Annotated in this window: 58 protein-coding genes, 1 tRNA gene and 1 riboswitch (1 of these 60 cut by a window edge); of the genes, 35 read left to right on the forward strand and 24 right to left on the reverse strand. The window is 67.8% G+C overall.

Features of this window, described 5'->3' with window-relative positions:
- The 8 genes from G3N96_RS14060 to G3N96_RS14095 all read left to right on the forward strand — a co-directional run.
- A partial coding sequence (locus tag G3N96_RS14060; protein WP_206137574.1) for an AraC family transcriptional regulator occupies window positions 1–378 on the forward strand: 378 nt, incomplete at its 5' end.
- A gap of 103 nt (window positions 379–481) precedes the next feature.
- On the forward strand, window positions 482–925 hold the full coding sequence (yiaA, locus tag G3N96_RS14065) for an inner membrane protein YiaA (protein WP_124576572.1): 444 nt from the start codon (window positions 482–484) through the stop codon (window positions 923–925).
- A 139-nt stretch (window positions 926–1,064) separates the two neighbouring features.
- Window positions 1,065–2,129: a glycosyltransferase family 2 protein gene (locus tag G3N96_RS14070; RefSeq protein ID WP_206137575.1), complete on the forward strand. Its 1,065-nt coding sequence runs from the start codon at window positions 1,065–1,067 to the stop codon at window positions 2,127–2,129.
- A gap of 65 nt (window positions 2,130–2,194) precedes the next feature.
- Window positions 2,195–3,211, forward strand: coding sequence for a hypothetical protein (locus G3N96_RS14075; protein ID WP_241022631.1), 1,017 nt, complete (start codon window positions 2,195–2,197; stop codon window positions 3,209–3,211).
- On the forward strand, window positions 3,208–3,957 hold the full coding sequence (locus G3N96_RS14080; RefSeq protein WP_124576575.1) for a hypothetical protein: 750 nt from the start codon (window positions 3,208–3,210) through the stop codon (window positions 3,955–3,957). The genes G3N96_RS14075 and G3N96_RS14080 overlap by 4 nt, the downstream gene beginning before the upstream one ends.
- The gene (locus G3N96_RS14085) at window positions 3,954–5,111 is read left to right on the forward strand and encodes a hypothetical protein (protein ID WP_206137576.1); all 1,158 of its coding nucleotides are present in this window, start codon (window positions 3,954–3,956) and stop codon (window positions 5,109–5,111) included. Before G3N96_RS14080 ends, G3N96_RS14085 begins: the two co-directional genes overlap by 4 nt.
- Window positions 5,108–5,725 carry a phosphatase PAP2 family protein gene (locus tag G3N96_RS14090; RefSeq protein WP_206137577.1) on the forward strand — a complete coding sequence of 206 codons (618 nt, stop codon included), beginning with the start codon at window positions 5,108–5,110 and terminating at the stop codon, window positions 5,723–5,725. Before G3N96_RS14085 ends, G3N96_RS14090 begins: the two co-directional genes overlap by 4 nt.
- Entirely contained in the window at window positions 5,722–6,669 is a 948-nt protein-coding gene (locus G3N96_RS14095) for a fatty acid desaturase family protein (protein WP_206137578.1), read from the forward strand. The genes G3N96_RS14090 and G3N96_RS14095 overlap by 4 nt, the downstream gene beginning before the upstream one ends.
- A 162-nt stretch (window positions 6,670–6,831) precedes the next feature.
- Here G3N96_RS14095 and G3N96_RS14100 read toward each other — a convergent pair.
- The 9 genes from G3N96_RS14100 to G3N96_RS14140 all read right to left on the reverse strand — a co-directional run bounded on the left by G3N96_RS14100 (window position 6,832) and on the right by G3N96_RS14140 (window position 13,375).
- Window positions 6,832–6,908 (reverse strand) — tRNA-Lys (locus G3N96_RS14100).
- 108 nt (window positions 6,909–7,016) lie between these two features.
- Window positions 7,017–7,766, reverse strand: coding sequence for a tol-pal system protein YbgF (ybgF, locus tag G3N96_RS14105; protein WP_071333989.1), 750 nt, complete (start codon window positions 7,764–7,766; stop codon window positions 7,017–7,019).
- Between the two features lie 19 nt (window positions 7,767–7,785).
- On the reverse strand, window positions 7,786–8,298 hold the full coding sequence (gene pal / locus G3N96_RS14110; RefSeq protein WP_089439314.1) for a peptidoglycan-associated lipoprotein Pal: 513 nt from the start codon (window positions 8,296–8,298) through the stop codon (window positions 7,786–7,788).
- A 17-nt stretch (window positions 8,299–8,315) separates the two neighbouring features.
- A complete protein-coding gene (gene tolB / locus G3N96_RS14115; protein WP_124576578.1) occupies window positions 8,316–9,611 on the reverse strand; it encodes a Tol-Pal system beta propeller repeat protein TolB in 1,296 nt (431 codons plus the stop codon).
- Window positions 9,612–9,720: 109 nt separating this feature from the next.
- Entirely contained in the window at window positions 9,721–10,776 is a 1,056-nt protein-coding gene (gene tolA, locus G3N96_RS14120) for a cell envelope integrity protein TolA (protein WP_124576579.1), read from the reverse strand.
- Window positions 10,773–11,222 carry a protein TolR gene (gene tolR / locus G3N96_RS14125; protein WP_011351075.1) on the reverse strand — a complete coding sequence of 150 codons (450 nt, stop codon included), beginning with the start codon at window positions 11,220–11,222 and terminating at the stop codon, window positions 10,773–10,775. Before tolR ends, tolA begins: the two co-directional genes overlap by 4 nt.
- A gap of 10 nt (window positions 11,223–11,232) precedes the next feature.
- Window positions 11,233–11,910 carry a protein TolQ gene (gene tolQ, locus G3N96_RS14130; protein WP_021157170.1) on the reverse strand — a complete coding sequence of 226 codons (678 nt, stop codon included), beginning with the start codon at window positions 11,908–11,910 and terminating at the stop codon, window positions 11,233–11,235.
- A 130-nt stretch (window positions 11,911–12,040) separates the two neighbouring features.
- A complete protein-coding gene (ybgC, locus tag G3N96_RS14135; protein ID WP_206137579.1) occupies window positions 12,041–12,526 on the reverse strand; it encodes a tol-pal system-associated acyl-CoA thioesterase in 486 nt (161 codons plus the stop codon).
- Window positions 12,527–12,628: 102 nt separating this feature from the next.
- Entirely contained in the window at window positions 12,629–13,375 is a 747-nt protein-coding gene (locus G3N96_RS14140; RefSeq protein WP_122944580.1) for an SDR family NAD(P)-dependent oxidoreductase, read from the reverse strand.
- Between the two features lie 180 nt (window positions 13,376–13,555).
- A riboswitch (ZMP/ZTP riboswitch) is annotated at window positions 13,556–13,656 on the forward strand.
- Window positions 13,657–13,793: 137 nt separating this feature from the next.
- Here G3N96_RS14140 and glyA point away from each other — a divergent pair.
- From glyA to G3N96_RS14175, 7 genes are all read left to right on the forward strand, one after another.
- The gene (gene glyA, locus G3N96_RS14145; RefSeq protein ID WP_021157166.1) at window positions 13,794–15,041 is read left to right on the forward strand and encodes a serine hydroxymethyltransferase; all 1,248 of its coding nucleotides are present in this window, start codon (window positions 13,794–13,796) and stop codon (window positions 15,039–15,041) included.
- A 6-nt stretch (window positions 15,042–15,047) separates the two neighbouring features.
- The gene (nrdR, locus tag G3N96_RS14150) at window positions 15,048–15,527 is read left to right on the forward strand and encodes a transcriptional regulator NrdR (RefSeq protein ID WP_089424602.1); all 480 of its coding nucleotides are present in this window, start codon (window positions 15,048–15,050) and stop codon (window positions 15,525–15,527) included.
- 153 nt (window positions 15,528–15,680) lie between these two features.
- Window positions 15,681–16,244: a GspH/FimT family pseudopilin gene (locus tag G3N96_RS14155; protein ID WP_124576581.1), complete on the forward strand. Its 564-nt coding sequence runs from the start codon at window positions 15,681–15,683 to the stop codon at window positions 16,242–16,244.
- A 44-nt stretch (window positions 16,245–16,288) separates the two neighbouring features.
- Window positions 16,289–16,651: a hypothetical protein gene (locus tag G3N96_RS14160; RefSeq protein ID WP_206137602.1), complete on the forward strand. Its 363-nt coding sequence runs from the start codon at window positions 16,289–16,291 to the stop codon at window positions 16,649–16,651.
- Window positions 16,641–17,474, forward strand: coding sequence for a PilW family protein (locus G3N96_RS14165; protein WP_206137580.1), 834 nt, complete (start codon window positions 16,641–16,643; stop codon window positions 17,472–17,474). The genes G3N96_RS14160 and G3N96_RS14165 overlap by 11 nt, the downstream gene beginning before the upstream one ends.
- Window positions 17,475–17,677: 203 nt before the next feature.
- The gene (locus G3N96_RS14170) at window positions 17,678–18,139 is read left to right on the forward strand and encodes a hypothetical protein (RefSeq protein WP_346778892.1); all 462 of its coding nucleotides are present in this window, start codon (window positions 17,678–17,680) and stop codon (window positions 18,137–18,139) included.
- A complete protein-coding gene (locus G3N96_RS14175; RefSeq protein ID WP_206137582.1) occupies window positions 18,136–18,582 on the forward strand; it encodes a type IV pilin protein in 447 nt (148 codons plus the stop codon). Before G3N96_RS14170 ends, G3N96_RS14175 begins: the two co-directional genes overlap by 4 nt.
- 57 nt (window positions 18,583–18,639) lie before the next feature.
- Here the strand turns inward: G3N96_RS14175 and G3N96_RS14180 are convergent, their stop codons facing one another.
- The 3 genes from G3N96_RS14180 to G3N96_RS14190 all read right to left on the reverse strand — a co-directional run bounded on the left by G3N96_RS14180 (window position 18,640) and on the right by G3N96_RS14190 (window position 19,942).
- Window positions 18,640–19,083 carry a DUF3318 domain-containing protein gene (locus tag G3N96_RS14180; RefSeq protein WP_124576584.1) on the reverse strand — a complete coding sequence of 148 codons (444 nt, stop codon included), beginning with the start codon at window positions 19,081–19,083 and terminating at the stop codon, window positions 18,640–18,642.
- Window positions 19,084–19,126: 43 nt separating this feature from the next.
- A complete protein-coding gene (locus tag G3N96_RS14185; RefSeq protein ID WP_011351086.1) occupies window positions 19,127–19,516 on the reverse strand; it encodes a phage holin family protein in 390 nt (129 codons plus the stop codon).
- Window positions 19,517–19,639: 123 nt separating this feature from the next.
- A complete protein-coding gene (locus tag G3N96_RS14190) occupies window positions 19,640–19,942 on the reverse strand; it encodes a YqjD family protein (RefSeq protein ID WP_006494044.1) in 303 nt (100 codons plus the stop codon).
- Window positions 19,943–20,259: 317 nt separating this feature from the next.
- Here G3N96_RS14190 and G3N96_RS14195 point away from each other — a divergent pair, with 317 nt between their 5' ends.
- Window positions 20,260–20,898, forward strand: coding sequence for a peroxiredoxin (locus G3N96_RS14195; protein ID WP_069247250.1), 639 nt, complete (start codon window positions 20,260–20,262; stop codon window positions 20,896–20,898).
- A gap of 150 nt (window positions 20,899–21,048) precedes the next feature.
- Here the strand turns inward: G3N96_RS14195 and G3N96_RS14200 are convergent, their stop codons facing one another.
- On the reverse strand, window positions 21,049–22,236 hold the full coding sequence (locus G3N96_RS14200; protein WP_206137583.1) for an acyl-CoA dehydrogenase: 1,188 nt from the start codon (window positions 22,234–22,236) through the stop codon (window positions 21,049–21,051).
- Between the two features lie 213 nt (window positions 22,237–22,449).
- Between G3N96_RS14200 and G3N96_RS14205 the strand changes: the two genes are divergently transcribed.
- Both G3N96_RS14205 and G3N96_RS14210 read left to right on the forward strand, forming a co-directional pair.
- Complete coding sequence (locus G3N96_RS14205) at window positions 22,450–23,241, forward strand: IclR family transcriptional regulator (RefSeq protein ID WP_206137584.1); 792 nt, start codon at window positions 22,450–22,452, stop codon at window positions 23,239–23,241.
- Between the two features lie 128 nt (window positions 23,242–23,369).
- A complete protein-coding gene (locus G3N96_RS14210; protein ID WP_206137585.1) occupies window positions 23,370–23,780 on the forward strand; it encodes a GFA family protein in 411 nt (136 codons plus the stop codon).
- Window positions 23,781–23,983: 203 nt separating this feature from the next.
- Here G3N96_RS14210 and G3N96_RS14215 read toward each other — a convergent pair whose 3' ends face one another.
- Complete coding sequence (locus G3N96_RS14215) at window positions 23,984–24,787, reverse strand: EAL domain-containing protein (protein WP_089424610.1); 804 nt, start codon at window positions 24,785–24,787, stop codon at window positions 23,984–23,986.
- A gap of 364 nt (window positions 24,788–25,151) precedes the next feature.
- Between G3N96_RS14215 and G3N96_RS14220 the strand changes: the two genes are divergently transcribed.
- The 5 genes from G3N96_RS14220 to fahA are packed head-to-tail and all read left to right on the forward strand — an operon-like array spanning window position 25,152 to window position 31,081.
- Entirely contained in the window at window positions 25,152–26,813 is a 1,662-nt protein-coding gene (locus tag G3N96_RS14220) for an FAD-dependent oxidoreductase (protein ID WP_206137586.1), read from the forward strand.
- Window positions 26,814–26,841: 28 nt separating this feature from the next.
- On the forward strand, window positions 26,842–27,072 hold the full coding sequence (locus G3N96_RS14225) for a DUF2783 domain-containing protein (RefSeq protein ID WP_206137587.1): 231 nt from the start codon (window positions 26,842–26,844) through the stop codon (window positions 27,070–27,072).
- Window positions 27,069–28,430: an MFS transporter gene (locus G3N96_RS14230; RefSeq protein ID WP_206137588.1), complete on the forward strand. Its 1,362-nt coding sequence runs from the start codon at window positions 27,069–27,071 to the stop codon at window positions 28,428–28,430. The genes G3N96_RS14225 and G3N96_RS14230 overlap by 4 nt, the downstream gene beginning before the upstream one ends.
- A 15-nt stretch (window positions 28,431–28,445) precedes the next feature.
- The gene (hmgA, locus tag G3N96_RS14235) at window positions 28,446–29,780 is read left to right on the forward strand and encodes a homogentisate 1,2-dioxygenase (protein ID WP_206137589.1); all 1,335 of its coding nucleotides are present in this window, start codon (window positions 28,446–28,448) and stop codon (window positions 29,778–29,780) included.
- The gene (gene fahA / locus G3N96_RS14240) at window positions 29,777–31,081 is read left to right on the forward strand and encodes a fumarylacetoacetase (protein ID WP_206137590.1); all 1,305 of its coding nucleotides are present in this window, start codon (window positions 29,777–29,779) and stop codon (window positions 31,079–31,081) included. The genes hmgA and fahA overlap by 4 nt, the downstream gene beginning before the upstream one ends.
- A 177-nt stretch (window positions 31,082–31,258) precedes the next feature.
- Here fahA and G3N96_RS14245 read toward each other — a convergent pair whose 3' ends face one another.
- From G3N96_RS14245 to G3N96_RS14265, 5 genes are all read right to left on the reverse strand, one after another.
- A complete protein-coding gene (locus G3N96_RS14245) occupies window positions 31,259–32,419 on the reverse strand; it encodes an MFS transporter (protein WP_124576593.1) in 1,161 nt (386 codons plus the stop codon).
- Between the two features lie 93 nt (window positions 32,420–32,512).
- A complete protein-coding gene (locus tag G3N96_RS14250) occupies window positions 32,513–33,682 on the reverse strand; it encodes an MFS transporter (protein ID WP_206137591.1) in 1,170 nt (389 codons plus the stop codon).
- Window positions 33,683–33,912: 230 nt separating this feature from the next.
- Entirely contained in the window at window positions 33,913–34,677 is a 765-nt protein-coding gene (gene bluB, locus G3N96_RS14255; protein WP_206137592.1) for a 5,6-dimethylbenzimidazole synthase, read from the reverse strand.
- 180 nt (window positions 34,678–34,857) lie between these two features.
- Window positions 34,858–35,856 (reverse strand): 2-hydroxyacid dehydrogenase, encoded by a 999-nt coding sequence (locus G3N96_RS14260; protein ID WP_011351100.1) that lies wholly within the window; start codon window positions 35,854–35,856, stop codon window positions 34,858–34,860.
- A gap of 30 nt (window positions 35,857–35,886) precedes the next feature.
- Window positions 35,887–36,870, reverse strand: a complete 984-nt coding sequence (locus tag G3N96_RS14265; RefSeq protein ID WP_124576597.1) for a LysR family transcriptional regulator — start codon at window positions 36,868–36,870, stop codon at window positions 35,887–35,889.
- Between the two features lie 417 nt (window positions 36,871–37,287).
- Here G3N96_RS14265 and G3N96_RS14270 point away from each other — a divergent pair, with 417 nt between their 5' ends.
- Window positions 37,288–37,566 (forward strand): hypothetical protein, encoded by a 279-nt coding sequence (locus tag G3N96_RS14270; RefSeq protein ID WP_185634112.1) that lies wholly within the window; start codon window positions 37,288–37,290, stop codon window positions 37,564–37,566.
- Window positions 37,567–37,623: 57 nt separating this feature from the next.
- A complete protein-coding gene (locus G3N96_RS14275; protein ID WP_124576599.1) occupies window positions 37,624–38,835 on the forward strand; it encodes an alanine--glyoxylate aminotransferase family protein in 1,212 nt (403 codons plus the stop codon).
- 27 nt (window positions 38,836–38,862) lie between these two features.
- Here G3N96_RS14275 and G3N96_RS14280 read toward each other — a convergent pair whose 3' ends face one another.
- Entirely contained in the window at window positions 38,863–39,798 is a 936-nt protein-coding gene (locus tag G3N96_RS14280) for an AraC family transcriptional regulator (protein WP_089439334.1), read from the reverse strand.
- Between the two features lie 135 nt (window positions 39,799–39,933).
- Between G3N96_RS14280 and G3N96_RS14285 the strand changes: the two genes are divergently transcribed.
- The 4 genes from G3N96_RS14285 (at window position 39,934) to G3N96_RS14295 (ending at window position 42,201) form a co-directional block, all read left to right on the forward strand.
- Complete coding sequence (locus G3N96_RS14285) at window positions 39,934–40,824, forward strand: EamA family transporter (RefSeq protein ID WP_124576601.1); 891 nt, start codon at window positions 39,934–39,936, stop codon at window positions 40,822–40,824.
- Between the two features lie 121 nt (window positions 40,825–40,945).
- The gene (locus tag G3N96_RS14290; RefSeq protein WP_241022637.1) at window positions 40,946–41,599 is read left to right on the forward strand and encodes a hypothetical protein; all 654 of its coding nucleotides are present in this window, start codon (window positions 40,946–40,948) and stop codon (window positions 41,597–41,599) included.
- Between the two features lie 9 nt (window positions 41,600–41,608).
- The gene (locus G3N96_RS39200) at window positions 41,609–41,869 is read left to right on the forward strand and encodes an RES domain-containing protein (RefSeq protein ID WP_241022633.1); all 261 of its coding nucleotides are present in this window, start codon (window positions 41,609–41,611) and stop codon (window positions 41,867–41,869) included.
- A complete protein-coding gene (locus G3N96_RS14295; protein ID WP_241022634.1) occupies window positions 41,800–42,201 on the forward strand; it encodes an RES domain-containing protein in 402 nt (133 codons plus the stop codon). Before G3N96_RS39200 ends, G3N96_RS14295 begins: the two co-directional genes overlap by 70 nt.
- A gap of 37 nt (window positions 42,202–42,238) precedes the next feature.
- Here G3N96_RS14295 and G3N96_RS14300 read toward each other — a convergent pair whose 3' ends face one another.
- Entirely contained in the window at window positions 42,239–43,453 is a 1,215-nt protein-coding gene (locus G3N96_RS14300; protein WP_206137593.1) for an MFS transporter, read from the reverse strand.
- Window positions 43,454–43,791: 338 nt separating this feature from the next.
- On the opposite strand from G3N96_RS14300, the gene xdhA reads away from it, so the two are divergent.
- The 4 genes from xdhA to G3N96_RS14320 all read left to right on the forward strand — a co-directional run bounded on the left by xdhA (window position 43,792) and on the right by G3N96_RS14320 (window position 48,931).
- On the forward strand, window positions 43,792–45,357 hold the full coding sequence (gene xdhA, locus G3N96_RS14305) for a xanthine dehydrogenase small subunit (protein WP_206137594.1): 1,566 nt from the start codon (window positions 43,792–43,794) through the stop codon (window positions 45,355–45,357).
- An 18-nt stretch (window positions 45,358–45,375) separates the two neighbouring features.
- The gene (gene xdhB, locus G3N96_RS14310; RefSeq protein WP_206137595.1) at window positions 45,376–47,739 is read left to right on the forward strand and encodes a xanthine dehydrogenase molybdopterin binding subunit; all 2,364 of its coding nucleotides are present in this window, start codon (window positions 45,376–45,378) and stop codon (window positions 47,737–47,739) included.
- A gap of 84 nt (window positions 47,740–47,823) precedes the next feature.
- On the forward strand, window positions 47,824–48,441 hold the full coding sequence (gene xdhC / locus G3N96_RS14315; protein ID WP_124576607.1) for a xanthine dehydrogenase accessory protein XdhC: 618 nt from the start codon (window positions 47,824–47,826) through the stop codon (window positions 48,439–48,441).
- 88 nt (window positions 48,442–48,529) lie between these two features.
- The gene (locus tag G3N96_RS14320; protein ID WP_206137596.1) at window positions 48,530–48,931 is read left to right on the forward strand and encodes a nuclear transport factor 2 family protein; all 402 of its coding nucleotides are present in this window, start codon (window positions 48,530–48,532) and stop codon (window positions 48,929–48,931) included.
- A gap of 34 nt (window positions 48,932–48,965) precedes the next feature.
- Here G3N96_RS14320 and G3N96_RS14325 read toward each other — a convergent pair whose 3' ends face one another.
- From G3N96_RS14325 to G3N96_RS14335, 3 genes are all read right to left on the reverse strand, one after another.
- Entirely contained in the window at window positions 48,966–49,913 is a 948-nt protein-coding gene (locus tag G3N96_RS14325; protein WP_124576609.1) for a LysR family transcriptional regulator, read from the reverse strand.
- A 68-nt stretch (window positions 49,914–49,981) separates the two neighbouring features.
- Window positions 49,982–50,620, reverse strand: coding sequence for a 2-hydroxychromene-2-carboxylate isomerase (locus G3N96_RS14330; RefSeq protein WP_089439342.1), 639 nt, complete (start codon window positions 50,618–50,620; stop codon window positions 49,982–49,984).
- A 94-nt stretch (window positions 50,621–50,714) separates the two neighbouring features.
- Window positions 50,715–52,157: a TAXI family TRAP transporter solute-binding subunit gene (locus G3N96_RS14335; RefSeq protein ID WP_206137597.1), complete on the reverse strand. Its 1,443-nt coding sequence runs from the start codon at window positions 52,155–52,157 to the stop codon at window positions 50,715–50,717.
- Between the two features lie 438 nt (window positions 52,158–52,595).
- On the opposite strand from G3N96_RS14335, the gene G3N96_RS14340 reads away from it, so the two are divergent.
- Together G3N96_RS14340 and G3N96_RS14345 are read left to right on the forward strand one after the other, a co-directional pair.
- Window positions 52,596–52,961, forward strand: a complete 366-nt coding sequence (locus tag G3N96_RS14340) for a BON domain-containing protein (RefSeq protein WP_089424630.1) — start codon at window positions 52,596–52,598, stop codon at window positions 52,959–52,961.
- Window positions 52,962–53,097: 136 nt separating this feature from the next.
- Window positions 53,098–54,907: the 5' portion of a D-(-)-3-hydroxybutyrate oligomer hydrolase gene (locus G3N96_RS14345; RefSeq protein WP_206137598.1), read on the forward strand. The gene runs 281 nt beyond the window's last position; only the first 1,810 of its 2,091 coding nucleotides appear in the window; the start codon lies at window positions 53,098–53,100; its stop codon lies beyond the right edge, outside the window.

A 54,907-nucleotide genomic window follows, 5' to 3' on the forward strand; every position in this document is an offset into this window, starting at 1 on the left:
GGTCTATACGGGCGGGGGGCGCGCGTGCCGTCCGGCTGGCTGGCGCTGGCGGCCGACGCGCGGCTCGGCCCGTCGGTCCAGGCCGTGCTGCAGGCACCGGAGAAACCTTGGACGGTCGAGTCGCTCGGCGACGCCTCCGCGATGTCGCGCGCGACGTACGCACGGCATTTCCGCGAGCGGGCCGGAATGAGCGTCGGCGCATTCGTCGCGCAGATCCGGATGATGCACGCATGCGCGCTGCTGCAGGATACGCAGCGCGGGCAGGCGGAAATCGGCCAGGCGGTCGGCTACCAGTCCGAGGCCGCCTTCGGCAAGGCGTTTCGCGCGGTGCTCGGCACGACGCCGGGGCGCTGGCGGCGGGCGCAGCGCGGCATGTAAGACTGCAAGTGACGCTGTCGTGGCCCGCGCCAAAGCTGCTACCATGCGCGAAACGCAGTTCAACGAAAACGATTTCGAACAAAAAGAAAGAGAGGGCAAAGCAATGAACCAGACCACCATCCAGCAGCCGTCGTTCGCGTTCGTGGCCGCGTCGTGGGCCGCGCTGATCGCCGGCTTCGCGGCATTCCTGATCGGTCTCTGGAACGCCGGCATGCAGCTCAACGAGAAGGGCTACTACTTCACCGTGCTGGTGTTCGGTCTCTATGCGGCCATCTCGCTGCAGAAGAGCGTCCGCGACCGCGCGGAAGGCATTCCCGTCACCGGCATCTACTACGGCCTCAGCTGGATCGCGCTGCTGCTGTCGATCGCGCTGCTGGTCGTCGGCCTCTTCAACGCGACGCTGCAGTTGAGCGAGAAGGGCTTCTACGCGATGTCGTTCGTGCTCGCGCTGTTCGGTTCCGTTGCCGTGCAGAAGAACACGCGTGACTTGCAGAACGCGAAGCCGCGCTATACCGACGCCGAATCGGCGCCGTCCGTTCAGGAGTGACGGCACGCGAAGCGGGCGCCGTCCAGGCCGCCCGTTTTGCGACGACGGTCGCGGGCGGCCCGCATTCGCCGATACGCCGCGGGCTCCCCGCCCATTCGTTTCATCCATGCCGGTGCGCATGACGATGGAGATATTACGGATGCCAGACTTCACAGAAACCACGCGGCTCACCCGCGCGGCTGCTCGCGCCGTGGCGGCGCGGGCAGCGCTCGTGCTGGAGACGAACAACCTGCGCGGCGGCGCGGGGCTCGTGCAGGCCGTCGACAGCCTGAAGCGCCTCGTCTCGGCGCTGTCGAAGCAGACCGTGCCGCCCGCGGCGCTCGCGCAATGGATCATCACGCACGACGGGCTGCCGGCCGATGCGTGCCAGGAGATCGCCGCGCTGGCCGGCCGCCCGATCGACTTCGTCGAGATCGGCGCGAGCACCGGCTACTACGATGCGAAGAACGACGGGTTCGACCGCGTCGACGCGGCCCGTTGCGACATCGTCGTGTTCGGCGATGCCGATTGCCGGCCGGCTGTCGACTGGCTCGAGCACCTGCTCGCACCGTTCGCGCGCGAAGCCGGCGATGCGCCCGCGGCGGTGGCGGGGCGCACCAGCTATGCGCCGAACGTGCTCGGCATCGCGCTGACGTCGATCGATTTCATGTATTTCCCGAGCCCGCTGCGTGACGGTGCGACGCGCAATTTCTATGCGAACAACGTCGCGTTTCGGCGCGACGTGTTCGCGCAATTCCGCTACGAGCCGCTCGACGGGGTCTATCGCGCGCATTGCCAGGTGATGGGGCTGCGGATGCAGGCAGCCGGCGTGGCCGTCGAGTTCGCACCGGCCGCGCAGACCGAACATCGGCTGCCGGACACGCAACGCGAATCGCTGAAGCTGCGCTGGATGCGCGGCGAGGACAGTGTCGGCCTGACACCGTATCTCGTGAACGCGTATCTGCCGCGCGGCTGGCAGTGGCTCGGCCGCAGCGGCCCGCTCGGCCCGTTCTGCGTGATGGCGATGCGGCTCGGCTACAGCCTGCGCGCGCTGAATCGCCAGCAGTTGCCGCAGCTAGGCGTCGTCCGCTATCTCGCGGCCGTCGGCGTCACGATCGCGGCGTCCGCCGTCGATACGCTCGGCGCGCTCGCACGCGGTTTCGGTCTCACCGGGCGCGCATCGGCGCGGCGCGATCTCGACGCGCTGTCCTATCACCGGCATTGAACCGGCGCCGCGCATCATGCGCGGCCATGACACGCCGATACCCTCCATCCATCCTGACCACGACCATGTCCTCCTTCGTCACCCGTGTTGCCTGCGTCGCCCTGTTTGCCGCCAGCGTCGGCGCCCATGCCGCGCCGGTCGACCATGCGGGGCGCGGGATATACCACTTCTCATCGCAAAGCGGCTGCCCGTTCACGAACGCGGCCACCGCGGACTGCAATCGCGTCGCACTCGATGCGCCGGACGTTCACGCGAGCATCGATACCGATGCGCACGCGATCGTCTTCTCGAGCGATTCAGCGCGCCGCACGAAGGACGTGCTCGGCGACGTGCTGCTGCAGGGCACGGGCGTCGACGGCGAAGGCCGGCGCGTGCCGCTGAGCGTGCACGTGCTGCTGCGTCGCGACGGCGCGAAATGGGACCGCGACGTGTACGTCCATGCGCCCGTGCACGGCACGTTCACGGACGTTCGGATCGAGCCGTACCGCGTGCGTGTGAAGGAGGGTGAGGGCGAGCGTGACGTGCTCACGCCGGACGAAACGCTGGCGCTGTTCGCGCATCCGTCGCTGGCATCGCGTCTCGCGCGGCATCTCGTGAAGGTGAGCGCGACCGATCCGAAGCAGCCGTTCGCGGACGACATCACGATTGGGCTCGGCGTCGGCGGCCTGACGAAGGCGGTCGCGCGTGCGAGCTTTGCATCGAACGCGCCGCACGATGCCGACGTCGATCGCGCGCTCGCAGCCGGCACGTGGACGATTCGCTTCGATGCACTGAGCAATCACATTCCGGCGTGGGTCGCACGGCGCGAGCTGTTCCTGTTCGGCCTGGACGGCAGCGCGCTGGTGAAGGACATGCGCACGCGCGGCTTCAGGAAGAACGACCGGATCGAGTTCGGTGCGCGTGACGGTAATGGCTATCTGCGCGTCAACGGCCGCGAGGAAGCATTTGCGGGTGCAGCCGCATCCGCGCACGCGTTCATGCAGGAAAGTTTCATCGGCCTGATCCTCGGATGGCGTCGCGATCCGGCTGGCGCTGCGGCGGCTGCGACGAAATCCACGTCTGCACGAGGCGAGCCGGCATGAGCGCGGCAGGCGAACTGCCGGCGTCGCCGCAGGCGGCGCACGATGGACGCTTCGACTGTCTTGATGCGCCCGTGCCGCGCGGGGCGGCGCGGGTGCGCGCGTACCTCGTCGATCGCCTCAAGCGGGCGGCGATCCGGCAGTTGCATCGCAGTACACACGGCGAGCGCTGGGTGCTGCGCATGTACCTGATCGGCGAGGAAGCGACCGAGTGCGCGTTGCACGAGGACTGGACCGGGCAGCCGCCGGACTGGCTTGCGCCGCGGATCGAGCAGCACCTCGCGGACGAGCGTCGCCACGCGGCTGCATTCGCCGATGCGCTGCGCGAGCGCGGCGTCGCGCCGTCGACTGCACCGCATGAGCCCGACTGGTTGAGCCGGCGCAAGATCATGCGATGGCGCCGGCTTGCGCAGCGCCATGCGCCGCATTTCTCGCAAGGCGTGCTCGTGCCGGCCTATGCGACGGGCCTGTGCGCGGAACAGATGGCGATGCGCGTGCTCGCGCGTCACTGCGCGACGATCGGCGATGCCCATCCGTTGTATCCGCTGCTCGCGCGCGTGCTCGCCGACGAGACGCGGCATGTCCGGCTCTGCTCGGACACGCTGCGCCGTCTGGTTCCACCGTCCGAGGCGGCGCATCTCGCCGCGTTGCTGGACGAGATCCGCGCGGTCGAGGCCGGTTTCGGCGTGACGGGTGCGCTGGCGATGGTCGCGGCCGGCTGGTTCCAGTCGCTTCGTCCGCGCGCATGATGCCGCGCATCGTCTATCTCGCGACGGCCGACGCACGCGGCCACCTGATGCGCGCGCAACTGCTCGTGCATGCGCTGCGCGCGGCCGGCGCCCAGGTCGACGTGCTGACGACGTCCGATGCGGGGCAGGCGTTCCTGGCTGCGTTCGACATCGACGCGGCCGTGCTGTCACGTCACTACGCGGTGCAGTTCGACGAACGGCAGAACATGCTGCGCGACGCGACCGATCGCAATGTCGCGCACTACGTGTTCAGGCCGACACGCATGCTGCGAGACATCGCGCGGTTGCGTGCGATCGTCCGCGATGCCGATCTCGTGATCAACGACTCGTTTCATCCGGCGCTGCTGTTCATGGGGGCGATGCCGGGCTGGCGGCGCCGCATCGTCCACGTGTATGGCGGCAGCCTGCGGCGCGCGTTGACCGAGAATTTCGATGCACGGCTGCCGCGCGCACTGGCGCGTGCATTTGCACGGATCGTCGACTGGCAGATCGATTCGGCGCGGTGCTGCATCGAACACGATTTCGCGTACGATGCCGCCGATGCCGTCCGGCGATCGTGCGCACATTACCGACTGCCGACGCCAGTGCCGATCGTCGTCGGGCAACCCGCTTCGGAACCGGCTGCAGCCGCCATTTATCTGAACCCGCACTTTCGCGATATCGCGCTCGCCGATGCGTTGTCGGCCGGCCTGCGCGACGCGGGGCTCGCCACCCATCGCGTGGGCGAGGGCTATGCCGGGCACGACGGCTGGACCGGAGTCGACGCCGACTGGGTGACCTGCGCCGCCCATGCACCGCTGATCGTGTCGGCACCCGGCATGGCCGCGCTGTCGATCGCACGCGTGTATCACCGCCCGATCCTGCTCGTGCAGTCCGACCAGCCCGAGCAGGCGAGCAACGCCGCGCGCGCCGCGCAACTGCAACTCCTGCATCGCGTCGTCACGTGGCGCGGCGACGCGGCCGCGTTCCAGCGGGACGTCGGGCAGGCTGCCGCCGAGCTGATGCGCCACCCCGGTACGCAGGCAGGAACGATCGCCGGCCGCGAGCATGCGCGTGCGCGCGTCGACGCATGGACGTCACGCCTCCTCGCGTTGCGTCCGCATGCGAAGGTGGCCGATACGGAGACGCGATGCGAGGCGCCGGCACCACGATGAATTTGCTGTCGCTTCGTGACGATCACCGGTCGGCTATCCGGCAGATGCTGGCCGCGACGTTCGGCATGGCTGCCGGCCTCGCGATCTTCTTTCTGCTGGAGCGCAGCGTCACGCCGCGCTTCGTGTTTGCCACGTCGATCGATGCGCGGATTCCGTTCATCGCATGGTCGTGGTTCGCCTACGTCGGCTTCTTTCCGTTCGTGATCGCGCTTGCCGCGTATGCGCGGCCGCTTGCGTTCGCCGCGTTCAAGGAGGCCGTGCTGATCGCTTTCGTGCTCGGTGTCGTGTGCTTCCTGCTGTTTCCGGAAGCCGTGCCGCGGCCTGACGTCGCGGAGATCGGCAACACGTTCGTGCGTCACCGTCTCGCACGCATGTGGCAGCTCGATCTCGCGGCCAATGGTTTTCCGAGCCTGCATGTCGCGGTGACCTGCCTTGCCTGCCGGATGCTGACGGACCGGCGACGGCTCGTGACCTTGGTGGTCGGCTTGCTGATCTGCGCGTCGACGCTGACGGTCAAGCAGCATACGGTCGTTGATGTGCTGGGCGGCGTGGCGCTCGCGATGGTCAGTGCGCGGTGGGTCGAGCGGCGATCGCTGCGCGGGAGGTTCGCGTGACGGATGCCCCTGTTCATCATGGCGGGCCGAATGCCGAGCTTGCGCGGTTCGTGCCCGATCCCGCGCTGTTTCGCGTGAGCGCATTGCGTGTGGGTGCGGCGTTGGCAGGCGACTGGCTGATGATTGCCGCCGTGTTCGCGGTTGCGATCGTATTCGCGCATCCGCTCGTGTACGCGTTGGCCGCGATCGTGATCGCGCGCAGCCAGCTTGCGCTCGCGGTCATGATGCACGAAGGTGCGCACGGTTTGCTGGCGCGGAACCGGCGCGTCAACGACGCGCTGGGCCAACTGTTCGCGGCCGGCCCGCTGTGGCTGTCGCTGCGGACGTATCGTGCCGGCCATCTGAAGCACCATCGCGCACCGATGGAGGCGGACGATCCCGTCGCGCTGCTGTTCGGCGTGCACGACTATCCGGTGACGCGCCGGCGGCTGATCGGCCGCCTGCTCGCGTACGCATGCGGGATCGGTTACGTGACGAGCGTCGTGAAGCTCGCCCGCGGCGAGTTCGCGCATGCGTTGCCGAAGGTCGGTAAGTCGCGCGCGTACGCCGCGTGGGAAGTCGCGTCGATGCTGGCCGGCAACGGTGTGCTGTTCGGTGCGCTCGCATGGACCGGGCATCCGCTGCTGTACGTCACGTTGTGGATCGTGCCGTCCGTCACGCTGCTGCCGCTCGCCGGGCAGGTGCGTGCGATCTTCGAGCATGCGGGGCTGCCGGCCGGTGCCGACCAGAGCCGCAACGCGCGCACGATCGTCCGGCGTTCGTGGCAGACGTTCCTGTTCGGCCCTCACGCGATTCATTTTCATATCGAACATCACCTGTTCGCGCGGATGCCGTTCCATCACCTGCCGGTCGTGCATCGGCAGCTTGCGCAGCGGCAGTTGCTGCCCGACGGCAATCTGTACACGGGATATGGTGGCGTGCTGCGCGACGTGAGCTTGCGCTGACGCACGGGCGGGGCAGGGTGCGTGCGCTGTCCGGTGGCGGAGTCGGGAGAGTGCGGCCGAGTGTGTCGCAGACATCACCGGGATGCCGCGCTTCGATATGGATGCGACAGACGCAAAAAAGCCTCCACTTGGGAGGCTTTGATTTGCACTATCGAAGATAGTTGGTAGGGTGGGAGGGACTCGAACCCTCGACTCTCTGATTAAAAGTCAGATACTCTAACCAACTGAGTTACCACCCCACGTTCTTGAAACCTGTTGGTTCGTTGCTTCAACAACTTGGACAACGACCCAAAGAGCAAAAGATTATAGCGACGGATTGTCAGGCTGTCAACAACCCGCCGCGATAATTATTTGATCGACTCGATCTTGCCCTGCGCGGTCTGCGCTGCGTTCGACCCGGCGTACTGCGACACGACCTGCTCGAACGTCTTCTTCGCGGCCGCCTTCTGGCCTTGTTCGAGCTGGTTCGTGCCGATTGCCACCAGGGCGTCGGCTGCGCGCGGATGTTGCGGGAACTTGCTGACGATCCCTTGCCACGTTGCAGTCGAACCGCGGTAGTCGCGCAGCGCGTATTGCGCATTGCCGTACCAGTACTGCGCGGTTGGCTGGTAGGGGCTCTGCGGATACTTCGCGATGAACGCGCGGAACGAAGCCGCGGCCGCCTTGAAGTTGCCGTTGCGGAACTGCTGCTGCGCCGCATTGAGCGCATCCGTTTCACCCGGCTGCACGGTGCCTTCGACACCATCGATCGTCGCCTGCTGCGGCTCGAACTTCTTGAGCCGCGTGTCGAGATCCTGGTAGTACTCCTTCTGCTGCCGCTCGAGCGTCGTCAGCCGGTTCGTCAGGTCCTCGTTCTCGCCGCGTAGCGTCGCGACCTGCTGGTTCAGCTGGTCGAGACGGCCGGATTGATCGAGGATCGTACGCTGGGCGGCGGACAACTGGCTCGCCAGGTTGTCGGTTTTGCTGCGCAGATCGAGCACGGCGCGGCGCGCTTCGTTGTCGTCGAACACGCCGGCGTGCGCCGGCGCGGCCGACCACGCCGCGCCGGCGACGCAGAATGCTGCGGCAACGCGCAGCAGGGATACACGGTGCGTCATACGGCGATTCTTCCGTTACTTACTGTTGGTAGACGAGGTCGGCGCGACGGTTCTGCGCCCACGATGCTTCGTCGTGACCCGTTGCCTGCGGCTTTTCCTTGCCGAGGCTCACGGCTTCCATTTGCGAATCGTTCACGCCGAGCAGTGCCATCGCGCGACGGACGGCTTCCGCACGCTTCTGGCCCAGCGCGAGGTTGTACTCGCTCGTGCCGCGTTCGTCGGTGTTGCCCTGGATCAGCACGTGGCGCTGCGGGTGGCTCTTCAGGTACTGAGCGTGCTGCTGCATCAGCGGCTGGTACTCGTCCTTCACCGAATAGCTGTCGAAGTCGAAGTAGATGCTGCGCTTCGCGAGCGGGCTGTTCGGGTCGTTCAGCGGATCGACGTTCACTTGCGCGACGTTGTCGGCGCTCGGCTGCGTGCTGACCGCACCGCCGGCATTCGCCTTGTCGTCGAGCTTCACGCCCGACTTGCACGCTGCGAGCGCGCTGATCATCATCACGGCCAGGGCCAGACGAGCTTTATTCGACATCATGTTTACTCTCCTTGTGGTCATTGCATGAAGGGCCCCCACGACGGCTCACGAACGGAGCCGCCCTGGACGGACAGGATTTGCGGCGGCGCGCTGCCGTCCGAGGGCACTGCTGCCAGAACATTGCGACCACCCGACTGGGTAGCGTACAGAAGGTACTGGCCGTTTGCCGCGAAGCTCGGCGATTCGTCGCGATTCGTATTCGTGATGGCGTTCGCCGCGCCGGACTGCAGATCCTGAACGTACAGCTTGAAGCCCCCGCCCGTGCGGGAGATGTAAGCGAGCAGCTTGCCGTCCGGGCTGATGCGCGGACTCGTGTTGTAGCTGCCGGTGAACGTCACGCGCTGCGCGGCACCGGCGCTTTCGCCCTGTGCCGGCATCCGGTAGATCTGCGGTGCGCCGCCGCGATCGCTCGTGAAGTAGATCCAGCGGCCGTCCGGCGAGTAGAACGGCTCGGTGTCGATCGAGCTGCTCTGCGTGAGGCGACGCAGGCCGCCGCCCGTCGCGTTGACCGTATAGATTTGCGTATTGCCCGTCAGCGACAGCGCGACGGCCAGCGTGTTGCTGTCCGGCGACCAGGCCGGCGCGCTGTTGTTGCCCTTTTGGTCGGAGACGATGTAGCGACGGCCGGTCGGCAGGTCGTGAATGTAGACGATCGGCTTCTTGCGCTCGAACGAGACATACGCGACCTTCGTGCCGCTCGGCGACCAGGACGGCGAGATGATCGGTTCGGTGCTCGACAGCGCGATGCGCGCGTTCTGGCCGTCCGAATCCGAGATCTGCAGCTGGTAGCGGTTGCCGGTCTTGATCACGTACGACAGGCGCGTGGCGAACACGCCGCGCACGCCGAGCAGCTTCTGGTAGATGTAGTCGGCGATCTTGTGGCCGGCCGTGCGCAGCGTGGTGTCGGTGGCCGTCAGGGACAGGCCGCCGAGGCTTTGCTGCTTCACGGTGTCGTACAGGATGAAGTTGACCTTGTACTGGCCGTTCGCCTCGCGGTTCACGCTGCCGGCGACGAACGCATTCGCGCCCTTGGCCTTCCATGCGCCGAGATCGACCGATGCGGTCTCCGGCACCGGCGTGCTGCCGGCGTCGATGTTCGTGAATTTGCCGCTGCGGGCGAGGTCGGCGCGGACGATCGACGTGACCTGCTGCGGCAGGTTCGCCTCATTCGCGAAATTCGCGGTGGCGATGGGGAACTGGGTCGACCCGACACCGGTGATCAGCACGTTGACCTGGGCGTTAGCGGCGCTGCCCGCCGTAATCAGACACGAGGCCACGAGTGCCCTGAAACCTAGTTTTGTCATCAAACTCATGCTTCTTGCTTCCCGTATGACTTGGATCGCTGCGCAACGGCAGAGACAGTAAAAATACCCGATTCGTTCCCGTCCGACAGCGACGCCCGGAGTGTAAGCGCATTTCTTTTCACTCCGCCGCCTTGAAGGTAATCGTAATGTCCGACGGGGTACGACCGTTAGAATCGGGCGGCAACGGGACCGATGCGTGGATTGCACTCACCACGGCTTGATCCCACCCCGAATTCCCGCTGGAGCGGGAAACCGATGCGCTCAATACGTCACCGGACGGCGTGCACCGAATCTTGACGACGGTGGTCAGGCCTGCTCGCTCACCGCCCCAAACGATGTTCGGTTTGACGCGGCGGCGCACCTTGTCGGCATAGCCGGGCGTCGCGGCATTGCCGCCTGAGCCCGTGCCCGTGCCGCTTTTCGCGAGGCCTTCGCCGCCGCCTTCACCGGCGCCGGACAGGCCCTGCATCTGTGCCAGCCGCGCGCTGCGCTCGCGGTCGAGCTTCGCGTTCGCTGCCGCTTCGGCCTTCGCGCGCGCCGTGGCTTCGGCCTTCGCCTTGGCCTGGGCTTCCGCCTTTGCCTTCGCGGCCGCGTCGGCCTTCGCCTTCGCCGCCTGCTGCGCTTCGAGCTGCGCCTGCTTCTGCTGCTGGAGTTTCTGCTGTTCGAGCTTCTGCTGCTCGGCGAGCTGCTGTTGCTTGAGCTTGTCGGCCTGCTTCTGCTTGTCGCGCTCCGCGGCCTTCTGCGCGGCGAGTGCGGCTGCCTGCTGCGCCGCGAGCTGTGCGCGCCGCGTTTCCTCTTCCTGCCGGGCCTTCAGTTGTTGCGCGCGGCGCTGCTGCTCGAGCAGCGCTTCACGCGCGGCCGCTTCCTGCTGCCGCTTCTTCTGCTGCAGCGCGATGTCTGCCTGCTCGTCGCGCACCGGGGGAGGGGGCGGCGCGACCTTCACGGGCGGTGCGGGCGTGACAACGGGCCGCGGCGCCGGGACATCGGGCACCTCGGTCCACAGCTCGGCTTCGGCGCCGGCAGGCGTGCTGTTCTGCCACTGCACGCCGTGATACAGAAACAGCGCGAGCAGCACGTGCATCAGCGCGGCGAGCGCGAATGCGCGCCAGGTGCCGCGCTCGCGGGGAGGCTGAGGCGGGTAGGCGGAGCTGCGCGTGGATTGCTGCCGGTTCATTGCGATTTGACGAGGAGGCCGACGCGCTTGACGCCGCGCGCCTTCAGATCGGACATCACGGTCATGACGGCATCGTACTGCACCGTCTTGTCGGCCGCGATCACGACCGGCTGGTCGGGATGGTCAGCCTGCCGGGCCACGATGAAGCTGTCGAGCTCGGCCTTCGTCATCGTGTCTTCCTGGGTCGCGCCCGAGTCGCCCTTGTACTTGACGCTCATCGTGCGATCGGCCTTGATGTTGACGACGACGGGCGGCGTTTGCTCCTGCGGCGCGGCGTTGCCGACGGTCGGCAGGTTGATGATCGACGGGGCGACGAGCGGTGCGGTGACCATGAAGATCACGAGCAGCACCAGCATCACGTCGATGTACGGCACGACGTTGATGTCGGCCATTGCGCGGCGCGACCGGCCGCCGCGCATGCTGGATCGGATGGGACTTCCTGCCATGGCGCGCTCCTTACTGGGCCTGACGCTGCAGGATGTTCGAGAACTCTTCGATGAAGGTCTCGAAGCGGATCGCGAGGCGGTCGATGTCGTGCGCGTAGCGGTTGTACGCGACCACCGCCGGAATCGCGGCGAACAGGCCGATCGCGGTGGCGACGAGCGCCTCGGCGATGCCCGGTGCGACGTTGGCGAGCGTGGCCTGCTGCACGTTCGCGAGGCCGCGGAACGAGTTCATGATCCCCCAGACCGTGCCGAACAGACCGATGTACGGGCTGACCGAGCCGACCGATGCGAGGAACGCGAGGTTCGCTTCGAGCACGTCCATTTCACGCTGGAACGACGCGCGCATCGCGCGGCGGGCACCGTCGAGCACGAGGCCCGGATCGCTGATGCGTTTTTCCTTCGCCTTCAGGAATTCGCGCATGCCCGATTCGAAGATCCGCTCGAGTGCGCCGATCGTGTGGCGGTTGTTGGCTGCGCTCTGGTACAGCGCCTGCAGGTCGCCGCCCGACCAGAAATCCTTCTCGAAGCGTTCGGTCTGCGCGCGTGCGCGGCGGATCGCAAACCACTTGCGGAAGATGAAGGTCCACGACATCAGCGACAGCAGCAACAGCAGCCCCATCACGGCCTGGGCCAGCACGCTCGCGTTGAGGACGAGGGAAATGATCGACAGGTCTTGAGAAGTGTTCATAGAGGTTTGAGTAACGTCCCTTCGGGGCGCCCGGTATGCGTGTGGCGCGGCGCGCCGGCCATGCCTGGCGCCGAACCTTGCTTAGTATCGAATCAGAAAGGCAAGTTCATAGGCTTTGTCTAAACGGCGCTCATGCGAGCTTCGTTGACAGCGCAGTCTGCCCGTCGTCGATGACGGACCCGCGTTGCAGCGCGTCGAGCACGGCCGGCGGGATGGCCGCGGGCCGGATGCCGGTACGGTCGACGCAGCCGAGACGGATGTGCCCGGATACGAGCAGCGTGTCGCCGCACCAGGCTTCCTGCGCGAATTCCACCGACGCGCGGCCGATGCGGCCGGGCCGGCTCGTGATCGCCAGCGTGTCGTCGAGTCGCGCCGGGGCGCGGTAGTCGAGCGACGTGCTGCGGACGACGAAGATCGCGTCGGTGTCGTCGGCGAGCTGGCGCTGGTCGATGCCGCATGCGCGCAGCCACTCGGTGCGGGCGCGTTCGAAGAACTTCAGGTAGTTGGCATAGAAGACGATGCCGCCTGCGTCGGTATCCTCGTAGTACACGCGCACCGGCCAGATGAAGCCGGACGGCGCTTCCGGGGAGCGGGTAGGCTGGGTCATGGCGCGCATTCTACCGGAAGGCAAGGGCCTGATTCGTAACCGATTCGTAACGGAATGTAGTATGTCGTAGCACACCGCGGGCCGGCCCGGAGGGGGCTGGCCCGCGTGGCTTCAGCCGCGGTGGACGGTCGGGCCGCCGGGGGCTTGCGCGATCGGCATCAACTCGATCGTGTTGACGTTGACATGCGCGGGGCGGGTCGCGATCCAGTAGATCGTGTCGGCGATGTCCTCGGGCATCAGCGGCTGGACATTGTTGTAGACGTTCGCCGCTTTGGCGTCGTCGCCGCGATAGCGGATGTTCGAGAATTCGGTGCCGCCGCACAGGCCAGGCTCGATGTCGGTGACGCGCAGCGGCGTGCCGAGCAGGTCGGCGCGCAGGTTCAGGCTGAATTGTCTGACGAAAGCCTTGGTCGCGCCGTAGACGTTGCCGCCCGCATAAGGGTACGAACCCGCGACCGAGCCGAGATTGAAGATGTGGCCGCGGCCGCGATCGATCATGCCGGGCAGCAGCGCGTGCGTGACCGTGACGAGGCCCGTGCAGTTCGTGTCGATCATCGTGTGCCATTCGTCGAGACTGGCCTTTTGGGCCGGCTCGACGCCGAGCGCGAGGCCGGCGTTGTTGACGAGCACGTCGAGCGCCGCGAATTCGGCGGGAAGGGCGGCCGGCACGGCCTCGACGGCCGCGCGATCGCGTACGTCGAGCTCGAGCGGCAGAAGGGAATCGCCGAGTTCGGCGGCGAGCGCATCGAGACGATCCTTGCGGCGCGCGGTCGCGACGACGCGGTGGCCTCCCTTGACGAAGGCACGGGCGATGGCGGCGCCGAAGCCGGCGGACGCGCCTGTGACGAACACGATCATTGCTGCTCCTGGTGGATGACAAAATAGCGAGTGGTATCCCGCAAGCCTACTGAGATTGCCGCACCGCGGCAAGGCGGCACAGCGTTCCCGCACGGGCGCGTAGAGTCTGGCCCCAATTGCTTCCGGCGCACCGCCGTGCGGTTGCCTATTCATGACGCATCCAATACACTAACGCGCTCATCACCCCTGCGTGACTGGCGATAGAACCCTTCGGGTTCAAGGTGGAGCATCCCACCGTGAAGCGCGGGGCGCCGTTTTTGCCGTTCGCCTGGGCAGCCGTTGTGCGCCGTCGCGTGCATCGCCGGTGGCTGTCCTGCCTCGCGTCATACGGATTCTTCCGCCACGTCGAGCTGGTCCCGCCAGCAGCGCACCGTACTCGGCCGCTCCGGTCAACCTGTACACACTTAACGGAAACCGTATGTTTGACAGAGCCCAAAGCACCATTGCGAACGTCGATCCCGAAATCTTTGCCGCGATCGAGCAGGAAAACCGCCGCCAGGAAGATCACATCGAGCTGATCGCGTCGGAAAACTACACGAGCCCGGCCGTGATGGCCGCACAGGGTTCGCAACTCACGAACAAGTACGCGGAAGGGTATCCGGGCAAGCGCTACTACGGCGGCTGCGAATACGTCGATGTGGTCGAGCAGCTGGCGATCGACCGCGTGAAGCAGCTGTTCGGCGCGGAAGCCGCGAACGTGCAGCCGAACTCGGGCTCGCAGGCGAACCAGGGCGTGTTCTTCGCGATGCTCAAGCCGGGCGACACGATCATGGGCATGAGCCTCGCGCACGGCGGCCACCTGACGCACGGCTCGCCGGTGAACATGTCGGGCAAGTGGTTCAACGTGGTGAGCTACGGCCTGAACGAAAACGAAGACATCGACTACGAAGCGGCCGAGAAGCTCGCGCAGGAACACAAGCCGAAGCTGATCGTCGCGGGTGCGTCGGCGTTCTCGCTGAAGATCGATTTCGAACGTCTGGCGAAGATCGCGAAGTCGGTCGGTGCATACCTGATGGTCGACATGGCCCACTACGCGGGCCTGATCGCAGCGGGTGTGTACCCGAACCCGGTGCCGCACGCGGACTTCGTGACGACGACGACGCACAAGAGCCTGCGCGGCCCGCGCGGCGGCGTGATCCTGATGAAGGCGGAGTACGAGAAGCCGATCAACTCGGCGATCTTCCCGGGGATCCAGGGCGGCCCGCTGATGCACGTGATCGCGGGCAAGGCGGTGGCGTTCAAGGAAGCGCTGTCGCCGGAGTTCAAGGCGTACCAGGAGAAGGTGGTCGAGAACGCCCGCGTGCTGGCTGAAACGCTGGTGAAGCGTGGGCTGCGGATCGTGTCGGGCCGTACGGAAAGCCACGTGATGCTGGTGGACCTGCGTGCGAAGAACATCACGGGCAAGGCAGCGGAAGCGGCCCTGGGCGCGGCGCACATCACGGTGAACAAGAACGCGATCCCGAACGACCCGGAAAAGCCGTTCGTGACGAGCGGCGTGCGCCTGGGTTCGCCGGCGATGACGACGCGCGGCTTCGGTCCGGCGGAAGCGGAGCAGGTGGGCAACCTGATCGCGGACGTGCTGGACAATCCGGAAGATGCAGCGACGATCGAGCGCGTGCGCGCGCAGGTCGCCGAGCTGACCAAGCGTTTCCCGGTCTATCGCTGATCGACGATGCGCTGCCCGTTCTGCCGGCATGACGACACGCAGGTCGTGGATTCCCGCGTGTCCGAAGATGGCGCCGCGATCCGGCGGCGCCGTCGCTGCTCGGCTTGCGACAAGCGCTTCACGACGTACGAGCGGGTCGAGCTGTCGCTGCCGTTCGTCGTGAAGAAGGACGGCAGCCGCACGGAATTCGACCGTCGCAAGCTCGTCGCCAGCATGCAACTCGCGCTGCGCAAGCGGCCGGTCGCTGCCGACGCGATCGACGCGGCGGTCGCCCGCATCGAATATCAACTGCTCGCGACAGGCGAGCGCGAAGTGCGTAGCGAGAAACTCGGCGAACTCGTGATGAACGAGTTGCGCGGGCTCGATACGATCGCTTATGTCCGCTTCGCATCGGTGTATCGCCGGTTCGAGGACGTTTCCGAATTTGCCGACGTGATCGAAGAGTTCCGTCGCGCCTCTCCCGCCAAGACTCCCCGTAAGCGCTGACGCGCTGCGTTCGTTCATCGTCTTCTCCGTTGGGTCAGTTCGCGCCGATTGTGTCGGTCGCGATCGCATGCCGCCAGTCAGCCATTCGGCAAATGGTGCGTGTCCGCACGTGTCGCTACAGTCGTCGCATCACCTTGGCGAAGGACGACTGCGATGGGACTGCACGCTCAACCCCTGAAAAATGTGTTGCGACGCGCGGGCGGATTCACGCTCGTCGAACTGATGGTCGCCATCTCGCTGGCGGCCGGGCTCGCGCTTTATGCTGCGCCCGCGTTCGACCAATGGCGCATGCGCGAACGCGTGGATGCGCGCTCGCGCGCGTTGCTCGGTGCGCTGTCGTTTGCACGTACCGAGGCGACGCGTCTCGGCGTGCGCGTCACGCTGTGCCGGGCGGGAAGCGCGGGCACCTGTCTGCGTGCCGGTGAACGGTGTGATCCGGCTGAATGGTCGTGTGACTGGATCGTCAGCGGGCACGTCGACGGGCAGTCGCGCGTGCTGCGGCGCTATCCGCGCGATGCCGAAGTGGCCGTCGCGGGTGCCGCGCACGATCTCGCGTTCGCACCGCCGGTCGGTCAGGCAATCGGTGGTATCCGGCGCTTCGAATTGCGTCCGCGACGAGACGTGCCGGGGGCGGACGACGCGCATGCATCGCGTTGCGTGCGGATCGCGGCAGGCGGCCGGGCACGGGTTGTCGCCGGCCGTTGCGACGCGGCGTGAGCGTCCTGCGCAACGCCGTGCGCGGCACGTCGCTGATCGAAGCGATGCTGGCCATCGCGCTACTCGCGACCGTCATGCTGGCTGTAGCGGGCAGCCAGCTTGCGATGGCGCGTGCGCAGCGCGCGACGATCTGGCGTGAGCGCGCGCTGTGGCTGGCCGATGCACGTATCGAGCGCTTGCACGTTGCTGCGGAGGCCGGTGATGACCTCGCGGCGCGGGCCGCTGCGTCGCTGCCCGGCGGCACGATGACGCGCGGTGATGGGCCGGATGGCGTTCGCTACACGGTTGTCGGCTGGCACGGCGGCAATGCGGTCGCCGGGCCGCGATGCGAGGCGGCGGGAAGCTCGGCGCAACCGCCGTCGTGCGTCCGGATTCCGTATCGGGAGGCGGACGCCGATGAACGCTGATCGCCGCATGCTTGCACATACGTTGCTTGAAGTGTTGATTGCGATGACCGTCGGTCTGCTCGTGCTCGCGGCGGCCGGTGCGCTGTACCACGCGCAGCGCGTCGCACAGCGGCGCGCGGACGACGGATTCCGGATGCGCGATGCGGCTGGCGCCGCACTGATGCTGATCGGCCAGCAGATCCAGATGGCCGGATTTCGGCCGCTTGATTGGGAAGGTGTCTCGTCGTTGTCGCCCGTGTTCGGCTGTTCGATGGCGCGCGTGAGGGGAGAGGGCGCGCAGGTACGGTGCGAGTCGGTGCGCGGTGCGTCGGATGCGTTGCTGATCCGGTATGTCGGCGATGCCGTGTCGACGTGGCCCACCGTGAGCGGCCAGGTGTCGGATTGCCTCGGGCAGGGTATCGGCGTGTCCGGCGAACATGCGCCGGTGGAGAACCGCTTCGATGTGCACACCAGTCCGTCGACGGGCGAGCCTGAACTGTATTGCGAAGGAAGCGGCCGTCCGGGCACGCCGCAGCCGGTCGTGTCGGGAATCGATCAGTTGCGGGTGCGCTATCTTCGCCGCGGCGGCACGCAGTTCGTCGAGGCCGATGCATTGCGCGGCGACGACTGGCGCGATGTCGTGGCCGTGCATGTCTGCGTGCGTGCGCGCGGCGAACCGACGGGCGAGCCGGTGCGGCACGTCGACTGCGACGGCCGCACGGTCGTTGCGCAAGACGGCCGCGTGCGTCGGACGCTCGATCGCATCGTCGCGTTGCGCAATGCCGCGCGCACATTCGGCGATACGTCGCGTGATGCCGCGGATGAACGCGAGGTGCCGCGATGAACGGAGCGAGGCAGTGCGCGCGCAAGAGGTCGCGGTGCGTTGCGACACGCGACATGCATGAGCGAATCGAAACACGCCGTGACGGTCCGCGGCAGGCTGCAGGTGCGAAAGTCCGACCCGCGAGCCAGCAAGCGCCGTACAGACGTTTGCGGTCAGCCAGGCGCGATTGGCGTCGCGACGCGGGCCTCGCATTGCCTGCGGTGATCGCGGTTGGCGCGGCGGTGGCGGCGCTGACCGGCACGTGGTTCGAAGCAGCACTGACGGAATCGCGCCGCACGCGCGCATTATCCGATCGGCTGGTCGCATTCCAGGCAGCCGATGCCGCGCTGGCAGCGTGCACCGCGCGATTGCGCCGGGGCGCGGCGCCGTACGTGAGCGAAGGCGAGTCGCACGCGGAGCCCGACGCGTGGCGGCGCGTGCCGGCGCTGGTGGCCGCCGAAGCGTTCGCGCCATTCGCCGGATGGCCGATGGCCGTTCAACCGCCGCGATGCCTGATCGAAGCGTGGCGCGGGGCGGGGCCGGCCGGCGGCCGCGCTTACGTCGTCACCGCGCGTGGCGTCGGTGCGCATGCATCGAGCGCAGTCTGGCTGCAGCACCAGGTCGCGATCCGTGATGGACACATCGTCGCCTTGCACTGGCGTCGCGTCGCGACGGTGCTTCGATGAATGGTCGCGCGTCCGTGTACCGCTCGGCGGGATTCACGCTGATCGAACTGATGATCGTGCTCGCGATCGTTGCGGTGCTGGCCGGATGGGGCATCCCGTCGTATCGCGAGCATGTCGTGCGCGTTCATCGCGCGTCGGCGGTCGCCGCGTTGTACCGCGCGGCCCAATATCTCGAAACACTGGACGGTGTGCCGCCTTCGACATTGCCGATGGCGCTCACGCACGCGCCGCCGGACGGGCGCGCGGTCTATCGGCTGGTGCTCAGGCGGCCGGACCGCGACGATTCGCCGGTGAGCTATGACCTGGAGGCCATCCCGCTCGACACGGGCCCGATGCACGACGACGCGTGCGGTGCATTCACGCTGCGTTCTGACGGGACGAAAGGCAATGTGCGAAGTGACGGCGCCGACGGACAGGTCGCGGCGTGCTGGGGCGTGCGTTGAGTTTGGCGGGAAGGCGCGCCACGGCGCTTGGCCGTGCGCGCGGGATGCAGACGAAGGTCAGTCGTCGTGCGTGTCGAGACCACGCTCGTCGCGGGACTGCTTCCAGATCCGGTAGACCTCCCATGCAGCGAAACCGAGAGTGCCCCACTTCAGCGCGGGGCCCGCACTCGCGCGCAGCAGCGAGCGAACGGGTTTGGCGAGCACGAGCGATGCGAGCGAGCTCAGCATCGGATACTGGTTGACGAGCTGTCCGAGGTTCGCGTTCAGGTTCTTGGCAGACTGGCTGAACTTGTTGCTGGACAGGCCGGGGATGAACACCTTGAGCCAGCTGAAGCGCGTCACCGCGCGGCGCATGTCGCCGGCAGCTTCCGCGAGCTCGAGCCGCTCGACTTCGGATCGCAGGATCAGCAGTTCCTTGCGGAGCGCGCGATGCTGCGACGCGCTCCAGTTCGATCGCGACGAATGGGAGCGGGGTGAATTGCCCGTGACGTTCTGGCTCATGGCGCGTCGGCGAAGTAGGTGGGAGGGGTGAGCGCGACTGCGTTCACGGCTTGCCGCGGAACAGTTCGCGGTCTTTCTCGAGTTCGGCGAGCGTCGCCTCGAATACGGTCGGCGCGTCGCGCAGGCCCGAGCGGGCCTTCAGTGCGCATGCGATTCCGCCCGCGGCGTACAGCGCGGTGATCGCCGCGAGCGACTGCCAGCGGTAGGTATCCCAGAACGCGATCGCGATGAGCACGGTCAGGCTGATGAGCGCCATCGTGGCGAGCATCATCGCGGCGAGCCCGAGGAACAGCACGCCCATCAGGCGCTCCTTCTCCTCGGCAAGCTCGATGCCCACCAGTTCGAGGCGCGTTTGCAGAAGGCCGATCGCGGAGCCGACGAGGCGGCGCAGCGGTCCTTGGCCGGACGGCTGCGAGGTGGTGTCTGTCGTCATGGGTGAGGTGCGTGCGCGTGCAGTGTGCAGCTAGGACAAAGCCGGCCGGCGGAAACCGCCGGCTGGCTTCGACGCCCGTTGGCCGCGCGACGCGGCCAACGGGACGAAACGGCGCAGAGCGCGTTACTTGCGGTTGATCAGCAGGCCGATCAGCACGCCCACGCCGGCGGCGACGCCGATCGACGTCCACGGATGCTCGTGCACGTAGTCGTCGGTCGCGCGTGCGGCCTTCTTGCCTTTCTCGACCACCACGACCTGGACGTCGGCCGCCTTTTCCTTGGCCTGCTTGAGGCGCGACATGGCTTTCTCGCGCAGCTCGGCCGCACGGTCGCCCGTGCTGCTCGCAGCTTGCTTGAGCAGGTCCTCGGCGTCCGACAGAACGGTTTTGATATCCGACATCAGTTTCTCCTTGTTGATTTCCGACATTGCAACTCCCTTCGTGCTGTCATGCTGCAGGTTCACATCGTAGCGAAACGCCTGCCTGCTGGCGAGCCGGGAAGACACACAACGGCAGTGCAAGACCGCATGGTAAACGACTTGTAATCATCAACAGAGCGGCAAACGGGGTGAAAAGTTTCCCCGCGGCCGCCCGTCCAGCACCGGCACCAGGCAAAAATGACAAAAAAGTATGAATATCAAACGGAATAATCGTTCGCACGCCCCATTGCTTCCCGTAAGCTGACACACTTTCCCGCGCCGATCCGGGCGCGGTTTCAACCAGCATCGTTCGAGGAGGGAACATCATGAGTCTGCGTCTTGGCGACATCGCACCGGATTTCGAGCAGGAATCGAGCCTGGGCCCGATCAAGTTTCACGAATGGCTCGGCAACAGCTGGGGCGTCCTGTTCTCCCATCCGGCCGACTACACGCCGGTGTGCACGACCGAACTCGGGCTGACCTCGAAGCTGAAGGGCGAATTCGAGAAGCGCAATGTAAAAGTGATCGCGCTGTCGGTCGACGGTGTCGAGTCGCACAAGGGCTGGATCAACGACATCAACGACACGCAGTCGACGGTCGTCGGCTTCCCGATCATCGCCGATGCGGACCGCAAGGTTTCGCAGCTGTACGACATGATCCACCCGAACGCGAACGAAACGCTGACGGTGCGTTCGCTGTTCGTGATCGACCCGAACAAGAAGGTGCGGCTCACCATCACGTACCCGGCCAGCACGGGGCGCAACTTCGACGAAGTGCTGCGCGTGATCGACTCGCTGCAGTTGACCGACAACTACAAGGTCGCGACGCCCGGCAACTGGAAGGACGGCGACGATGTCGTGATCGTCCCGTCGCTGCAGGATCCGGAAGAGCTGAAGAAGCGTTTCCCGAAGGGCTTCAACGCGGTGCGTCCGTATCTGCGCCTCACGCCCCAGCCGAACAAGTAAGCATCGGCTGCAGAGGAACGCGATACCGGGCCGGCGGCCCGGTGCGCGGATACGATGAAAAACGGCCCGCCCGGCATGACTGCCGGGCGGGCCGTGTCTTTTGCGCAAGCACGGCGCGGCGCGGTTGCCGCGCTCGCCGCATCCGGACGATCAGAAGAATGCCTGGATGCCTGTCTGCGCGCGGCCGAGGATCAGTGCGTGGATGTCGTGCGTGCCTTCGTACGTGTTGACCACTTCGAGGTTCACGAGGTGGCGCGCGACGCCGAATTCGTCGGAGATACCGTTGCCGCCGAGCATGTCGCGCGCGAGTCGTGCGATGTCGAGCGCCTTGCCGCACGAGTTGCGCTTCATGATCGACGTGATCTCGACGGCCGCCGTGCCTTCGTCCTTCATCCGGCCGAGGCGCAGCACGCCTTGCAGGCCGAGCGTGATTTCGGTCTGCATGTCGGCGAGCTTCTTCTGGATCAGCTGGTTCGCGGCGAGCGGCCGGCCGAACTGCTGGCGGTCGAGCACGTACTGGCGCGCGGTGTGCCAGCAGGACTCGGCCGCGCCGAGCGCGCCCCATGCGATCCCGTAGCGCGCCGAGTTCAGGCACGTGAACGGGCCGCGCAGGCCGCTCACGTTCGGCATCAGGTTCTCTTCCGGCACGAACACCTCGTCGAGGACGATTTCGCCGGTGATCGACGCGCGCAGCCCGACCTTGCCGTGGATCGCGGGCGCCGACAGGCCCTTCCAGCCTTTCTCGAGGATGAAGCCGCGGATCGCGTCCTTGCCGTTCTCTTCGAGCTTCGCCCACACGACGAACACGTCGGCGATCGGCGAGTTCGTGATCCACATCTTCGCGCCGGACAGCGAGTAGCCGCCGGGCACTTTCTTCGCGCGAGTGACCATGCTGCCCGGATCGGAGCCGTGGTTCGGCTCGGTCAGCCCGAAGCAGCCGATCCATTCGCCGGTGGCGAGTTTCGGCAGGTACTTCTGCTTCTGCGCGTCGGAGCCGAATTCGTGGATCGGGACCATCACGAGCGACGACTGCACGGACATCATCGACCGGTAGCCTGAGTCGACGCGCTCGATTTCGCGGGCGATCAGGCCGTAGCTGACGTAGTTGAGGCCGGGGCCGCCGTATTCCTCGGGAATCGTCGGGCCGAGCAGGCCGACTTCGCCCATCTCGCGGAAGATTTCGGCGTCGGTGCGTTCGTGGCGGAACGCTTCGGTGACGCGCGGTGCGAGCTTGTCCTGCGCGTACGCCTGCGCGGCGTCACGCACCATCCGCTCTTCTTCGGTCAGTTGCTGGTCGAGCAGCAGCGGGTCGTCCCAATGAAAAGTTGCAGCACTCATCGTCTCATCTCCTGTCGACCCGAGTTAGCGCTTTAGCGCTTACTCGGGTCCCATGCTTCGCGGTCGACCCCAGTTAGCGTTTTAGCGCTTACTCGGGTCCCATGCTTTGCGGTCGATCCCTGATTCAGTCGGGTTTGTTGCCTGAGAGTTTGCTTGACGCAAGTTCCGCTGTGCGGAACAATGTTTTGCAAATCGACCTCAGTGTAGCACCAGATGACACTTTCAACCATCGACGAAACCACGATCGACGAACGCAAGTTCGTCGTCGCGCTCGCGCGCGGGCTCGACCTGCTGCGCGCATTCCGGCCCGGGGAGACGATGCTCGGCAACCGCGACTTCGCGGAGCGCACGGGGCTGCCGAAAGCGACGGTGAACCGGCTCGCCTACACGCTGACCGTGCTCGGCTACCTGCGTTACGACGAGGCGCTCGGAAAGTATGCGCTCGACGCCGGCGTGCTGTCGCTCGGCTACGCGCTGCTGTCGGGCTCGGGCACGATCGACCTCGCACGGCCGCACATGCAGGCGCTCGCGCGCGACATCGGCGCGGCCGTGTCGCTCGGTTGCCGCGACGGGCTCGACATGATCTACCTGGAGACGATCCGCAGCGAGACCGCGCTGACGCTCGGGCTCGCGCCCGGTTCGCGGCTGTCGATGCTGACGAGCTCGATGGGGCGCGCGTACCTGGCCGTGCAGCCGGAAGACGTGCGCCGCGCGCTTTATGCGGAGCTGCATCGTGCGACCGGCGGCGCGGCCGACGCCGATGCGCTCGTCGCCGCCGCGCAGCAGGCGGTGGCCGAGTTCTCGGCGGGAGGCTGCTGCTATTCGTTCCGGGCGTGGCACATGGACGTCAACGCGGCGGCCGTCCCGTTTCGCGAGCCGCGCGAGGGGCGCTGGCTGATCCTGAGCTGCAGCGGCCCCGCGTCGTCGATGGACGAGGAAGTGTTCCGTACGCAGGTCGGGCCGAAGCTGAAGGCGCTCGCGCAGCGGCTCGGGCAGACGGCCTGAGCGAGGGGCGCAAGCCGCAGGGAGGGGCGCCGGTACGGTCGGCAGCGTACGAGCACGCCGCCGCCGGTTGTGCCACGAACGAACCGCGCGCATGATCGTTCGCCAGCTCACCGACGAAGAGGCTTGACATGTCTCACGCGGAATCGATGGAAGGCGGATGCGCATGTGGCGCGATCCGGTACCGGATCACCCATGTCCCGGCCGACGCCGGTTTTTGCCACTGCCGGCTCTGTCAGCGCACGACCGGCGCGGCGGTCGTCGCGTCGGCATCGGTGCCGATCGACGCGTTCGAATACCTGCAAGGCGAGCCGACGGTGTATGCGTCGAGCGCGTGGGGCGAGCGGCGCTTCTGCGGCCGTTGCGGCGCGCAGCTCGACTACCGGCTCAGGGATGCACCCAGGACGGTCGAGATCAATTACGCGACGCTCGACGAGCCGTCGCGGCTACGTCCGGCCTGGCATGTCTGGTATGGGGATCGCTTTCCGGGCATCGAGATCGACGACGATCTGCCCAAGTACGATGACGGTGGAAGGGCGTAAGCGGTAGGTCACCGCCGACATCCACAGCAGGAAACGAGGCGCGCGCGTTCCCGCGAAGCCGGTTTTTCCACGAGGCCGGCAACCGCCCGCCGGACCTCGGACGACAGGGCAAGCCAGACGGCCCGATGGCTTCGTTACATCACCTGCATTCCACTGTCGTCACGCGACGCCCCGCGTGTGCGCCTCCCCTCATCCACCGAGGCTCAGGCCGTCACGACCTTCGCAAACACGGGCCCCTGCATGAACCGCACGTCGTACTGGCGCAGCAGCTCGCACTGCGTTTCGTCGACGACACCGTCGAAGATCAGCGGGATCCGCACGCGCTGTGCATACGCGACGAGCGCCTTGACCATCCCGTCGCGCAATGCGATGCCCGCATCCATCTTGATGTAGTCCGGGCGCGCCATCTCCGATTCGACCGCGAGGATGCGGCCCGGGTCCGGCAGCTTGTCGGCGACCTTGAAGCCGTGATGCTGGTAGCTGCGCGTCAGGTAGCCGAGGAAGGTCTTGTGCGCGACCGCGACCGCCGGCAGCTCGATCACGATCCGCTCGGCCGGCAGCCCGAAGCGCTGCAGCACCGACGAGAAATGCTTGCCGTGGTCGTACTTCACGCTTTTCAGCAGCCGTTCGTGCACGCGCAGGAACAGCAGCCCATGGCGCTGTGCGCCGAAGAAATTGATCGCGTGCAGCGCGCGCGACAGGCGGTCGATCGCGACGAGCGTCTGGTCGTCGACGGCCGAGTCGACCGGATCGTGCGGCGCGCCCGTGACGACCGTCACGGCCTGGAAGCCGAGCTCGTCGCCGTAGCGCTCGATCGCATCGGCGAACGACGTCGATTGCGGTGCGCCCGGCATCGTCACGTCGTAGATCGGTTCGTAGGCGCTGCCCAGCGTGCGCTCGGGCAGGTTCGCGCTTGCGGTGCCGCCATCGGCGAGCGCGAGGTGATCCCGCAGATACGGCAGTTGCCCGGCACGGGCGACCAGCTCGGGAATGGTGGGCGGAATCATCGGCGTAAGAAGGAAAAACGGCGGCCGAACGGGCCGCCTCGTAGCTTGATATTAGCAGCGCCGGCCAAGCTCGGCTCGGCGTTTCGTTCATATGGTTATCCCGTCGTCGACGCTTCGCCTAGGGTTTACGTTGATTTCACTATTCGTAATTGGTTTTACTATTCGTAAATCCAGGATTTGTCGCCGATCAAGAAATGCGGCATGCGGGCGCCGCGAAACGGCGCCGTTCACGAATCAACAGGAAGCAAGGAGCGAGACGTGGCGGTTGACAGGAATTGCATGCGGGAGAGCGGCGCGGCGCGCCGGCAGGCGACGGGCGGGATGACGGGCGTGCCGGCGAGCGCCCGGCAGGGTTGAGGGGCGGATGGCGACCATGAGCATCGATTACCAAACGCTGAAGTTCGAATACCGCCCGCGTGCGCAGGACGCGACCGTTCACCCGGTGATTGTCGTCGGCGCGGGCCCGGTGGGCCTCGCGGCCGCGATCGACCTGGCGCAGCAGGGCCTACCCGTCGTGCTGCTCGACGACGACGACACGCTGTCGACCGGCTCGCGCGCGATCTGCTTCGCGAAGCGCACGCTCGAGATCTTCGACCGGCTCGGCTGCGGCGAGCGTTTCGTCGACAAGGGCGTGAGCTGGCACGTCGGCAAGGTGTTCCTGCAGGACGAGCAGCTGTACGCGTTCGACCTGCTGCCCGAGGAAGGGCATGCGCGCCCCGCGTTCATCAACCTGCAGCAGTACTACGTCGAAGGCTACCTGGCCGACCGCGCGTTCGAGCTGCCGAACATCGACATCCGCTGGAAGCACAAGGTGACGGGCATCGACCAGTCGGCCGAACACGCAGTGCTGACGATCGAGACGCCGGAAGGCGTCGCGACGCTGCGCGCGCAGTACGTGATCGCGGCCGACGGCTCGCGCAGCCCGATGCGCACGATGATGGGCCTCGAAAGCCACGGCCGCACGTTCAAGGACCGTTTCCTGATCGCCGACGTGAAGATGAAGGCGGAGTTTCCGACCGAGCGCTGGTTCTGGTTCGATCCGCCGTTTCACCCGAATCAGTCGGTGCTGCTGCATCGCCAGCCCGACAACGTATGGCGCATCGACTTCCAGCTCGGCTGGGATGCCGACCCCGTCGCCGAGAAGCAGCCGGAGCGCGTGATCCCGCGCGTGCGTGCGCTGCTCGGACCGGACGTCGAGTTCGAGCTCGAATGGGTGAGCGTCTATACGTTCCGCTGCCAGCGGATGGACTCGTTCCGGCACGGCCGCGTGCTGTTCGCGGGCGATTCCGCGCACGGCGTGTCGCCGTTCGGCGCGCGCGGCGCGAACAGCGGCGTGCAGGATGCCGACAACCTCGCGTGGAAGCTGAAGCTCGTGCTCGACGGCCGCTCGGCCGACAGCCTGCTCGACACGTATGCGAGCGAGCGCGAGTTCGCGGCCGACGAGAACATCCGCAACTCGACGCGCTCGACCGACTTCATCACGCCGAAAAGCCCGGTGTCACGCGTGTTCCGCGACGCGACGCTGAAGCTTGCACGCGACTGCGAATTCGCGCGCAAGCTCGTGAACAGCGGCCGCCTGTCGGTGCCGGCGGTGCTCGCCGATTCGCCGCTGAACACGCCGGACCGCAACGGCGACGCCTTCGCGGGCGCGATGCGGCCGGGCGCGGCGGCGGCCGATGCGCCGGTGCGTACGCAGGGCGCGTCGGGCTGGCTGTTGCAGCATCTGGGCAGCGGCTTCACCGGTGTGCTGTTCGGGTTGCCTGGCGATGCGGCCGCGCTCGCGCAGGCGCTCGACGGCCTCGCGCTGCCGGTGCGGCCCGTGCTCGTCGTGCCGGCCGGGCACGCGCAGCCGGTCGCGGGTGTCGTCGTCGTGGAGGACGTCGACGGCTTCGCCGCGCAACGCTACGACGCGAAGCCCGGCACGTTCTACCTGCTGCGTCCCGACCAGCACGTGTGTGCGCGGTCGCGCACGCTCGACCGTCAGGCGCTGGCCGACGCACTGGCGCGCGCGACCTGCGCACGCTGAAAACGATAAATACACCGGAGACTCCGTCATGCCCCCACTCGACACCCGCCCGCGCCTGGCTGATCCGGACGCGTTCTACGAAGCGCTGATCGACATGCATCGCGACCTGTCCGACGCCGACAGCCAGCTCGTCAACGCGAAGCTGATCCTGCTGCTCGCGAACCAGATCGGTGACGCCGACGTGCTGCGCGAAGCGATGGCGCTCGCGCGCCGGGGCGTGACGCCGCCCGTGCATCCGGCCGCCGAGGTGACGCAATGAGCGCGGCGCCGGCCGACGCGCGCGTGCTCGAAGTCGAGCGCGTGATCGACGAGACCCATCGCCCGGGCTTCCACTGGATGCTGCTCGTGTTGTGCGGGCTGTGCCTCGTGATCGACGGCTTCGATGCACAGGCGATGGGCTACGTCGCACCGAGCGTGATCGCCGAATGGGGCGTGCCGAAGCAGGCGCTTGGGCCCGTGTTCAGCGCGAGCTTGTTCGGAATGCTGATCGGCGCGCTCGGGCTGTCGGTGCTGGCCGACCGGATCGGGCGGCGCCCGGTGCTGATCGGCTCGACGCTGTTCTTCGCGGTGACGATGCTCGCGACGCCGTTCGCGGGTTCGATCCCGGTGCTGATGGCGCTGCGCTTCGTCACGGGCCTCGGCCTCGGCTGCATCATGCCGAACGCGATGGCGCTGGTCGGCGAGTTCAGCCCGGCCGCGCATCGCGTGAAGCGGATGATGATCGTGTCGTGCGGCTTCACGCTCGGCGCGGCGATCGGCGGCTTCATCAGCGCCGCGCTGATTCCGGCGCTCGGCTGGCGGTCGGTGTTCTTCGTCGGCGGCGCGGTGCCGCTCGTGCTGACGATCGCGATGGTCGCGCGGCTGCCGGAGTCGCTGCAGTTCCTGGTGCTGAAAGGGCGCGTCGCGCAGGCACGTGAGTGGCTCGCGCATTTCGCGCCGCAGGCCGGCATCGATGCGAACACGCGGATCGTCGTGCGCGAGCGCGCCGCAACCGGCGCGCCGGTCGCCGAGCTGTTCAGCCACGGCCGCCTGCCGGTCACGCTGCTGCTGTGGTCGATCAGCTTCATGAACCTCATCGACCTGTACTTCCTGTCGAACTGGTTGCCGACCGTGATGCGCGACGCGGGCTATTCGCCGGGCACGGCCGTGATCGTCGGCACGGTGCTCCAGACGGGCGGCGTGATCGGCACGCTGTCGCTCGGCTGGTTCATCGAACGCTACGGCTTCGTGCGCGTGCTGTTCGCCTGCTTCGCGTGCGCGGCCGTGTCGGTGGGGCTGATCGGCTCGGTCGCGCATGCGTTGCCGTGGCTGCTGGTGGTCGTGTTCGCGGGCGGGTTCTGCGTGGTCGGCGGGCAGCCGGCCGTGAACGCGCTCGCGGGCCAGTATTACCCGACGTCGCTGCGCTCGACGGGCATCGGCTGGAGCCTCGGCATCGGCCGGATCGGCTCGGTGCTCGGGCCGCTCGTCGGCGGACAACTGATTGCGCTCAACTGGTCGAACGGTGCGCTGTTCCACGCGGCCGCGGTGCCCGTGCTGTGCTCGGCGCTGTTCGTCCTGGGGCTTGCCGGTGTGACGCGGCGCAACGGCGCGCAGGCGCCGAACGCCGCGATGAATTGAGGGAGAAAGGAAACGATGATGCTTGACCTGTCTAAACCGGCGACCGCCGGCTACCAGAGCGGTTTCGCGAACGAATTCGCGACCGAGGCACTGCCCGGCGCGCTGCCGCACGGCCGCAACTCGCCGCAGCGCGCGCCGTACGGGCTGTATGCGGAGCAGTTGTCGGGCACGGCGTTCACCGCGCCGCGCGGCCACAACCGCCGCTCGTGGCTGTACCGCATCCGCCCGGCGGCCGTGCACCGGCCGTTCGAGCCGTATGCGGGGCCGCAACGGCTCGTGTCGGAGTTCGGCGATTCGACCGACGTGCCGCCGACACCGCCGAACCAGCTGCGCTGGGATCCGCTGCCGATGCCGGTCGAGCCGACCGATTTCGTCGACGGGCTCGTGACGATGGCCGGCAATGGCTCGGCCGCCGCGATGAACGGCTGCGCGATCCACCTGTACGCGGCGAACCGCTCGATGCAGGATCGCTTCTTCTACAGCGCGGACGGCGAACTGCTGATCGTGCCGCAGCAGGGGCGCCTGTTCATCGCGACCGAATTCGGCCGGGTCGACGTCGAGCCGTTCGAGATCGCGGTGATCCCGCGCGGCGTGCGTTTTGCCGTCACGCTGCCGGACGGCGATGCGCGCGGCTATATCTGCGAGAACTTCGGCGCCCAGCTGCGCCTGCCGGATCTCGGCCCGATCGGCTCGAACGGTCTCGCGAACCCGCGCGACTTCCTGACGCCGCACGCCGCGTACGAAGACCGCGAAGGGGCGTTCGAGCTGATCGCGAAGCTGAACGGCCGGCTGTGGCGCGCGGACATCGGCCATTCGCCGCTCGACGTCGTCGCGTGGCACGGCAACTACGCGCCGTACAAGTACGACCTGCGCCTGTTCAACACGATCGGCTCGATCAGCTACGACCATCCCGATCCGTCGATTTTCCTGGTGCTGCAGTCGCAGAGCGACACGCCGGGCGTCGACACGATCGACTTCGTGATCTTCCCGCCGCGCTGGCTCGCGGCCGAGGATACGTTCCGCCCGCCCTGGTTCCACCGCAACGTCGCGAGCGAATTCATGGGGCTCGTGCACGGCGCTTATGACGCGAAGGCCGAAGGTTTCGTGCCGGGCGGAGCGAGCCTGCACAACTGCATGTCGGGCCACGGGCCCGACGCGGATACGTTCGAGAAGGCGTCCGCGAGCGACACGACGAAGCCGCACAAGGTCGACGCGACGATGGCATTCATGTTCGAAACCCGCACGCTGATCCGGCCGACGCGCTACGCGCTCGACACCGCGCAGCTGCAGGCCGACTACTTCGAATGCTGGCAAGGCATCAAGAAACATTTCAATCCGGAGCAAAAATGAGCGATACCCAAGACTGGCGCGCGACGCTCGACCCGGCCCGCAAGAGCTGGGTCGAGACGGCGAACGACGCCGCCTGCGATTTCCCGATCCAGAACCTGCCGTTCGGGATCTTCAGCGATGCGAAGCAAGCGTCGCGCCGTGCGGGTGTGGCGCTCGGCGACCAGATCGTCGATCTCGCGGCGCTCGCGCGCGCGGGCCTCGTGACGCTGCCGGCCGGCGCCGACGTGTTCGCCGCGCCGACGCTCAATGCGTTCATCGCGCTCGGCCGTGACGCATGGCGTAGCGTGCGCGTGCAGCTGTCTGATCTGCTTTCGCGCGACAACGCGCGGTTGCGCGACGATACGGCGCTGCGTGCGCAGGTGCTCGTCGCGCAGCGCGACGCGACGCTGCATCTGCCGGTCGACATTCCCGGCTATACCGATTTCTATTCGTCGAAGGAGCACGCGACCAACGTCGGCTCGATGTTCCGTGATCCGAAGAATGCGCTGCTGCCGAACTGGTCGGAGATGCCGATCGGCTACAACGGCCGCGCGTCGTCGGTGGTCGTGAGCGGCACGCCGGTGCGGCGCCCGAACGGGCAACTGAAGCTGCCCGACCGGGAGCGCCCGGTATTCGGCGCGTGCCGCAAGCTCGACATCGAACTGGAGACGGGTTTCATCGTCGGGAAGGGCAACGCGCTCGGCGAGCCGATCGCGTGCGAGGATGCGGAAGCGCATATCTTCGGGATGGTGCTGCTGAACGACTGGAGCGCGCGCGACATCCAGCAGTGGGAATACGTGCCGCTCGGGCCGTTCAATTCGAAGGGCTTCGCGACGACGATCTCGCCGTGGATCGTCACGCTCGACGCGCTCGAACCGTTCCGCGTCGCGCAGCCGGAGCAGTCGCCGCAGCCGCTCGCGTATCTGCGGCACGCGGGCAAGCATGCGTTCGACATCGCGCTGGAAGTGACGCTGCGCGCGGAAGGGGCGGCCGAAGCCACGTCGATCAGCCGCACGAACTTCAAGCACATGTACTGGACGATGGCGCAGCAGCTCGCGCATCACACGGTCGCGGGCTGCAACACGCGCGTGGGCGACCTGATGGGTTCGGGCACGATCAGCGGGCCGACGAAGGATTCGTTCGGCAGCCTGCTCGAACTGACGTGGAACGGCAAGGAGCCGGTCGCGCTGAACGGTGGCGGCAGCCGCGCATTCATCGAGGACGGCGACGAGCTCACGCTCGCCGGATGGTGCCAGGGCGACGGTTACCGGGTCGGCTTCGGCGCGTGTGCGGGCAAGATTTTGCCGGCGCGCAGCGCGTGACGGATCGCAGCGCGAAACGTTACGCGTAGGTCACGTGTCGATCGCGCGTAGTCCGGAAGGACAGGGTGGCCCGCATTGCGCGGGCCGTTTTCGTTTACTTCGGGAGGGACGCGAGCAGGCTGACGCGTATCGGTTCATGGCGCTGCGCGCCAACGCCAACGCCAACGCCAATCTGCATCAAACCGCGCGTTGCAGCGCGACGCGACGCTCCCACAGCGCGGCCGCGACGAACGCCGCGACACAGACGACCAGCACGCCGACCAGTGCGTGGCTGCCCAGTTGTTCCATCAACGCGCCGGCGACCAGCGGGCCGCCGAAGCTCGCGGCGCTCCACGACGCCGACACGAGCGAGCTCGCGGTGACGAGCGCCGCACCGCGGAAGCGTTCGCCGCATGCGACGAGCGACAGCGTGTAGATGCTGCCGGCCGCCGCGCCGAGCACGAACAGCAACGGCCAGCACAGCCACGGATTGGCGATCACGAACGGCAGCAGCGGCAGGCCGGCGAGCACGATCCAGCCTGCGCCGAGGTGCACGCGCTCGCGGCCGAGCTTGTCCGCGAGCCAGCCGATCGGAAACTGCATCGCGGTATCGCCGAACAGCATGATCGACGCGAGCAGCACGGCAGTGGCGCTCGCGACGCCGTGATCCATCGCGTAGAGCGGCAGCAGCGACAGCGCGAGCGTATCGAACAGCGCGAAGAAGCCCGTGCCGATGATCAGCGCGGGCATGCGCGGCAGGATGTCGAGCCAGCGGCCGTGCGCTTCGTGATGCGCGTCGTCGCCGGCGAGCGGCGCGCGCCGGATCGTCGCGAGCGTCGGCAGCGCGAGCAGGAACAGCGCGCCGCACAGCGCGAAGCGGATGCTCGTCGCGCCCGCGATCTGGCTCACGAGCACGGGGCCCGCCATCTGGAACAGCGTGAAATTGGTCGCGTAGATCGCGACGACGCGGCCGCGCGTCGAATCGTCGGCGAGCTGGTTGACCCACGCCTCGCCGATCGTGAACAGCAGCATCAGCGCGGCGCCGCACAGCACGCGCAGCGCGCCCCAAAGGATCAGGTCCGACGTGAACTGCATCAGCGCGGTGGCCGCCGCGAGCAGCACGACCGACACGACGATCGCGCGGCGCGAGCCGATGTGCCGCGCGAGCGCGGTGACGAACGGGACGATCGCGAGGCCGCCGAGCGCCTGCGCAGCCGTCAGCATCCCGACCACGTTGGTGCCGTGTCCGGCCTCGGTCAGTGCGAGTGCGGTGAGCGGCAGCGTGGCGCCGGTGCCGAGACCGACGACCGCGACGCTCAGAATGAGTGCGAGGAAATCGCGATTAAGAATGGCTTTCATCGGCGGGGATGCTACACCGCGGACCTTGAAAGGTCCATGAAGGCCATCAGCTTCGAGTGGAGTTGTGCACGCAACGATTTCGACAGGGTTGCGTTACACGTACTCGGTCGGCGCTGCCACCGGTCGGCGTTCGAGCGACGCCGACCACAGCGTGAGCGCGAGCGCCGCGACAGCCATCGCAACGCCGACCCACGGCAGGTTCACGAGCGATACGCCGGATCCGATCGCCATCCCGCCGAGCCATGCGCCGGTCGCGTTGCCGAGGTTGAACGCACCCTGGTTCAGCGTCGACGCGAGGTTCGGCGCGTCGCTGGCACGGTCGACGATCAGGATCTGCAGCGGCGGCACGATCGCGAACGCGAGGATGCCCCACACGAAGATCGTCGCGAGCGCGGCGAACGGCAGGTGCATCGTGCCCGCGAACAGCGCGAGAACCACGCCGATCAGCGCGAGCGTCGCGATCAGCGACGGCATCCGGCGCCAGTCGGCGAGCTTGCCGCCGAGCGTGCCGCCGACCGTCAGCCCGAGGCCGAACAGCAGCAGCACGTAGGTGACCTGGCGTGGCGAGAAACCCGTCACGTCTTCGAGGATCGGCGTGATGTACGTGAACACGCTGAACAGGCTGGCCGAAGCGAGCACGCTGATGCCGAGCACCATCAGCACCTGCGGGTGCTTCAGCACGCTGAATTCGCGCGTGATGCTGGTGTCGGGCATCGCGAGATGCTTCGGCAGGCAGACGGCAAGCGCGGCGGCCGCGGCGATGCCGATGCCGGTGACGGCCCAGAACGTCGCGCGCCAGCCGTATGCCTGGCCGAGCGCGGTGCCGAGCGGCACGCCGAGCACGTTCGCGAGCGTGAGGCCGGTGAACATCAGCGCGATCGCCTGCGCGCGACGGTTCGGCGCGACGAGGTTGCTCGCGACCACCGAGCCGATCCCGAAGAACGCGCCGTGGCAGAACGCGGTGACGACGCGCGCGGCCATCAGCACCGCATAGCCCGGGGCGATCGCGCAGAACAGGTTGCCCGCGATGAACAGCCCGATCAGGCCCATCAGCGCGCGTTTGCGCGGCATCTTCGCGGTGACGATCGCGAGGATCGGTGCACCGATCGTCACGCCGAGCGCATAGCCCGACACAAGCATGCCGGCGGCCGGGATCGACACGCCGAGATCGCGCGCGACATTGGGCAGCAGCCCCATGATCACGAACTCGGTGGTACCGATTCCAAATGCGGCGACGGCGAGGGCGAAAAGAGGTAAGGGCATCGCGGTGGGCTCGGGAAAAGCCGCCGCTCGGGCTGGCGCGGAATGCGCGGGACGGGCGGGCGGTAAGGCGAACGACAGCCGCGATTCTACTTCAGTGAAAACCCCTATGCTTGGGGCCAAAACGGTTGTTGCCGGCGTGCGACGCGATTGCCCGCGTGACGCTCACAGTGTGGGATTCGGCGGGGGGCGGCGGTGAAATTGCGGGGGGCGGAACGATGATGGCGGGGGCGTTAGGCGATGCGTTCGGGGGACTCGCCGACGCTCGTGGTCGAAGCGCTTGCCGGGTCGCCCCCAGTTTCCGTTGCCGCATCCGCCACGTCCGCGCGCGACGACGGCGAGCCGGCGGCTTCGATCGCGGCCGGATCGTCCCAGCCGTTTTCGAACAGGCACGCCTCGATCGGCATCCGCGCCGCCCAGCGCTCCTGCTCGAGCATCGGCTTTGCATAGAACGCGTCGACGTGCCCGACGCACAGCACCGCGATCGGCTTCGCGCCGTCGGGCATCCGCAGCAGCGCGCGCAGCGCATCGACGTCGAACAGCGATACCCAGCCCATCCCGAGCCCTTCGGCGCGGGCCGCGAGCCACATGTTCTGGATCGCGCAAGCCGCGGACGCGAGATCCATCTCCGGCAGCGTGCGGCGGCCGAACACGTGGCGCTCGCGGCCGTCGGCGAGCGCGACGACCAGCAGCTCGCCGCATTCGCGTACGCCTTCGACCTTCAGCCGCATGAATTCGTCCTGTCGCTCGCCGAGCGCGTCGGCGGTCGCACGGCGCTCGGCCTCGACCAGCGCGTGGATCGCGGTGCACAGCGCCGGATCGGTGATGCGGATGAAGCGCCACGGCTGCATGAAGCCGACACTCGGTGCGTGATGCGCCGCGCGCAGCAGGCGCGCGAGCACGGCGGGATCGACGGGCGCCGGCGTGAAGTGGCGCATGTCGCGCCGTTCGAAAATGGCGCGGTAGACGGCGGCGATGTCGGAATCGTCGAAACGCATGGACGGGAGGAGGCGGGATAACGTCGGCGCAACGATAGCAGACGGCGCGCGCACCGCGTTACATCATTTGAAACAAAGCGCGAAATTGTTGATGCAAAAGGTCGTGTTTTCAGCGGCGATCAAAAGCAAACGATTGCGGTATCGCTTGCAGCCATGAAACGAGCCGGTTTCGTCGATTTCTCAGCGATTCGCGGTCACGACGTTCTGCGGCGTGCCGGCATGCCACGCCTCGATGTTCAACAGTGTGGTGTGCGCGATCTCGGCGAGTGCCTCGCGCGTGAAGAATGCCTGGTGCGACGTGACGATCACGTTCGGGAACGTCAGCAGCCGCGCGAGCACGTCGTCCTGCAGCGGCAGGTCGGAGTGATCCTCGAAGAAGAGCCCGCTTTCCTCTTCGTACACGTCGAGCCCGAGATGGCCGAGCTGGCCGCTCTTGAGCGCGTCGACCAGCGCCTGCGCATCGACGAGGCCGCCGCGCCCGGTGTTGATCAGCATCGCGCCGTGCTTCATCCGCGCGAGCGTTCGCTCGTTGATCAGATGGTGCGTCGACGGCAGCAGCGGGCAGTGCAGGCTGACGATGTCGGCGTGGTGCAGCAATTCGTCGAGCGCGACATAGCGCGCGCCGAACGCGATCAGCTCGTCGTTGTACGGCGGTACCGAGTGCGCGAGCACATGCATCCCGAAGCCCATCATGATCTTCGCGAACACGCTGCCGATGATGCCGGTGCCGATCACGCCGACGGTCTTGCCGTGCAGGTCGAAGCCGAGCAGGCCATTCAGCGAGAAGTCGCCTTCGCGGGTGCGCGCGACGGCGCGCGGCAGGCGGCGGTTGAGGGCGAGGATCAGCGCGACCGCGTGCTCGGCAACCGCGTGCGGTGAATAGGCGGGCACGCGCACGACCGTGATGCCGAGCCGCTCGGCGGCGGCCAGGTCGACGTGGTTGAAGCCCGCCGAGCGCAGCGCGATCAGGCGCGTGCCGCCGTCCGCCAGCCGTTCGAGGACGGCCGCGTCGACGGTGTCGTTGACGAACGGGCAGACGACGTCATAGCCATGCGCGAGGATCGCGGTTTCCGCGTCGAGGTGCGACGGCTGGAAGTGCAGCCGATAGCCGAACTGCCGGTTGGCGGCAGCAAACGAATCGTCGTCGTACTGCCGGCTGCTGAACAGGATCACGCGCACGCTGCACCTCCGAAGGCTGACGCGCGCAGTTTACTGCAGCCCCGTGACGATGTCGGAGCGGTCGGGCCCGCGCGACGGCCGCAGGAAGCCGTAATCGGTGCGTTCGCGGTCCGGCTGCGCGCTGAAGTGATCGAGCGCGTGCTCGACGAAGCTGCGCGTGCGGGCCGGCACGTACTGGCGGTTCGGATAGACGAGCGACAACTGCGTGTCGGGATCGTCGATCCGGTAGCCGGCCATGAGCCGCACGAGCGCGCCGCTGGCGAGCGCGCTGGCGACGCACGGCTCGGGCAGCACGGCGATGCCCGCCCCGGCCACGGCCGCCGCGTGGACGAGCGCGAGCTGGTTGACCGTGCAGGTCGGACGCACCGTGACGGAATGTGCGACGCCGTCGTGGCCGACCAGTTGCCACGCGGGCGCATGCTGGTGCGGCGCGAGCGTGACCCAGTCGTGGCCAGGCAGGTCGTCGGGCAGGCGCGGCTCGCCGCGTCGCTCGAGATAGGCCGGTGCCGCGACCGCGACGAACGGGTTCGGTGAAAGGGCGTGGCCGATCAGCGTCGGGTTGCCGTCGAGCCGGTTGCCCGTGACGATGCCGACGTCGTACCCGGAATCGAGCACGTCGAGCGGCCCCTCGGCGACGGTCAGCTGCACGCGCAACTCGGGGTAGCGGCGCCGGAAGCTGCTGACGAGCGGCGTCAGCGCAAGCGGCGACAGCAGGCCCGACGCGACGACGCGCAGCGTGCCGGCCGGTTCGCGCACGGCATGCGCGACGGACGATTCGAGGTGATCGAATTCCTCGAGCAGCGCCCGGCACCCGTCGAGGTAGCGCACGCCGGCCTCGGTGAGCGACAGGTTCCGCGTGGTGCGGTGGATCAGCCGGGTGTTCAGGTGGCCCTCGAGCATCGCGATCGAACGCGTGACGAGTGCATTGGACACGCCGAGATGGTGCGCCGCGCGCCGGAAGCTCTGTTGCTCGGCGACGCAGACGAATACACGCATGGTCTGAATCTGGTTCATGGCTTGCGTATTTCTGGCCCGGTTGATTGATTATGGTTGTGGCTTTACGCCGCGCGACCTCGAAATCGCCTCGCGCGGCCCTCAGTTTTCCGTCGTATCGAAAAATCGTTTTCTTCGATTCCGCAGATGATTGTTCAATACAGCGCGATATCCGTCAACCTGAGAAAAGCGGCGGGTTGCGGAAAATCGAAATCGGGAGTAACGCGTTAAACGTAGTGCTGTCTGGCATGCCTGCCGTTCAAAGGTGGCACGATATTCGATAAGCATGTTTGGTGCGAATATTGTCTATTTTATTCAACGGGTTGTGAGCTATTTGTGTGAGTTTGTTCAGCTATTGGAAGGAAGCGTGCCCCAATTCATGCCGCAATAATGGATGTTTTGGATTGTGCGAGGGTTTTGCGTATCGGATTCCGCGTGATGATTTTCATCACGGATCTGGTCTATTTCAATCGATACGGAAGTCGCGCTGAAGCGGCGACGTTGACGGAGCGCGGTGTTATTGGCGGAGAAAATCGTGCGCTTGACGCCCGAGTGGAACCGTTTCACACCCTGGCCGACAATCCGTTTTCAATCCGGATGAGCGGTGTGCGACCCGCGCACGGCCGGCTGGCCCGGTTCGGCGACCGGGCCACCATCGCGCTGTCCGGCCGCGCGTGCCTCTTGCGCGAGGCGGCGGAACGCGGAATGATCGTTTAGTCCGCCATGCAGCGCGGCGGGCGTCCGTGCACTTCCTTTCCTCACCTTTTACCAGCCATGTCCATCGATTACTCGCCGATTCCCTGTCCCGTCGTCGTGCCGCTCGACGCGATCCTGCCCGAAGAACCGCTGCTGATGATGGGGGCCGGCCCGGTCCCGATCCCGGCCGCCGTCGCGAAGGCGAACACGGTCGTGATCAACCACCTCGGCGCGACGATGGCGAAGATCATCGAGCAGGTGAAGGAGATGGCGCGCTACGTGTTCCAGACCCGCACGAAGTGGGTGCTCGGCGTCGCGGGCCCCGGTTCGGCCGCGATGGAGATGGCGATCTCGAATCTCGCATGGCGCGGCACGCGCGTGCTGTCGATCCGCAACGGCTTCTTCAGCGCACGGATGGCCGAGATGGCCACGCGCGTCGGCGCCGACGTCTCGACACTCGAAGTGGCTGACCGCGCGGTCGCCGGCCTCGACGAGATCGCGGACGCGATCGCGCGCGAGCGGCCCGAAATCGTCACGATCGTGCAGGGCGAGACGTCGAACACCGTATGGAACCGCGACCTGCGCGACATCGCGGCGCTCGCGAAGGCGGCAGGCGCGCTGGTCGTGGTCGACGCGGTGTGCACGCTGTCGACGATGCCGCTCGAGATGGACGCGTGGGGCATCGACGCGGTGATCACCGGCGGCCAGAAGGGGCTGTCGTCGATCCCGGGCGTGTCGCTGATCGCGTTCTCCGACGCCGCATGGGAGCGCATGAAGCATCGCCCCGAACCGAACGCGCACTGGTGCCTCGACATGGCGCTCGCGGAGAACTTCTGGCACAACGCCGGCTATCACTACACGGCGCCCGTGTCCGGCGTGCTCGCGCTGCACGAAGCGCTGCGGCTCGTCTGCGCGGAGACGCTCGAAAGCCGCTTCGCGCGCCACCTGCGCTGCTCGCTCGCGCTGCAGGCGGGCGTCGAGTCGATGGGGCTCAAGCTCTATGCGCCGAAAGACTGCCGGCTCAATTCAGTGGTGGGGATCGAGACGCCGGAAGGGCTCACGCCGGGAATGGTCTGCGGCCATATCTCGAAGCAGTACCAGGTCGAGATTTCGGGCTCGTTCGGCTTGCCGATCGTACGGATCGGGCAGATGGGCGAGCAGTGCCGCGAACACAACCTGTTCCGCACGCTGCATGCGTTCGGCCGCACGATGGTCGACCTGAAGGTGCCGGTCGACCTGCCGGCCGGCGTCGCGGCGCTCGAACAGGAACTGTCGCGGCGCGGCGCGTAAGCGGGGAACGGGAAAAAGGGGCCGCACTCAGCGGCCCTGCATCGCGCGCCGGTACGTGTTCGGCGTCGTGCCATGTGCGTCGCGAAAGCGATGGCTGAAGTGGCCGGCGTTCGCATAGCCGCAGTCGGCCGCGATCTGCGCGAGCGGCAGCGCCGTCGTGCGCAGCAGCTCGCGTGCCCGCGCGAGGCGCTGCTCGGCCACCCACGCGTGCGGCGCGCGGCCGAACGACAGCCGGAACATCCGCGAGAAGTGGTACTCGGACAGTGCGGCGACGTCCGCGAGTTCGCCGAGCGTCAGCGGTTGCGTCAGGTACGTGTCGATGTAGTCGCGCACGCGGCGGCGCACGGCCGGTGCGAGCCCGCCGCGGAACGACGTGTCGGTGCGGGTCGTGCTCTGCCCGCGCAGCAGCAGGCTCAGCACCTCGTGCGCGGTCTCGTTCACGCGTAGCCGTTCGTCGGCATCGTCCCAGCCGTCCAGCGCGAGCGAGCGCAGCAGCGCGGCGACGCGCGCATCCTCGAAGTAAGTGCGGTCGGCGAGCTTCAGCTCGCGCGGCTCGCGGTCGAGTTCGCGGATCGCGCGCTGCGTGAAGTGTTCGGGCAGGAAATACAGGTGGATGAAGTGCATCTCGCCGCGCACCCACCAGCGCGATTCGTGGTCGCCCGGCAGTGCGCACAGCAGGCTCGGCGCGCCGTAGCGCGGCACGCGCTGGCGTTCGGTCCGGTAACCGCCGTCGAGGTAGCACGACAGCGTGTGGTGGCCCGGCTGCTCGTAGACCGTCTCGCTTTCGTCGGTGATCCGCGTCCATTCGGCGATGGCCAGATGGTCGCCGAGCCACGCGAAGCGCTCGAGCGTCGCGTTCGCGTCCGCGAGCGTGCGGCAGACCGACTGCAGGCCGAACGGCAGATCGCCGCCCGCCAGGGCGGTGGGGTGGTCGACGGGGGGCGCGGAAAGGGAGAGGCTCATGATGGGCCGAGTATAAGCGGGCGCGCGGCGCCGCGTGCGGCGGCCCGAAAAAGACCGCAATTCCGGACAATCGGCGCGCGCCGGGCGGCGGCATAGTCGGGATCCGTTTCACCTGCTTTTGGGATCGTTGCCGCCATGAACCTGTCGCTTTATTTCGTCACCGTGCTGATCTGGGGCACCACCTGGATCGCGATCAAATGGCAGCTCGGCGCCGTGCCGCCGCCCGTGTCGATCGCCTGGCGCTTCTGGCTCGCGGCCGCCGTGCTGTTCGCGTTGCTGCGCGTGATGCGCCGGCCGGTGCGCCCGCCGCGCGAAGCGTGGCGCTTTCTCCTCGCGCAGGGCTTCGCGCTGTTCTGCCTGAACTTCCTGTGCTTCTACTATGCGGAGCAGGTCGTGCCGAGCGGCCTCGTCGCGGTGATCTTCTCGACCGCGCCGCTGCTGAACTCGATCAACGGCCGGCTGTTCATGGGCCGTCCGCTGCGGCCGTCGGCGATCGCCGGCGCGCTGCTCGGGCTGGCCGGCATCGCGTGCCTGTTCTGGCAGCAGATGGCCGGCCATCTCGACGACCACGCGACGTGGATGGGGCTCGCGATCGCGTTCGCGGGCACGATGTGTTTCTCGATCGGCAACCTGCTGTCGAGCCGGATGCAGTCGATGGGGCTGCACCCGCTCGCGACCAATGGCTGGGCGATGCTGATCGGCGCGGCGATCCTGACCGTCGGCAGCGTGGTGGCCGGGATGCCGTTCACGCTCGACACGAGCCCGCGTTATCTCGGCGCGCTCGTCTACCTGGCCGTGCCCGGCTCGGTGATCGGCTTTACCGCCTATCTGACCCTCGTCGGCCGGATCGGGCCGGAGCGCGCCGCGTACTGCACGGTGCTGTTCCCGATCGTCGCGCTGGCCGTGTCGACGGTGTTCGAGGGCTACCAGTGGTCGCCGCTCGCGGTGGTCGGCCTGCTGCTGGTGGTGGCCGGCAACCTGGTCGCGTTCGACCTGACGCGGCGGTTGTTTTTGCGGACGGCGTGAGAAGTTCGGAGCTGCGCGAACGCACGATCGAGGAACGTGGCGAACGGTCGATTGGGTTGACACGGTTGACTTGGTTTCGAGTCGGGGCTACGCTTGATCCTTCCGGTCGTGACGGGAGGTGATGATGATTGCGCGGGCTCATGCGCTGGAAGGGACAGGCGTCGTTCTTGACGTCGAGACGGAGGAAGCGCTGCGCAGCGCTGTCGGTGCGGCGACCATGCTCGGCCCGGATCGCGCGCGGGCGCTGCTCAGCCTGTCTGACGAGCAATTGGGGCACCTGTTCAAGGTCGGCATCGCGCAGGTCATCGATCTGGCCGGCACGATCACGTTCGGCATTGCTGCGGCCGCGACGCGCGACAGGAAGGCGACCGCCGGGAAGAAGCGGGCGGCGCGCGTCGTCGCCGATCCGGAGCGGCAGGTGCAGGCGGAACGGCACATGCTGGTCGCCGACGGCAAGCTGCTGCCTGCCGCGCAGACATGGGGCGGCCTCGGCATGACGCGGCAGGCGCTCAGCAAGGCGGTGGCGTCCGGCCGGATCTTCACGGTCGATGTCGGCGCCGCACAGTACTACCCGGCCTTCTACCTGGCGGGGGACATCGATCGCAAGACGTTGGGCAAGGTGACCCAATGTCTGGGCGGTTTGCCGGGATGGAGCAAATGGCAGTTCTTCACGACGCCGAAGGCGTCCCTGGGCAACGTTACGCCACTCGTCGCGCTGTCGCGCGGGAAGGTGGATGAAGTCGAGCGCGCCGCGACGGCGTTCGCCGAGCGCTAGGCGGTCGGTTTGCTGACGGCGCCGGGGGAACATTTCGTGAGCGCAATGCTGGTGACTCGCGAAGTTACGCCGACGGCGCTGGTGCGTATCTCGCGATATGCGACCGGCGAGCCTTACTTCGGGAAATCGGGCGGCAATCGCTTCGACGATCCGCGCAAGCGGCGGCGGTACGGCACGAGCTATTTCGGCTTCGATCTGCATTGCGCATTCGCCGAGACGGTGCTGCACGACGAAGTCGCCGATCTGGTGCTGGGCGGTTTCCGCTCGTAACGACCGAACTCGATCGCTACGTCCTTTCATTTGACGGCGCGCCGCTGACCGTCGCCGTCCTGCACGGCTTGCCGCTGAAACATCTCGGTGGTGACGGTGCGTTGTCGACCATCGCACCGTACGACGTTCCGCAACAGTGGTCGCTTGCCGTCCACCGGCATCCCCGTCGCGTCGACGGGTTTTTGTACATGTCGCGCCATCTCAACACGTCGGAAGCGCTCGTGCTGTTCGATCGTGCCAAACCGAAGCTCTCGCTCGGGCGCGCCGTTCCGTTCAGGCGTCATCCCGACGCGGTCGGCGTATTGCGGGACTTCAACGTACTGCTGCGTTGACCCCGCGTGGTGCGGGCGGCAACGCGCCTCCCGCTTCTCATGCCGCCGCGCCGCTCTCCGCCACCCGCGCCTGCCGCTGGTACAGCACCATCGACAGCGCGACGCCCGCGGCAGCTGCCACCGCCGCGAACAGGAACACCTGCGGATAGCCGAACGCGCCCGCGACATAGCCGGCGAGCGGGCCCGTGATGCCGAGCGACAGGTCGAGGAACACCGAGTACGCGGACAGCGCCGCGCCGCGGCTCGCGGGCGGCACGAGCGCGACGGCCTCGACGCCGAGCGCCGGGAAGATCAGCGCGAAGCCGAAGCCGGTCAGCGCGGCGCCGACGAGGGCGATGTGCGGTACCGGCGCGAGCCACAGCAGCAACAGGCCCGAACATTCGAATGCGAACGACACGATCGCGACGCGGAAGCCGCCGTACGTCTTGATCGTGTTCGCGAACAGCAGGCGCGCGCCGATGAACAGCGTGCCGAACACGGTCAGCGACAGGGCGGCGTTCGGCCAGTGGCGCGCCGCGTAGTACAGCGTGACGAAGGTCGCGATCGAGCCGAAGCCGGCCGAGCCGAGCGCGAGGCCGAGGCCGTGCGGCAGCACCCGCGTAAACACGCTCGCATACGACATCCGTTCACCGTGCACGAGCGGCACCGATGCGATCAGGCGCGCGAGGTAGAAGCCGATTGCGGCCAGCGCGATCACGAGCACGCCGATCAGCGCCGGATTCAGCGTATTCGCGATCGCGACGCCGACCGGTGCGCCGAGCGCGAGCGCGCCGTAGGTCGCGATGCCGTTCCACGAGATCACCTTCGCGTTGTGCGTGACGCCGACCCGGCCGATGCCCCACAGGATCGCGCCGGTGCCGCACAGGCTCTCGCCGACGCCGAGTACGAGCCGGCTCGCGACCAGCAGCACGAGGCTCGCGACCGGCCAGTGCGCAAGCAGCAGCGCGACGAGCAGCAGCACGCCCGACACGCCGCAACCGACCAGCCCGCGCAACACCGTCTGCTTCGGGCCGAGCGTATCGGCCAGGCGCCCGGCGAGCGGCCGCGACGCGAGCGTCGCGAAATACTGGACGCTGATCGCGCCGCCCGCGACGATCGCGGAAAAGCCGAGGTCGTCATGGACGAAGCCCGGCAGCACCGCGAGCGGCAGGCCGATGGTCAGGTAGCAGATGAATGTGAAGCAGACGACGGACACGATTTGCAGCGTGACCGCGAACCCGCTGCGCGGCGGTGTGGCGGAATCGGTTGACATGGGGTCGGAACGAATGAACGAGACGGGCAGAGGACGGCGAAAAAGGGAATCGGGATTTTCCCATGGAACCGGTTTTCCCGCAGGTACCATTTAGTTCATCGCGACCTGTTTTCGGGGATCCCGGACGTTCGCGGGGATGCAGGGAAGGCGTCAGGAGCGCCGTGTGGAAAGGCCGCCGGGCGGGCCCGGCGCTCATATCGCGGCAGTTATATGGGCCCCATGCGTGATGGGCTATGGGTTGCGAAATTTGATGGTGATAGCGTGCAAACTGTCAGAAAAACGTCGGTCGAGCGCACAGCGCGGGCCGCCTTGCCCCCCATTTGAAGAACCATCGAGACATGAGTGAGCCGATCCGCTTCTACCATCGTCACGCGATCCGCGAAGTCAGCGGCGCCGACGTTACCCGCACCGTGCTGCAATACCTGCGCGAGGACGCGCATTGCACCGGCACCAAGGAAGGCTGCGCGGAAGGCGACTGCGGCGCGTGCACGGTCGTCGTCGGCGAGCTGACCGACGCTGGCGCGGTCGAGTTCAAGGCCGTCAACGCATGCATCCAGTTCCTGCCGACGCTGGACGGCAAGGCGTTGCTGACGGTCGAGGACCTGCGTCAGCCGGACGGCGCGCTGCATCCGGTGCAGCAGGCGATGGTCGACTGCCACGGCTCGCAATGCGGGTTCTGCACGCCCGGCTTCGTGATGTCGATGTGGGCGCTGTACGAGAAGCACGGCCACGAGGGCTGCGGCAGTGCCGGCACGTGCGCGAAGGCGAAGGACGTGCCGACGCGCGCCGAGATCGCCGATGCGCTGACGGGCAACCTGTGCCGCTGCACCGGCTATCGCCCGATCGTCGATGCGGCCGTGCAGATGTTCGACGCGGCCGGCGACGGTGCGCCGGCCCGGTCGGCGCCGGTCGACACGGCCGCGCTGGCCCGCACGCTCGCGTCGCTCAAGCGCGACGACACGTTCGACTACACGACGATCAACGGCGCGCGCTTCGCGGCGCCGCGCACGCTCGACGCGCTGGCCGCGCTGAAGGCCGAGCGGCCCGACGCGCGCATCCTGGCAGGCAGCACCGACATCGGCCTGTGGGTCACCAAGCAGATGCGCCGGCTCGACGACCTGATCTACGTCGGCCAGATCGCCGAACTGCAGAACATCGTGCGCGGCGACGACTGGATCGAAATCGGTGCGGGCGTGACGGTCGAGAAAGGGTATGCGGCGCTGGCCGGCCAGTATCCGGAACTGACCGAGATGTGGAAGCGCTTCGCGTCGCTGCCGATCCGCAACGCGGGCACGATCGGCGGGAACGTCGCGAACGGCTCGCCGATCGGCGATTCGATGCCGGGCCTGATCGCGCTCGGCGCGCGCGTGGTGCTGCGCGGCGGCGACACGGTGCGCGAGCTGCCGCTCGAGGCGCTGTACACCGGCTATCAGCAGAAGGACATGGCGCCGCACGAATTCGTCGTCGGCCTGAAGGTGCCGACCCGCACCGGCGCGCGCGAAAAGCTGCAATTCCGCACGTACAAGCTGTCGAAGCGGTTCGACTCCGACATCTCGGCCGTGTGCGCGGCGTTCGCGTTCATCGCGGACGGCGACACGATCCGCGAGCCGCGCATCGCGTTCGGCGGGATGGCGGCGACGCCGAAGCGCGCGGCGCACACGGAAGCCGTGCTCGACGGCGCGCAGTGGCACGAAGCCACCGCGCAGGCCGCGATGCAGGCGCTCGAGCGCGACTACCAGCCGCTGTCCGACATGCGCGCGACGAGCACGTACCGCCTCGATACCGCGAAGAACCTGATGTATCGCTTCTGGCTGGAGACGCGCCCGCACGACCCGCTGCCGCCGCAAGCCCTGAATGTGCGTGAAGTGGCCGCCGAACTCGGCACCGACGCGGCGCGCGTCTGAAGACGGAGAACACCGAACATGAACCAGCAAGCAGAACCGTTCCTGAGCACCCTCGACCCGCAAGCCGACGCGGCGCAGGTCCACGTATCGCGCGCGCACGAATCCGCGCACCTGCACGTCAGCGGGCGTGCCACCTACACCGACGACATCCCGGTCGTCGCGGGCACGCTGCACGCGGCGCTCGGCCTGTCGGCGAAGCCGCACGCGAAGATCGTGTCGATGAACTTCGACGCGGTGCGCGCGACGCCGGGCGTGGTCGCCGTGTTCACGGCCGACGACATCCCGGGCGTCAACGATTGCGGCCCGATCATCCACGACGATCCGGTGCTCGCGAAGGGCATCGTGCAGTTCGTCGGCCAGCCGATGTTCATCGTCGTCGCGACGTCGCATGAAACCGCGCGGCTCGCCGCGCGCCGCGCCCAGGTCGACTACGAGGAGCTGCCGGCGATCCTCACCGCGCAGGAAGCACGCGCGGCCGAAACCTACGTGATCCCGCCGCTGAAGCTCGCGCGCGGCGACGCGGCCGCGCGGCTCGCCGTCGCGCCGCACCGCGAGTCGGGCGAAATGCTGCTCGGCGGCCAGGAGCAGTTCTACCTCGAAGGGCAGATCGCGTACGCGGTGCCGAAGGACGACGACGGGATGCACGTGTACTGCTCGACGCAGCACCCGAGCGAGATGCAGCACCTCGTCGCGCACGTGCTCGGCGTCGCGTCGCACAACGTGCTCGTCGAATGCCGCCGGATGGGCGGCGGGTTCGGCGGCAAGGAATCGCAGTCGGGCCTGTTCGCGTGCTGCGCGGCGCTCGCGGCGTGGAAGCTGCTGTGCCCGGTGAAGCTGCGTCCGGACCGTGACGACGACATGATGATCACCGGCAAGCGGCACGACTTCCATTACCGCTTCGACGTCGGCTACGACGACGACGGCCGCATCGACGGCGTCGCGCTCGACATGACGTCGCGCTGCGGTTTCTCGGCCGACCTGTCGGGCCCGGTGATGACGCGCGCGGTGTGCCACTTCGACAACGCGTACTGGCTGGGCGACGTGAACATCGCCGGCTACTGCGGCAAGACCAACACGCAGTCGAATACCGCGTTCCGCGGGTTCGGCGGCCCGCAGGGCGCGTTCGCGATCGAGTACATCCTCGACGACGTCGCGCGCGCGCTCGATCGCGATCCGCTCGACGTACGCTATGCGAACCTGTACGGCAAGACCGAACGCAACGTCACGCCGTACGGGCAGACGGTCGAGGACAACGTGCTGCAGGAGCTGCTCGGCGAACTCGAAGCGACGAGCGACTACCGCGCGCGGCGTGCGGGCGTGCGCGAATTCAACGCACGCAACCCGGTGCTGAAGAAGGGCATCGCGATCACGCCGGTGAAGTTCGGCATCGCGTTCAACGTCACGCACTTCAACCAGGCCGGCGCGCTGGTGCACATCTATACCGACGGCTCGGTGCTCGTGAACCACGGCGGCACGGAGATGGGGCAGGGGCTCAACACGAAGGTCGCGCAGGTCGTCGCGCACGAGCTCGGCATCCGCTTCGGCCGGATCCGCGTGACGGCGACCGACACCAGCAAGGTCGCGAACACGTCCGCGACCGCTGCGTCGACGGGCTCGGACCTGAACGGCAAGGCCGCGCAGGATGCGGCGCGCCAGTTGCGCGAGCGGCTCGCGGTGTTCGCGGCGAAGCAGTTCGGCGACGGCACGGTCGATGCGGCCGACGTGAAGTTCGCCAACGACATCGTGTGGGTGGGCGGCAACGGCGTGCCGTTCGGCGAAGTGATCGCGAAGGCGTACCTCGCGCGCGTGCAGCTGTGGTCCGACGGTTTCTACGCGACGCCGAAGCTGTACTGGGATCAGTCGAAGCTGCAGGGCCGGCCGTTCTACTACTACTCGTACGGTGCGGCCGTGTCGGAAGTCGTGATCGACACGCTGACGGGCGAGATGCGCACGCTGCGCGTCGATGCGTTGCACGACGTGGGCGCGTCGCTGAACCCGGCGCTCGACATCGGCCAGGTCGAAGGCGCGTTCATCCAGGGGATGGGCTGGCTCACGACCGAGGAGCTGTGGTGGAACAAGGGCGGCAAGCTGATGACGCATGCGCCGTCCACGTACAAGATCCCGACGGTGAACGACACGCCGCCCGAATTCAACGTGAAGCTGTTCAACAACCGCAACGTCGAGGACAGCATCCACCGTTCGAAGGCCGTCGGCGAGCCGCCGCTGCTGCTGCCGTTCTCGGTGTTCTTCGCGGTGCGCGATGCGGTGGCCGCGGTCGGCGACTACAAGGTGAACCCGCCGCTCGATGCGCCGGCGACCGGCGAGTCGATCCTGCGCGCGGTCAGCGCGGTGCGGGCGGCACGCGCCGGTCAGGCAGGCTGAGATGAAACGGCCCCCCCGTTCTCTTCGTTCATTGCCACCCGAGGGAGCGGTCAGCCTCCTTGGGGCGGCCCGGCGGAGGCCGACATGAACGGCCCCGCCCGCTCGCTTCGCACCGCGTCCGACCCGGCGTTCGCGCCGGGCACCGGCCAGCGCAACCGCGCGACCGGCACGTCGGCGCCGATGCACATCGTGCTGTTCGGCGCCGGGCACGTCGGTCACGCGCTGGTTACGCTGCTCGGCGCGCTGCCGTGCGTCGTGCAGTGGGTCGACACGCGCGATGAGCTGTTCCCGGACGAATGTCCGCCGAACGTGCAGCCGGAGCCGACCGACACGCCGGAGGCCGTCGTCGACGCGGCGCCGCCCGGCGCGTACTTCCTCGTGATGACGCACAACCACGCGCTCGACTTCTCGCTCGCCGCGCAGATCATGCGGCGGCGCGACTACGCGTACTTCGGGATGATCGGCTCGCGCACCAAGCGCGTGAAGTTCGAGCGCCGGCTTGCCGCGCGCGGCGTCGATCCGGCGCGGCTCGTGGAGATGGTGTGCCCGATCGGTGTCGCGGGCATCGTCGACAAGGCGCCGGGCGCGATCGCGGTGGCCGTGTGCGCGGAGCTGCTGCAGGCGCGCTCGGGCATGCCGGTGGCCGACGCGAAGGCCGCCGCTTCGGGGCGTGCGCGCGACGACGTGTCCTGCGCGCGGTAGTCACGCGCGGCCAGCGCAGGGCCGCGCGATTTTGCATACACTGCACGACGACGCGCGGCATCGGGCCGCGCCTTACCGTGCACGTGCCATGTCCGATCATCAGGTTTATCTCGACACGCTCGATGCGAGCCTCGTCGCCATCGAGCGCTGGCTGTCCGGCGTCGATACCGCGCCCGAGGCGCTCGACGCGCTGCTCGCCGCGTTTTCAGCCGAATTCACGATGATCCTGACCGACGGCCGCGAGGTCGATCACGACGGTACGCGCGCGCTGTTCGACAAGCTCGCCGGCGCGAAGCCGGGGCTGCGCATCACGCTGTCGGACACCCGGGTGCTCGCGGCCGACGCGTCGCATGCGACCGTCACCTATCTCGAAGCGCAGCACGCCGCGTCGGGCGAACTGCCCGCGCGCCGCGCAACCGCCGTGTTCGAGCGCGACGCGGCGGGCGTCGTGCGCTGGACCCATCTGCAGGAAACCTTCTGCACGGGCTGAAACCGAGCGGCCGCGCGCCGTTTCGTGCCGCGGCTCAGCGCTTGCGGCTGCGGGGAACCGTCAGCTCGTCGGACACGCTCTGCATCAGCGCGCACAGCCACGCGATGTCGGTCGGGCGGTCGGGTTGCGGATGCGTGAGCAGGTAGCTCTTGATGCGCGGGAACGGCACGGGCGGCGTGACGACCACGAGCGGCAGCAACTGCGCATAGTGCGTCGCGAAGCGGCGCGTCGTCGTGAAGATCAGGTCCGACTGCAGCAGCACCTGCGGCACGATGCCGAAGTAGGGCAGCGTCGTCACGATGCGCCGCGTGAGGCGCGCGCGTGCCAGGCCGATCTCGATCGCGTTGCGCTTGTCGCCGGTGTACGGCGTCGGCGCGACGTGCGCGGCCGATGCGTACGCTTCACGCGTGAGCGGCACGCGTGCGAGCGGGTGCGCATCGCGCATCAGGCACACGATCGTGTCGGAGAACAGGTCCTGGCGTGCGAACTGCGGGTCGGGCTTCGGCCAGTTGCCGATCACGAGATCGAGCGCGCCCGATTCGAGCGCGCCCGCGTGATCGAGCGCGGGATTCAGCGAATCGATTTCCAGATGCGCATGCGGCGCCGCGTCGCGAAAGCGCTCGATCAGCGTCGGCATGAAGAAATCGTTCAGGTAATCGGGTGCGGCGACGCGGAACGTGCGCCGCGCGGACGACGGATCGAAATCGCCGTGCGGCGTCGCGATGAAGTCGACCTCGCGCAGCGCGCGCTGCGCGGCCTCGAGCAGCGACGCGCCGTATTCGGTCGGCACCATGCCGGATTTGCCGCGTACGAGGATCGGGTCGTTCAGCGTCTCGCGCAGCTTGCGCAGCGCGGTGCTGATCGCCGGCTGGGTCTGGTTCAGCCGCAGCGCGGCCTGCGTCACGCTGCGCTCGAGCAGCAGCGTGCGCAACACGCGCACGAGCCAGATATCGAGCGAGGCGGTACGGTCGTTTTCTTCCATCGTAGAAGGGGATTCCGGGGACGCGTAACCTTACCGCAGCCGGGCATTGGCGTGCGTGATACCGGCCATCACACGCGGCCCTTCGGCAGCACGCTGATCCGCTTGACCTCGCGCGATTCGAGCCAGTTCGGCGTGCGCGCGCAGTACAGCACCATCGGCAGCGCGTCCTCGCCCCAGAACAGCTGCTGGTTCATCCAGAACGTCGGCACGCCGAACACGCCGAGCGCGATCGCGTCGTCGGTGTTGCGGCGCAACTGCGCGCTCGTCTCCTCGAATTCGATCAGTTCGTCGCCGTGGCCGACGCCGACGCGCTCGCACAGTGCCGCGAAGCCTTCCGGCGTCGACGGGTCGTTGCCGTCGTGCCAGATGAAGCGGAACATTTCCAGCACGGTCGCGATATCGGCGCGCAGCGCGATCGCGAGGCGCAACACCTTGTCGGAATCGAACGGATGGGCGGGCGGCATCTTGAAGCGGATGCCGAGCTGCTCGGCGCGAAACAGTGCGTGACGGTACGTGAACACGCGCTTGGCGGGCACGTCCGCGCTCGAGCGCTGCCCCCAGTGGCGCTGCAGGTCGGGCAGCGACACCGCGACGGGCTCGAACGGCACGTCCGGCCATTTGTCGAGCTGTTCGAGGAGCAGGTAGGAGAACGGCGACACGAAGTCGTAGAACCAGGCGGGTTGGGCGGTGTCGAGGCCGGTAGTCATGGCGATCTCCAGAGGGTGGGGCGAGCGGCGCCTGGCGGCGGCCTCCATGTTACGCGGCGGCGCGCGCATGCGGCAATGATCGCGGATCGTCCGCTTACGCGGAACCGGGAGTCGCCCGAGGGGGCGTGCCGGCCGGCGGCGCGGCTTCGGCACGTGCCTGCGGCGGGCCGCCGGCGCCCGGCGGGCCGGCCGGCGTGTCCTGATCGTGCGCGGTAAGCCGCTCGCGCACGAAGCCGATGTGCTCGCGCAGCACGTAGAACTGCCCGGCATAAGCCAGCGGCATCTTCATCCGGTTCACGGCTTCCTCGATGTCGTCGAGCTCGTCGAGCAACTGCACGCGCTCCTCGGCCGTGTGCTCGCCGAGCGCGCTGCGCTCGAGCGCGATCAGTGCGCCGTACCAGCGGTAGATGCGCGAGCGCACGCGCCAGCCGTACAGCGACGGCACGAGCCGCAGCCCGGGGATCAGCACGACGATCAGCGGCACGACCACGACGAGCAGCCGGTCGACGAGGCTCGCGACCCAGAACGGCAGCCGCCGGTACAGGAAGGTCTTGCCCGATTTGTAGTAGCGCGCGGCGTCGTCGGAGAGCGCGAACCCGCGCGTGACGGGCGACGGGAATTCGCCCGCGTGCTGCAGGATCGTCGCGTGGCCGTGCACCTCGCGCGCGGCCTCGATCAGCAGGTCGGACAACGCGGGGTGCAGCGCGTCGCGCGCGACGAGTTCGATGGTCGGCGCGACCGTGTGGATGTCGGCGGGCGGCAGGTTCCGGCCGAGATCGTAGACCCCCATCGGCAGCGTGATCGCGGTCAGGTACGGAAAGCGCCGCGCGTACGCCTCGGCCTGCGTGAACGAATACACGTGCACGCCGGGCGCGCGGAACAGTTTCGCCATCACCGGGATCTGCGTCGAGTCGCCGGACAGGAACGCCGCGTCGATCTTGCCGTCGAGCAGCGCGGTGGCCGCGTCCTCGCCGGCGGTCGGCAGCAGCTCGGTCGAGCCGCCCGGCACGATGCCGTTCATCTTCAGCAGCGCGAGGCTCAGCTCGCGCGCGCCGCTGCCTTCCGCGCCGAGCGCGAGCCGCTTGCCCTTGAAGTCGGACAGGCGCGCGACGACGGGGCCGCGATACATGATCGCGAGCGGCACGTAGCCGATGCTGCCGAGCGACACGAGGTGCTCGTCGCGCTCCTTCGGACCGATGCCGCTCTGCACGAAACCGACGTCGACCGGCGCGTTCGGGTTCGACAGCCGCGCGAGGTTCTGGGCGGACCCTTCGGACGACTGGACGTCGAGCGTGACGCCGTTCTTCGCGAGGATCGTCTTGTATTTCTGCGCGGCGTTCCAGTACGTGCTGCCGGGCGGCCCGGACGAGATCACGAGCGTGGACGGCGGGGCCGGCTGGATCAGCTTGACCGCGAGCCAGACGGCCGCGCCGGCGAGCAGCACGGTCGGGCCGATCGACAGCGCGAGGTCGCGCCACGACACCGCGACGAAGCGGGCGAGGATGCGGCGAGGCGGGCGAGGGTGGGCTGGCTTCATGGGGGCGAAGGATGACGCTGGCGTGACGTATCGGTGACGATCGGACGGTGGTCATGGACGACGCCGATGCTCGCGGCGATGGTACCCGGTTTCACCGGGCGTGCGCGAGTGGGGCGGCCTGGCGCGGCCCCGCGGCGACAGTGGCGGGCGGCCCCGCGTCAAAAGCTTTGCGCTTCCGCGGGCGCTGGATTACATTGTGCGACGCAGCCGCGCCCGATTTGCGCGCGACCCGGCACGCAATGAGACCGGGCGCGTTCGGCCGGCGGCTGTCCGGCCCGGCCGGCCCGCTTTCGCGTGCGCCTGCCGCCAGCCCGTCTCGCCTCTCTCGTATCGCCGTGGAAAACACCGGCTGTCCCGCCCGTTCGCGCGCGGGCCGGCTGTTTTTGGGGGTAATCGGCCGTACTGTGCACGGCCGTTCCGGAGTGATAAGGAGATAGCATGAAGTCGATCGTGTTGAGAGCGTTGGGCGTCGCCGCCGTGGCGGCCTGTCTGTCGGGCAGCGTGTATGCGCAGTCGAGCGATGCCGCGGCAACGGAAGCGCCCGCGGCCGCGACCAGCGCGCCGAAGGCCGCCGCGAAGACCGCGAAGAAGGCGAACCGCAAGCTGGGCTATGCGGTGCGCAAGGCCATTACGAAGGCGGGCGGCATCGACGTGGCGAACATCGTCGTGCGCTCGAAGGGCGGCGCGATCACGCTGGAGGGCACGGTGCCCGACCAGGCCCAGATCGACAAGGCGGAAGAGGCGGCGAAGGGCGTGAGCGGCGTGACGTCGGTGTCGAACAAGCTGACGGTTCAGCAGCAGTAACGCCGGGCGGCGGCGCGTGAGCGCCGCATGCGCCCGTTTTCAGGCGGGCCCCGGCATGCCGGGGCCCGTTTGCGCTTGAGAGGCCGCACGCCGCACGAAGCGGCGGCGGACCGACAACGATATCGAGAGGGCGGCGATGACGAGACTCGGGTGGGGCAGGCGGATGGTTTTCGGCGCGGCGCTGGCCGCGGTCGCGATACTCGGCGCCTGTAACGGCGACGAGTCGGCCGAGCGCAACCGGTTGCCCGGTTTCGTGTCCGGCAGCGTGCGCACGACGGCCTATGACGGCGCGAGCGACGACCTGCTGACGGCCGGCCTCGGCAAGACGGGCCTCGGCTCGGCGAGCGCCCCCGGCTTTGCGAATGCCGCCCGGCCGACGGGCGCCGAGCTGCGCCGTCTCGCGATCTGGTCGAACTACCGCGCGCTCGTCGACATGAGCGCAAACGGCGGCTACGGCCGCTTCTGGGGGCCGAACGTCGACCTCGACGGCAACGACACGCTCGGCGAAGGCAAGATTCCCGGCACCGAATATCTCGCGTACGCCGACGACGGCAGCGGCAGCAAGAACGTCACGCTGCTCGTGCAGGTGCCCGCCGGCTTCAATCCCGCGCAGCCGTGCATCGTCACCGCGACGTCGTCGGGCTCGCGCGGCGTGTACGGCGCGATTTCCGCGGCCGGCGAATGGGCGCTCAAGCGCGGCTGCGCGGTCGCCTACAACGACAAGGGCGGCGGCAACGGCGCGCACGAGCTGATGTCGGACACCATCACGCTGATCGACGGCACGCTCGCCAACGCAGTGCTGGCCGGCACCGCAAGCCTGTTCACCGCGAACGTCACCAGCGGCGAGCTCGCCACGTTCAATTCCCGCTTCCCGAACCGCTATGCGTTCAAGCACGCGCATTCGCAGCAGAATCCCGAGCAGGACTGGGGGCGCGTGACGCTGCAGTCGGTCGAGTTCGCGTACTGGGCGCTCAACGAGCAGTTCGGACCGCTGGTCGACGGCTCGCATCACGGCGTGCGCTATCGCGCGGGCGACATCACGACGATCGCCGCGTCGGTCAGCAACGGCGGCGGCGCGTCGCTCGCGGCGGCCGAACAGGACAACCGCGGCTGGATTACCGCGGTCGTAGTTGGCGAGCCGCAGATCAACGTGCGGATGGCGCCGAACGCGGTCGTGCGCTCGGGCGGCCTGCCGGTGCCGTCGTTCGGCCGGCCGCTGGCCGACTACGCGACGCTCGCGAACCTGCTGGAGCCGTGCGCGGCCGCGTCGGCATCGCTTGCCGACGCGCCGTCCCTGAGCGCGCTGCCGGCGGCGACCACGCAGTCGATCCGCACCCAGCGCTGCGCGACGCTCGCCGCGGCCGGGCTCGTGTCGGGCGCCGATACGCAAAGCCAGGCCGCCGACGCGCTCGCGCAGCTCCACGCGGCCGGCTACCTCGCCGATTCCGACCTGCTGCAGGCGCCGATGTGGGATTCGCAGGCGATTCCGGCGATCGCGGTCACGTATGCGAACGCGTACACGCGCTCGCGCGTCACCGACAACCTGTGCAATTTCAGCTTCGCGACGACGAACCCGGCGACGGGCGCCGTCGCCGCGCCCGCCACGTCGCCGATGCCGGCGGTGTTCGGCGTCGGCAACGGCGTGCCGCCGACGGCCGGCATCAGCCTCGTGTTCAACACGGGCGCGGGCGTCGACCACCGGCTCGCGACGCCGGATGGGAGCTTCGCGGGCGCGCTGTGCCTGCGCCAGCTCTGGACGAACGGGATGCTCGGGATGCCCGCGAACGTCGACGCGGTGCGCGTGAACGCGAACCTGCAGGGCAAGCCGGCGATCATCGTGCAGGGCCGCAGCGACGCGCTCGTGCCCGTGAACCACGCGTCGCGCGCGTACGTCGCGCAGAACGGCATCAGCGAAGGCGGGCGCAGCCAGCTCGTGTTCTACGAGG

Source organism: Burkholderia sp. Se-20373 (assembly GCF_017104705.1).
Lineage (GTDB): Bacteria > Pseudomonadota > Gammaproteobacteria > Burkholderiales > Burkholderiaceae > Burkholderia.

Excerpts from the sequence above, each read along its gene's own strand:
- yiaA (WP_124576572.1), top strand. The coding sequence starts at position 482 with ATGAACCAGACCACCATCCAGCAGCCGTCGTTCGCGTTCGTGGCCGCG.
- G3N96_RS14070 (WP_206137575.1), top strand. The coding sequence starts at position 1,065 with ATGCCAGACTTCACAGAAACCACGCGGCTCACCCGCGCGGCTGCTCGC.
- G3N96_RS14075 (WP_241022631.1), top strand. The coding sequence starts at position 2,195 with ATGTCCTCCTTCGTCACCCGTGTTGCCTGCGTCGCCCTGTTTGCCGCC.
- G3N96_RS14080 (WP_124576575.1), top strand. The coding sequence starts at position 3,208 with ATGAGCGCGGCAGGCGAACTGCCGGCGTCGCCGCAGGCGGCGCACGAT.
- G3N96_RS14085 (WP_206137576.1), top strand. The coding sequence starts at position 3,954 with ATGATGCCGCGCATCGTCTATCTCGCGACGGCCGACGCACGCGGCCAC.
- G3N96_RS14090 (WP_206137577.1), top strand. The coding sequence starts at position 5,108 with ATGAATTTGCTGTCGCTTCGTGACGATCACCGGTCGGCTATCCGGCAG.
- ybgF (WP_071333989.1), bottom strand. The coding sequence starts at position 7,766 with ATGACGCACCGTGTATCCCTGCTGCGCGTTGCCGCAGCATTCTGCGTC.
- pal (WP_089439314.1), bottom strand. The coding sequence starts at position 8,298 with ATGATGTCGAATAAAGCTCGTCTGGCCCTGGCCGTGATGATGATCAGC.
- tolB (WP_124576578.1), bottom strand. The coding sequence starts at position 9,611 with ATGAGTTTGATGACAAAACTAGGTTTCAGGGCACTCGTGGCCTCGTGT.
- tolA (WP_124576579.1), bottom strand. The coding sequence starts at position 10,776 with ATGAACCGGCAGCAATCCACGCGCAGCTCCGCCTACCCGCCTCAGCCT.
- tolR (WP_011351075.1), bottom strand. The coding sequence starts at position 11,222 with ATGGCAGGAAGTCCCATCCGATCCAGCATGCGCGGCGGCCGGTCGCGC.
- tolQ (WP_021157170.1), bottom strand. The coding sequence starts at position 11,910 with ATGAACACTTCTCAAGACCTGTCGATCATTTCCCTCGTCCTCAACGCG.
- ybgC (WP_206137579.1), bottom strand. The coding sequence starts at position 12,526 with ATGCGCGCCATGACCCAGCCTACCCGCTCCCCGGAAGCGCCGTCCGGC.
- G3N96_RS14140 (WP_122944580.1), bottom strand. The coding sequence starts at position 13,375 with ATGATCGTGTTCGTCACAGGCGCGTCCGCCGGCTTCGGCGCCGCCATC.
- glyA (WP_021157166.1), top strand. The coding sequence starts at position 13,794 with ATGTTTGACAGAGCCCAAAGCACCATTGCGAACGTCGATCCCGAAATC.
- nrdR (WP_089424602.1), top strand. The coding sequence starts at position 15,048 with ATGCGCTGCCCGTTCTGCCGGCATGACGACACGCAGGTCGTGGATTCC.
- G3N96_RS14155 (WP_124576581.1), top strand. The coding sequence starts at position 15,681 with ATGGGACTGCACGCTCAACCCCTGAAAAATGTGTTGCGACGCGCGGGC.
- G3N96_RS14160 (WP_206137602.1), top strand. The coding sequence starts at position 16,289 with ATGCTGGCCATCGCGCTACTCGCGACCGTCATGCTGGCTGTAGCGGGC.
- G3N96_RS14165 (WP_206137580.1), top strand. The coding sequence starts at position 16,641 with ATGAACGCTGATCGCCGCATGCTTGCACATACGTTGCTTGAAGTGTTG.
- G3N96_RS14175 (WP_206137582.1), top strand. The coding sequence starts at position 18,136 with ATGAATGGTCGCGCGTCCGTGTACCGCTCGGCGGGATTCACGCTGATC.
- G3N96_RS14180 (WP_124576584.1), bottom strand. The coding sequence starts at position 19,083 with ATGAGCCAGAACGTCACGGGCAATTCACCCCGCTCCCATTCGTCGCGA.
- G3N96_RS14185 (WP_011351086.1), bottom strand. The coding sequence starts at position 19,516 with ATGACGACAGACACCACCTCGCAGCCGTCCGGCCAAGGACCGCTGCGC.
- G3N96_RS14190 (WP_006494044.1), bottom strand. The coding sequence starts at position 19,942 with ATGTCGGAAATCAACAAGGAGAAACTGATGTCGGATATCAAAACCGTT.
- G3N96_RS14195 (WP_069247250.1), top strand. The coding sequence starts at position 20,260 with ATGAGTCTGCGTCTTGGCGACATCGCACCGGATTTCGAGCAGGAATCG.
- G3N96_RS14200 (WP_206137583.1), bottom strand. The coding sequence starts at position 22,236 with ATGAGTGCTGCAACTTTTCATTGGGACGACCCGCTGCTGCTCGACCAG.
- G3N96_RS14205 (WP_206137584.1), top strand. The coding sequence starts at position 22,450 with ATGACACTTTCAACCATCGACGAAACCACGATCGACGAACGCAAGTTC.
- G3N96_RS14210 (WP_206137585.1), top strand. The coding sequence starts at position 23,370 with ATGTCTCACGCGGAATCGATGGAAGGCGGATGCGCATGTGGCGCGATC.
- G3N96_RS14215 (WP_089424610.1), bottom strand. The coding sequence starts at position 24,787 with ATGATTCCGCCCACCATTCCCGAGCTGGTCGCCCGTGCCGGGCAACTG.
- G3N96_RS14220 (WP_206137586.1), top strand. The coding sequence starts at position 25,152 with ATGGCGACCATGAGCATCGATTACCAAACGCTGAAGTTCGAATACCGC.
- G3N96_RS14225 (WP_206137587.1), top strand. The coding sequence starts at position 26,842 with ATGCCCCCACTCGACACCCGCCCGCGCCTGGCTGATCCGGACGCGTTC.
- G3N96_RS14230 (WP_206137588.1), top strand. The coding sequence starts at position 27,069 with ATGAGCGCGGCGCCGGCCGACGCGCGCGTGCTCGAAGTCGAGCGCGTG.
- hmgA (WP_206137589.1), top strand. The coding sequence starts at position 28,446 with ATGATGCTTGACCTGTCTAAACCGGCGACCGCCGGCTACCAGAGCGGT.
- fahA (WP_206137590.1), top strand. The coding sequence starts at position 29,777 with ATGAGCGATACCCAAGACTGGCGCGCGACGCTCGACCCGGCCCGCAAG.
- G3N96_RS14245 (WP_124576593.1), bottom strand. The coding sequence starts at position 32,419 with ATGAAAGCCATTCTTAATCGCGATTTCCTCGCACTCATTCTGAGCGTC.
- G3N96_RS14250 (WP_206137591.1), bottom strand. The coding sequence starts at position 33,682 with ATGCCCTTACCTCTTTTCGCCCTCGCCGTCGCCGCATTTGGAATCGGT.
- bluB (WP_206137592.1), bottom strand. The coding sequence starts at position 34,677 with ATGCGTTTCGACGATTCCGACATCGCCGCCGTCTACCGCGCCATTTTC.
- G3N96_RS14265 (WP_124576597.1), bottom strand. The coding sequence starts at position 36,870 with ATGAACCAGATTCAGACCATGCGTGTATTCGTCTGCGTCGCCGAGCAA.
- G3N96_RS14270 (WP_185634112.1), top strand. The coding sequence starts at position 37,288 with ATGATTTTCATCACGGATCTGGTCTATTTCAATCGATACGGAAGTCGC.
- G3N96_RS14275 (WP_124576599.1), top strand. The coding sequence starts at position 37,624 with ATGTCCATCGATTACTCGCCGATTCCCTGTCCCGTCGTCGTGCCGCTC.
- G3N96_RS14280 (WP_089439334.1), bottom strand. The coding sequence starts at position 39,798 with ATGAGCCTCTCCCTTTCCGCGCCCCCCGTCGACCACCCCACCGCCCTG.
- G3N96_RS14285 (WP_124576601.1), top strand. The coding sequence starts at position 39,934 with ATGAACCTGTCGCTTTATTTCGTCACCGTGCTGATCTGGGGCACCACC.
- G3N96_RS14290 (WP_241022637.1), top strand. The coding sequence starts at position 40,946 with ATGATGATTGCGCGGGCTCATGCGCTGGAAGGGACAGGCGTCGTTCTT.
- G3N96_RS14300 (WP_206137593.1), bottom strand. The coding sequence starts at position 43,453 with ATGTCAACCGATTCCGCCACACCGCCGCGCAGCGGGTTCGCGGTCACG.
- xdhA (WP_206137594.1), top strand. The coding sequence starts at position 43,792 with ATGAGTGAGCCGATCCGCTTCTACCATCGTCACGCGATCCGCGAAGTC.
- xdhB (WP_206137595.1), top strand. The coding sequence starts at position 45,376 with ATGAACCAGCAAGCAGAACCGTTCCTGAGCACCCTCGACCCGCAAGCC.
- xdhC (WP_124576607.1), top strand. The coding sequence starts at position 47,824 with ATGAACGGCCCCGCCCGCTCGCTTCGCACCGCGTCCGACCCGGCGTTC.
- G3N96_RS14320 (WP_206137596.1), top strand. The coding sequence starts at position 48,530 with ATGTCCGATCATCAGGTTTATCTCGACACGCTCGATGCGAGCCTCGTC.
- G3N96_RS14325 (WP_124576609.1), bottom strand. The coding sequence starts at position 49,913 with ATGGAAGAAAACGACCGTACCGCCTCGCTCGATATCTGGCTCGTGCGC.
- G3N96_RS14330 (WP_089439342.1), bottom strand. The coding sequence starts at position 50,620 with ATGACTACCGGCCTCGACACCGCCCAACCCGCCTGGTTCTACGACTTC.
- G3N96_RS14335 (WP_206137597.1), bottom strand. The coding sequence starts at position 52,157 with ATGAAGCCAGCCCACCCTCGCCCGCCTCGCCGCATCCTCGCCCGCTTC.
- G3N96_RS14340 (WP_089424630.1), top strand. The coding sequence starts at position 52,596 with ATGAAGTCGATCGTGTTGAGAGCGTTGGGCGTCGCCGCCGTGGCGGCC.